This is a genomic window from Micromonospora sp. bgisy143 (assembly GCF_057708145.1).
In genome coordinates this window covers 112,503-164,116 of sequence record NZ_JBYIRN010000015.1, presented here as the reverse complement: position 1 = coordinate 164,116, position 51,614 = coordinate 112,503, and the positions used below count along the sequence as shown (strand labels likewise).

Genomic DNA, 51,614 nt, shown 5'->3' with positions numbered 1-51,614 from the left:
AGACGGTAGAGGGGGGGGGGGTTGGCGGCGACCCACCAACCACCCTCGCGCGGCGTCCAGGTCGCGGTAATGCGATCGGCGCCTTGACCCACCGCGTGGTCAGCACCACTCCGGAACGACGGGGCGGAGCCTGGCCCGAGGGCGCGACACGCCCGACCGCGGGGGTCGGCGAAGTGGGCCTGTACCAGCCGGTACAGGCGCCCGCAACACAGCGGCATCGAGAGAAGGAACAGAAGCCACCATGGCGGGACAGAAGATCCGCATCCGGCTCAAGGCCTATGACCACGAGGTCGTCGACTCCTCGGCTCGGAAGATCGTCGAGACGGTGACGCGTACCGGGGCGCAGGTCGCGGGCCCGGTGCCGCTGCCCACGGAGATCAACCGTTTCTGCGTTATCCGCTCGCCGCACAAGTACAAGGACTCGCGCGAGCACTTCGAGATGCGCACGCACAAGCGGCTGATCGACATCATCGACCCGACCCCGAAGACGGTCGACTCGCTCATGCGCCTCGACCTGCCGGCTGGCGTCGACATCGAGATCAAGCTGTAGGGACCGGACAAATGGACAGGCAAGTCAAGGGGATCCTGGGCGCCAAGCTCGGCATGACCCAGGTCTGGGACAACAACAAGGTTGTTCCCGTGACCGTGGTCGAGGCCGGCCCGTGCGTCATCAGCCAGGTTCGTAGCGCCGAGAAGGACGGTTACTCCGCGGTCCAGCTGGCGTACGGCACGATCGACCCGCGCAAGGTCAAGAAGCCGGTCAGCGGGCACTACGCGAAGGCGGACGTGGCGCCGCGCCGGCACATCGTCGAGCTGCGCACCACGGACGCGTCGGAGTACTCGCTCGGCCAGGAGGTCACGGTCGAGGAGTTCCCGGTCGGCGTCACCATCGACGTCACCGGCAAGACCAAGGGCAAGGGCTACGCCGGCCCGATGAAGCGGCACGGCTTCCACGGTCTGCGCGCCAGCCACGGTGTCGAGCGCAAGCACCGCTCGCCCGGCTCCATCGGCGCCTGCGCCACCCCGGGTCGTGTCTTCAAGGGCACCCGGATGGCCGGCCGCATGGGTGGCGTGCGCTACACCGTGCAGAACCTCACCGTTCAGGCGGTCGACACCGAGAACAACCTGCTGCTCGTCCGGGGTGCCATTCCTGGTCCCAAGGGCGCGCTCGTTCTGGTCCGTACCGCGGCCAAGAGCAAGGTGAAGAAGGGCGGTGCGGCCAAGTGACCACCGTTGACGTGCGCACCGTCGAAGGCACCACCAGCGGCTCGGTCGAGCTGCCGGCGGACATCTTCGACGTGCAGGCCAACGTCGCGCTGATGCACCAGGTCGTGGTGGCCCAGCTCGCGGCGGCCCGACAGGGCACGCACAAGGCCAAGACCCGCGGCGAGGTCGCCGGTGGCGGCAAGAAGCCGTACAAGCAGAAGGGCACCGGTCGCGCCCGGCAGGGCTCGATCCGCGCGCCGCAGTTCGCCGGCGGTGGCGTGGTGCACGGTCCCGTGCCGCGCGACTACAGCCAGCGGACCCCGAAGAAGATGAAGGCCGCCGCGCTGCGGGGTGCCCTCTCCGACCGGGCCCGCGCCGGGCAGGTGCACGTCGTCGAGGCGTTCGTCTCGGGCGAGAAGCCGTCGACCAAGGCCGCTCTGGCCACGCTGGCCAAGCTCACCGAGGCCCGTCGGGTCCTCGTCGTGCTGAGCAGCACCGACGAGCTGAACTGGGTGTCGCTGCGCAACGAGCCGCGGGTGCACCTGATCGAGTCCGGCCAGCTGAACACGTACGACGTGCTGGTGGCCGACGACGTGGTCTTCACCAAGGACGCCCTGGACGAGTTCCTGGGCGTGCCCGCCGAGACCACCGAGGAGGGTGGCAAGTGAGCACGATCGCCGACCCGCGCGACATCATCGTGGCGCCGGTCGTCTCGGAGAAGAGCTACAGCGAGCTGAACCGGAACTGGTACACCTTCCTGGTGCACCCGGACGCGAACAAGACCGAGATCAAGATCGCTATCCAGCAGATCTTCGACGTCCGCGTCCTGACGGTCAACACGCTCAACCGCCAGGGCAAGCGCAAGCGCACCAAGACCGGCTTCGGTCAGCGCAAGGCGACCAAGCGGGCGATCGTGAAGCTGGCTGACGGTGACCGTATCGAGGCCTTCGGCGGCCCGGTCAGCTGAGGGGTGTAGACAATGGCTATCCGTAAGTACAAGCCGACGACGCCGGGCCGTCGTGGCTCCAGCGTCGCCGACTTCGCCGAGATCACCCGGTCCACGCCGGAGAAGTCGCTGCTGGCTCCGCTGCCGAAGAAGGGCGGGCGTAACGCCCACGGCCGGATCACCACGCGGCACCACGGTGGCGGTCACAAGCGCCAGTACCGTCTGATCGACTTCAAGCGGGTCGACAAGGACGGCGTGCCGGCGAAGGTCGCTCACATCGAGTACGACCCGAACCGCACCGCGCGCATCGCGCTGCTGCACTACGCCGACGGCGAGAAGCGGTACATCATCGCGCCGAAGGACCTGAAGCAGGGCGACCGCGTCGAGTCCGGTCCGGGCGCCGACATCAAGCCGGGTAACAACCTGCCGCTGCGCAACATCCCGGTCGGTACCACGATCCACAACGTGGAGCTGCGTCCGGGCGGCGGCGCCAAGCTCGCCCGCTCCGCCGGCGTCGGCATCCAGCTGCTCGGCCGCGAGGGCGCGTACGCGACCCTGCGTATGCCGTCCGGCGAGATCCGGCGTGTGGACGTGCGCTGCCGCGCCAGCATCGGCGAGATCGGCAACGCCGACCAGTCGAACATCAACTGGGGTAAGGCCGGCCGTATGCGGTGGAAGGGCAAGCGCCCGACCGTCCGTGGTGTCGCCATGAACCCGGTCGACCACCCGCACGGTGGTGGTGAGGGTAAGACCTCCGGTGGTCGCCACCCGGTCAACCCGCAGGGTAAGCCCGAGGGCCGCACCCGCCGTAAGGGCCAGCCGAGTGACCGGCTGATCGTCCGCCGTCGCTACGCCACGCGTAAGCGCGGCTGAGGGAGATAAGACATGCCTCGCAGCCTGAAGAAGGGCCCGTTCGTCGACGACCACCTGCTCAAGAAGGTGGAGGTCCAGAACGACAAGGGCTCCAAGAACGTGATCAAGACCTGGTCGCGGCGCTCGACGATCATCCCGGAGATGCTGGGTCACACGATCGCCGTGCACGACGGACGCAAGCACGTCCCGGTTTTCGTGACCGAGGCGATGGTCGGGCACAAGCTCGGCGAGTTCGCGCTGACCCGCACGTTCAAGGGTCACGAGAAGGACGACCGGAAGAGCCGTCGGCGCTGACGCCGCGGGCATACGGATAGAGGGAACAAGGGGTTACAGCGATGCCAGGAAAGGGCGACGCTCCGGTGCTTCCGGGCGCGCGGGCGGTTGCGCGGCACGTGCGCATCTCGCCGATGAAGGCGCGCCGGGTGGTCAACCTCGTCCGCGGCCTGCCCGCGAAGGAGGCTCTCACGGTGCTGCAGTTCGCGCCGCAGGCTGCGAGCGAGCAGGTGTACAAGGTGCTCGCTAGCGCGATCGCCAACGCGGAGAACAACGAGCGGCTGGACCCCGACGCGCTGCTCGTCAGCGAGGCGTTCGTGGACGAGGGCCCGACGATGAAGCGGTTCCAGCCGCGGGCGCAGGGTCGGGCGTACCGGATCCGCAAGCGCACCTGCCACATCACCGTGGCGGTCGAGGCGGTCGCGCCGGCAGCGCCGAGGAAGGCCGCGGCGAAGAAGGCCGCCCCGGCCACGCAGGCCGCACCGGCCGAAGCGCAGAGCAAGACGGAGGACGCCGAGTAATGGGTCAGAAGGTTCACCCCACTGGGTTCCGGCTCGGCATCTCGACCGACTGGAAGTCCCGCTGGTTCGCGGACAAGCTCTACAAGGACTACATCGGCGAGGATGTCAAGATCCGCCGCATGATGTCCAAGGGCCTCGAGCGTGCCGGGATCTCCAAGGTCGACATCGAGCGCACCCGCGACCGCGTCCGCGTCGACATCCACACCGCCCGGCCGGGCATCGTCATCGGCCGTAAGGGTGCGGAGGCCGACCGGATCCGCGGCGAGCTGGAGAAGCTCACCGGCAAGCAGGTCCAGCTGAACATCATCGAGGTGAAGAACCCCGAGTCGGACGCTCAGCTCGTCGCGCAGGGCGTGGCCGAGCAGCTGTCCAGCCGGGTCAGCTTCCGTCGGGCGATGCGCAAGGCCATGCAGTCGGCCATGAAGAACCCGGTCTGCAAGGGCATCCGGGTTCAGGTTTCGGGTCGCCTCGGCGGCGCCGAGATGAGCCGGACCGAGTTCTACCGTGAGGGCCGGGTTCCGCTGCACACGCTGCGGGCCAACATCGAGTACGGCTTCTTCGAGGCCCGTACCACGTTCGGCCGGATCGGCGTGAAGGTCTGGATCTACAAGGGCGACGCCGTCCCGGGCCGGGAGGCTCCGGCCGAGGCCGGTCCGTCCCGCCCGCGTCGTGGTGAGCGCGGCGACCGTCCCGAGCGTCCGCGCCGTGGCCGGTCGGGTTCATCCGGCACCACGGCTGGTGGCACCGAGGCCGGTCGGGCTGCTGCGACCACCATCGCGCAGCAGGCCGAGACGCCGAGCGGCGAGCCGGTCGACAGCGCTGCTGTCGCGGCCACTGCTGCTCCGGCAGAAACGCAGCAGGAGGGCTGACAGATGCTGATGCCGCGCAAGCCCCCGAAGGGCTTCCGCAAGCCGCACCACCCGGACCGCCACGGCGCGTCCAAGGGTGGTAACCGGGTGGTGTTCGGCGAGTTCGGGATCCAGGCTCTCGAGCCGGCGTACGTGACCAACCGCCAGATCGAGTCGGCGCGTATCGCGATGACCCGTCACATCAAGCGTGGCGGCAAGGTCTGGATCACGATCTTCCCGGACCAGGCCCTCACCAAGAAGCCTGCCGAGACCCGGATGGGTTCCGGTAAGGGTTCGCCCGAGTGGTGGGTCGCCAACGTCAAGCCGGGACGGGTTCTCTTCGAGATGTCGTTCCCCAACGAGCAGATCGCGCGTGAGGCCATGCGTCGCGCGATCCACAAGCTCCCGATGAAGTGCCGCATTGTTACGCGCGAAGTGGGTGAATCCTGATGGCAGCGGGCGTTAAGGCGACCGAGCTGCGTGAGCTCTCCGAGGAGGAGCTGGTCACGAAGCTGCGGGAGGCCAAGGCGGAGCTGTTCAACCTCCGCGTGCAGGCCGCAACCGGGCAGCTGGACAACAACCGGCGGCTGCAGGTCATCCGTCGGGAGATCGCCCGGATCTACACGATCATGCGCGAGCGCGAGCTGGGGCTCTCGGCCGCGCCGACTGAGGTGACTGCATCATGACCGAGAACACCACCGCCGACGCCACCCGCGCGCGCCGTAAGGTTCGCGAGGGCCTGGTGGTCAGCGACAAGATGGACAAGACCGTCGTGGTCGAGGTCGAGGACCGGGTTCGGCACGCGCTGTACGGCAAGATCATGCGTCGTACCAGCAAGCTGAAGGTGCACGACGAGCAGAACGCCGCTGGCACCGGCGACCGGGTCCTGATCATGGAGACCCGGCCGCTGAGCGCCACCAAGCGTTGGCGGATCGTGGAGATCCTGGAAAAGGCCAAGTAGCGAAGGCTCGAGCTCGCCCGGCGTTGCGTCGGGCGTAGGTTCCGCCAGGCTCCGGCCGCCACGGCGGCCGGAGAACCGGCAGACATAGGAGATAGACGTGATTCAGCAGGAGTCGCGACTGCGCGTCGCCGACAACACGGGTGCTCGGGAAATCCTGTGCATCCGGGTTCTCGGTGGCTCCGGTCGGCGCTACGCGAGCATCGGCGACGTCATCGTGGCCACGGTCAAGGACGCGATCCCGGGTGCCGGTGTGAAGAAGGGCGACGTCGTCAAGGCGGTCGTCGTTCGCACGGCCAAGGAGAAGCGGCGGCCGGACGGCTCGTACATCCGCTTCGACGAGAACGCCGCCGTCATCATCAAGGACGGTGGGGACCCGCGCGGTACCCGTATCTTCGGCCCGGTGGGCCGGGAGCTGCGGGACAAGCGGTTCATGAAGATCATTTCCCTCGCGCCGGAGGTGTTGTGACCGTGAAGGTCAAGAAGGGCGACACGGTCGTCGTCATCGCCGGCAAGGACAAGGGCGCCAAGGGCAAGGTCATCGCGGCCTACCCGCGGCAGGACAAGGTCCTTGTCGAGGGCGTGAACCGGGTCAAGAAGCACACCCGCATCAGCACCACCCAGCGTGGCGCCAAGACCGGCGGCATCGTCACCCAGGAGGCCCCGATCCACGTCTCGAACGTGCAGGTCCTGGACTCCGACGGCAAGCCGACCCGCGTCGGTTACCGGATCGACGACAACGGCCAGAAGGTCCGCATCGCGCGTAGCACCGGTAAGGACCTGTGATGACCACGGCTACCGAAAAGACCATGCCGCGCCTCAAGGAGCGGTACCGCAACGAGATCGTGGCCCAGCTGCGTGAGCAGCACAGCTACGGCAACCCCATGCAGGTGCCGCGGCTGGTCAAGATCGTCGTCAACATGGGTGTCGGCGAGGCCGCTCGCGACGCCAAGCTGATCGATGGCGCGGTCCGCGACCTCGCCACGATCACCGGCCAGAAGCCGCAGGTGCGGCGGGCGACCAAGTCCATCGCGCAGTTCAAGCTCCGCGAGGGCATGCCGATCGGCGCGAAGGTGACCCTCCGCGGCGACCGCATGTGGGAGTTCCTGGACCGGCTGCTGTCCATCGCGCTGCCGCGTATCCGCGACTTCCGCGGTCTGGACGGACGCAAGCTGGACGGGCACGGCAACTACACGTTCGGTCTGACCGAGCAGTCGGTGTTCCACGAGATCGACCAGGACAAGATCGATCGCCAGCGGGGCATGGACATCACGGTGGTCACCACCGCTACGACCGACGACGAGGGCCGGGCGCTGCTCAAGCTCCTGGGCTTCCCGTTCAAGGAGAACTGAGATGGCCAAGAAGGCGCTGATCCTCAAGGCGGCCGCGAAGCCGAAGTTCTCGGTTCGCGCGTACACCCGCTGCCAGCGGTGCGGGCGTCCGAAGGCGGTCTACCGCAAGTTCGGGCTCTGCCGGGTCTGCATCCGGGAGATGGCCCACCGCGGTGAGCTGCCGGGTGTGTCCAAGGCTTCCTGGTAAGGGCGACCGCGTCCCGGCTCCGGCCGGGAACTCCTGCACCGATTAGGTATTGCTCTTCGCCGTAGGCCCGGGGCTGATGCCCCGGGAACCCCGGCGAGAAAGGCTGACGAAATCCATGACGATGACCGACCCGATCGCAGACATGCTCACGCGTCTGCGTAACGCCAACCAGGCGTACCACGATCAGGTGAAGATGCCCTACTCCAAGATCAAGGCGAACATCGCCGAGGTCCTGAAGGCCGAGGGTTACATCTCCACCTGGTCGGTCGAGGAGCCCGAGGAGGGTGCCGTCGGCAAGCGACTGGTCGTCGAGCTCAAGTACGGCCAGAACCGGGAGCGGAGCCTGGCCGGCATCAAGCGCGTGTCCAAGCCCGGTCTCCGGGTGTACGCCAAGTCGGACGGGCTCCCGCGGGTGCTCGGTGGGCTGGGCGTGGCGATCATTTCGACGTCCCAGGGGCTGCTGACCGACCGGCAGGCCCGCAAGCGGAGTGTTGGCGGGGAAGTCCTCGCCTTCGTCTGGTAACGGGAGACTGGTAGAAATGTCGCGAATTGGACGTAAGTCGATCCCGGTGCCATCCGGCGTCGACATCACGATCGACGGGCAGACCGTCAAGGTCAAGGGCCCGAAGGGCGAGCTCCAGCACACCATCGCCGAGCCGATCACGATCGAGCGTGGCGAGGACGGGCAGCTGAACGTCAACCGCCCGAACGACGAGCGCAAGGCCAAGGAGCTGCACGGCCTGAGCCGTACCCTGGTCGCCAACATGATCGTCGGCGTGACCGAGGGCTACCGTAAGAGCCTGGAGATCGCCGGTACCGGTTACCGGGTCACCGCCAAGGGTTCGGACCTCGAGTTCGCGCTCGGGTTCTCGCACCCGGTGGTCGTTCCCGCCCCGGCGGGCATCACCTTCACGGTGGAGCGGCCGACCCTGTTCCACGTGGCCGGCATCGACAAGCAGCAGGTCGGTGAGGTCGCCGCCAACATCCGGAAGATCCGTCCGCCGGAGCCCTACAAGGGCAAGGGCGTGAAGTACCAGGGCGAGGTCATCCGCCGCAAGGCTGGAAAGGCAGGTAAGAAGTGAGCGCCACGCTGCTCAAGCGCCGCCGCGGCGTCGCCGCCAAGCGCGCCGTTGGGCGTGCGCGTCGGCACTTCCGCGTCCGCAAGAACGTCAGCGGTACGGCCGAGCGTCCGCGCCTGGTCGTCACCCGTTCGCTGCGGCACATCGTCGCCCAGATCGTCGACGACACCAAGGGTCACACCCTGGCGTCGGCGTCGACCCTGGACGCCTCGCTGCGCGGCACGGAGGGCGACAAGAGCGCCCTCGCCGGCAAGGTGGGCGCCCTGCTCGCCGAGCGGGCCAAGGCCGCCGGCGTCTCCAAGGTCGTCTTCGACCGCGGTGGCAACCGGTACGCGGGGCGGGTCGCCGCGCTTGCCGACGCCGCCCGCGAAGCCGGGCTCGAGTTCTAACAACCCCGTCACGAGAGATAAGGAAGGCTGCTGATGCCAGGTCAACAGCGCCGTGGCGGCGGGTCCGGTGGCAACGAGGGTGGTCGCCGCGACAACCGCCGTGAGGGCGGCCGCGGAAACGCGCCCGTCGAGAAGACCCCGCACCTTGAGCGGGTCGTCGCGATCAACCGCGTCGCCAAGGTCGTGAAGGGTGGTCGTCGCTTCAGCTTCACCGCCCTGGTGATCGTGGGCGACGGCGACGGCACGGTCGGCGTGGGCTACGGAAAGGCCAAGGAGGTGCCCGCGGCGATCGCCAAGGGTGTCGAGGAGGCCAAGAAGCACTTCTTCAAGGTCCCGCGGATCGGTCAGTCGATCCCGCACCCGGTGACGGGTGAGGACGCCGCCGGCGTCGTGCTGCTCAAGCCGGCCTCGGCCGGTACGGGTGTCATCGCCGGTGGTCCGGTGCGTGCCGTGCTGGAGTGCGCCGGTATCCACGACGTGCTCTCCAAGAGCCTCGGCTCGTCCAACCCGATCAACATCGTGCACGCCACCGTGGCGGCCCTGAAGGGGCTTGAGTCCCCCGAGCAGGTCGCGGCGCGTCGTGGTCTGCCGGTGGAGGACGTCGCGCCGGCCGCCATGCTGGCGTCGCGGGCGGGGGTGGCGTCCTGATGGCACGCCTGAAGGTCACCCAGCTCCGGTCCGGTATCGGGACCAAGCAGAACCAGCGTGACTCGCTGCGTTCGCTCGGTCTCAAGCGGATCAACGACGTGGTGGTCAAGGAGGACCGGCCCGAGATCCGCGGCATGATCTTCACGGTCAACCACCTCGTGAAGGTCGAGGAGGTCGAGTAATGACGATCAAGGTGCACCACCTGCGTCCGGCGCCCGGTGCCAAGACCGCGAAGACCCGTGTGGGTCGCGGTGAGGGCTCCAAGGGCAAGACCGCCGGTCGCGGTACGAAGGGCTCCAAGGCCCGCAAGAACATCTCGGCGGCGTTCGAGGGTGGGCAGATGCCCATCCACATGCGTCTGCCGAAGATGAAGGGCTTCAAGAACAGGTTCAAGGTGGTCTTCCAGGTGGTCAACCTGGACCGGCTCGCCGAGCTGTTCCCGAACGGCGGCCAGGTCGGCCCGCTCGAGCTGGTCGAGGCCGGCGCGGTCCGCAAGGGCCAGCCGGTCAAGGTCCTCGGCACCGGGGATCTCGGTGGGGTGGCGCTCCAGGTGTCGGCGCACGCGTTCAGCGCGTCGGCCAAGGAGAAGATCGCCGCCGCCGGTGGCTCTGTCACCGAGCTGTAAGGCGTACGACCTCGGCGCCCGTCCAGTTGTGAGCAACTGGCGGGCGCCTAGGTCTGCCTGGGGCCTGAGCGCCCGGTAATATCGGAATCGGTTTATGTAGCCGGGCACACCTGCCCGGAGCGGGACGGGGCTGTTAGAGTCCCATCCCAGCCATGGATTCCGGGCACTCGCCCGGGATGCACCCCGACCCGCCAGGGATCACCGGCGGCCCGCCTCGCGCAGGAGGAAGAAGTTGCTGTCCGCCTTTCTCAGTGCGTTCCGTACGCCTGACCTGCGCAAGAAGCTGCTGTTCACAGTAGGCATCATCGCGGTCTACCGGCTGGGTGCCACGCTGCCCAGCCCCGGCGTCTCGTACGGCAACGTGCAGAAGTGCCTCGACTCCATCTCGGGCGACACGACGGGCCCGCTGAATCTGCTCAACCTCTTCTCCGGCGGAGCGCTGCTCCAGCTCTCGGTCTTCGCGCTGGGCATCATGCCCTACATCACCGCGTCGATCATCCTGCAGCTGCTGACCGTCGTGATCCCGCGCCTCGAGCAGCTCCGCAAGGAGGGCCAGGCCGGCCAGGCGAAGATCACCCAGTACACGCGCTACCTGACCCTGGGTCTCGGTGTGCTGCAGGCGTCGGCGTTCGTGGCCCTGGCCCGTTCCGGCCAGCTGTTCCAGAACCGCTGCGACCAGTTCCCGATCATCCCCGAGGGCACCGGCATCCCGGACTGGCTGACCCTGTCCGTCCTGGTGATCACGATGACCGCCGGCACCGGCATGGTCATGTGGCTGGGCGAGCTGATCACCGACCGCGGCGTCGGCAACGGCATGTCCGTCCTGATCTTCACCTCGATCGCGGCCCGCCTGCCCAGCGAGGGCTGGCAGATCAAGACCAGCAAGGGCTGGGACATGTTCGCCCTGGTCATCGCGCTGGTCCTGGTGGTCATCACCGCGGTCACCTTCATCGAGCAGGCGCAGCGCCGCATTCCGGTGCAGTACGCCAAGCGGATGATCGGCCGGCGGATGTACGGCGGCACCTCGACCTACATCCCGCTCAAGGTCAACCAGGCGGGTGTGATCCCGGTCATCTTCGGCTCGTCGCTGCTCTACCTGCCGCAGCTGGCCCTGCAGTTCTTCGACCAGAACGACCCGGGCAAGGTCCAGGCCTGGATCCAGAACAACCTGGTCAACCCGAGCAGCCCGATCTACATCACGGTCTACTTCCTGTTGATCATCTTCTTCACGTACTTCTACGTGTCGATCACGTTCAACCCGACCGAGGTCGCGGACAACATGAAGAAGTACGGCGGGTTCGTGCCGGGCATCCGTCCGGGCAAGCCGACCGCCGACTACCTGGACTTCATCCTCAGCCGGATCACCCTGCCGGGCGCGCTCTACCTGGGCGTCATCTCGATCCTGCCGAACTTCTTCTTCATCTGGCTGGACAACCAGCAGTACCAGAACTTCCCGTTCGGTGGCACCGCTGTGCTCATCATGGTCGGCGTCGGTCTGGAGACCGTGAAGCAGATCGAGAGCCAACTCATGCAGCGGAACTACGAAGGGTTCCTGCGGTAGATGAGACTCGTTCTGGTTGGCCCGCCGGGCGCGGGCAAAGGCACACAGGCCGAGTTCATCGCCGCGCACCTCTCGGTGCCCAAGATTTCGACCGGGGACATCTTCCGGTCGAACGTCACCCAGGGCACGCCGCTCGGTGTCGAGGCGAAGCGCTACATGGACGCGGGCGAGCTGGTTCCGGACGAGGTCACCATCAACATGGTCCGGGATCGGCTCGCCGAGCCCGACGCCAGCGAGGGCTTCCTCCTCGACGGCTTCCCGCGGACCACTCCGCAGGCGGCCGCCCTGGACAAGCTCCTCGCTGACCTGGGCACCGCTCTGGACCTGGTCCTCGAGCTGGTGGTCGACGACGACGAGGTGATCCGGCGGCTGTCCGGCCGGCGCACCTGCCGGGGCTGCGGCAAGATCTGGCACGTCGAGTTCGACGCCACCACCCGTCCGGGCATCTGCGATCGGTGCGGCGCCGAGCTGTTCCAGCGCGACGACGACAAGCCGGAGACCATCGCCACCCGCCTGCGGGAGTACAGCGAGAAGACCGCCCCCCTGGTCGACTACTACGGCGCCCAGGGCAAGCTCGTCGGGATCGACGCCACCGGCCCGGTGGAGGACGTCACGACCCGGGCCATCGACGCGCTGCGGTCGTACGGCGGCTGAGGTCCGGCCGCGCTGCGGCGGATAGAGTGCGAACAGCGGGGTACGCGCGACGTGCCCCGCTGAACGGCCACGAAAGGTAATCGCTCCATGCGTCGTCCCCAGCTGGACATCCAGCTGAAGACCCCTGACCAGATCGAGAAGATGCGCGCGGCCGGGCTCGTGGTCGCCGAGGCTCTGCGCCGGATGCGTGAGGCCGTGGCACCCGGCGTGAGCACCGCCGATCTGGACGCCATCGCCGAGTCGACGATCCGTGAGGCGGGTGCCGTCCCGTCGTTCAAGGGGTACCACGGCTTCCCCGCGTCGATCTGCTCCTCGGTGAACGAGCAGATCGTGCACGCCATCCCCTCGCCGAACCAGGTGCTCGTCGAGGGCGATCTCATCTCGATCGACTGTGGCGCGGTGTTGAACGGGTGGCACGGCGACTCGGCGATCACCGTCGGGGTCGGCGAGGTCGACCCGGCGCTGCTGAAGATGGCCGAGGTCGCCGAGGACGCCATGTGGGCCGGCATCGCCGCCGCTGCCCGTGGCGCGGCCAGCGGTAAGGGCCGGCTCACCGACATCTCGCACGCCGTGGAGAGCGCGGTCCGCAAGGGCGGCCGGTACGGCATCGTCGACGGGTACGGCGGGCACGGTATCGGCACCGAGATGCACCAGGACCCGCACGTGCTCAACCACGGCCGGCCGGGCAAGGGGCCGCGCCTGGTCCCGGGCATGGCGCTGGCGATCGAGCCGATGATCACGATGGCCTCGCCGCGTACCGTCGAACTGGCCGACGGCTGGACGGTCGTCACCCGGGACGGCTCGATCGCGGCGCACGTCGAGCACTCGATGGCGCTGCTGCCGGACGGCGTCTGGGTGCTCACCGCGTTCGACGGGGGCCGCGCCCGCCTGGGCGACCTGGTGACCGCCCGGCAGCCGGCCGCCTCCACCACCCCCTGACCGGTCCCGCCGAGCCGGCCGCCTCCACCACCCCCTGACCGGTCCTGCCGAGCCGGCCGGTCAGGCGAGGCCGGGGTGGGCCGCGTCGTGGCGGTTGGTCGACTCGGTTCCGGTAGGTCGCCCTGTCCCACGCCCATGGACACCCCGATCGCCCGGAGGTCGAGTCGATCAAGGGCAAGGCGTCCGGGACGGGACGGATTGGCGGGGCGGTGGCATGCTTGCCGGCATGGACGGGCGCGACGAGATGCGGGCGGCGGACGCGGACCGGGAGACCGTTGCCGAGCGGCTGCGGGTGGCGCTCAACGAGGGCCGTCTGGACCTGCACGAGTACGACGAGCGGTTGCAGCGGGCCTATGCCGCGCGCACGTACGGCGAGTTGGACGTGCTGCTGACCGATCTGCCTCCGGTGACGCCCGCGCAGCGCTCGGCCCTGGCGCCGGCCGCCGAGGTGCCGGTCGCCTCCGGGGGCGGGCCGGACGCCGTCGGTATGCGCGGGTCGACCGCCCGGTGGCTGGCCGAGGTCTGGCTGCCGTACCTGCGGGTGGTCGCCATCGTGGTGACCATCTGGGCGGTGACGTCCCTGCTCAGCACGGAACTGCTCTACTTCTGGCCGATCTGGGTGGCCGGGCCGTGGGGTGCGGTGCTGGTGGTGCGTACCGTCGCCGGTCTGACCGGGGGAGAGCCCCGACGCCAGGCACGTGAGCGCGAGCGCCGCCGCCAACGCAAGCGGGCCAAGCGCGAGCGCCGGCGCGAACTGCGCGCCGCCGAATCAGACGATCCCCCACAACCGCCTGATCCCCGAACCCCGCGGCGATCATGAAGTTGTTGTCACGACACGCCGTGATCGAGGGCAATAACTTCATGATCAACGGGAGCGGGGCGGGGGTTGAGGGGGAGCGGGGTGGGTGGTTTGGCGGCGGGCGGCTGGCCGGCGTACACTTTCAGATCGGCGCACAGCGTCCACTCCCGCATGCCCACCCTGCGCTTCGGTGGGAGCTGGAGCCGCGGCTGGCGCGGTCTTCTGATTCCAGTCAGATTTCCGTGTAAGACGTTGTGGGTCGCCCGGTGCAATCGACGTCAGGACAGCGGAGGACATGCCGAAAAAAGACGGAGCCATTGAGATCGAGGGTCGGGTCATCGAGCCCCTGCCGAACGCCATGTTCCGGGTGGAGCTCGCGAACGGCCACAAGGTGTTGGCTCACATCAGCGGCAAGATGCGGCAGCACTACATCCGCATCCTGCCGGAGGACCGGGTCGTCGTCGAACTCTCGCCGTACGACCTGACCCGCGGGCGCATCGTCTACCGCTACAAGTAGTCCTGACGACGGCCGGGAAGTCCCGTGTCCGTCTTCGACGTCCGGTCTCGCGCATGGCGCGTTGCCGGGCCAGATGGGAAGTAAGGCAACCGTGAAGGTCAAGCCGAGCGTCAAGAGGATCTGCAACAAGTGCCGGGTTATCCGCCGGCACGGCCGGGTCATGGTCATCTGCACCGACCCGCGCCACAAGCAGCGCCAGGGCTGACTCATTCCGTCCGGCCGGAACACGGTCGGGTGGCGTCGGTCCGCGCGGTTCCTCAGCGACACACACATCACACATGCTCGTCCCAGCCGCGAGTGGTACGTGAAGACGTACTCCCTTCGTGGCTGACCCCCGGTCGGAGGCCGGGGCCCGCTCGGGCAGCGACCGATCCCGGTCGCCGGCGCTCACCGCGTCGGAAAGACGGGACGGCCGGTAGCGGGGTGGGACGGGTCCACACCTCCGCCACACATCACAAGGAGTACGCCCGCACATGGCACGTCTAGTCGGCGTGGATCTCCCCCGCGAGAAGCGGATGGAGATCGCGCTCACCTACATCTTCGGGGTCGGTCGTACCCGCGCCCTGGAGACGCTCGCCGCCACCGGCATCTCGCCGGACAAGCGCGCTCGGGACCTCACGGACGAGGAGCTCGTGCAGCTCCGCGACCACATCGAGGGCAACTACAAGGTTGAAGGTGACCTGCGCCGCGAGGTCGCCGCTGACATCCGCCGCAAGGTCGAGATCGGCTGCTACGCCGGCATCCGGCACCGCCGGGGCCTGCCCGTGCGTGGCCAGCGGACCAAGACCAACGCCCGGACCCGCAAGGGCCCGAAGCGGACCGTCGCCGGCAAGAAGAAGCCCGGCAAGAAGTAATTCCTGAACCGGAACTCCAGCCGGCCGCCGTCGAGGTAGGCCAGGCCGCAACCGGTTCCGGAATGTCAACTAGGAGCGCACAGACTTATGCCACCGAAGGCTCGTGCCGGAGCCGCTGTCAAGAAGGTCCGGCGCAAGGAACGCAAGAACGTCGCCCACGGGCAGGCGCACATCAAGAGCACCTTCAACAACACCATCGTGTCCATCACGGACCCGACCGGTGCGGTCATCTCCTGGGCCTCCGCGGGCCAGGTGGGCTTCAAGGGCTCCCGCAAGTCGACTCCGTTCGCCGCGCAGCTGGCCGCCGAGGCCGCCGCGCGTCGGGCCATGGAGCACGGCATGCGCAAGGTCGACGTGTTCGTCAAGGGCCCCGGCTCCGGCCGGGAGACCGCCATCCGTTCGCTGCAGGCCGTGGGCCTCGAGGTCGGGCAGATCTCCGACGTCACCCCGCAGCCGCACAACGGTTGCCGTCCGCCGAAGCGTCGTCGGGTCTGAGAGGTAGAGAGAGATGGCTCGTTACACCGGTGCTGACTGCCGCCGTTGCCGGCGGGAGAAGATGAAGCTGTTCCTCAAGGGCAGCAAGTGCGATGGCCCGAAGTGCCCGTTCGAGTCCCGGCCGTTCCCGCCCGGGCAGCACGGCCGCGGCCGTACCAAGGAGACGGAGTACCTGCTCCAGCTCCGCGAGAAGCAGAAGGCCCGCCGCGTCTACGGCGTGCTGGAGAAGCAGTTCCGTGGCTACTACGAGGAAGCCGTCGGCAAGCAGGCCAAGACCGGTGAGGTCCTCCTGCAGATCCTCGAGTCGCGGCTGGACAACGTCGTTTACCGGGCCGGCTTCGCCCACTCGCGGGACATGGCCCGCCAGCTGGTGAAGCACGGTCACTTCACGGTGAACGGCAAGAAGGTCGACATCCCGTCGTACCGCGTCAAGGAGCACGACATCATCGAGGTCCGGGGCAAGAGCAAGGAGCTCACCCCGTTCGTGGTGGCGCAGGCTCAGGCCGGTTCGAAGACGGTGCCGGCCTGGCTGGAGGCCATCCCCAGCCAGATGAAGGTGCTCGTGCACTCCCTCCCGGCCCGGCAGGTCATCGACACGCAGGTCCAGGAGCAGCTGATCGTCGAGCTCTACTCCAAGTAGTCGGGCTCGTTGCGGTGGCCCGCCCGCTCGGGCGGGCCACCGGACAGTTTGTGTCGTGGACGTCAAATAGCGGGCGTCCCGGAAGAGAAGAGAAAAGATGCTCATCAGCCAGCGACCCTCCCTCTCCGAGGAGTCGATCAACGAGACCCGGTCGCGGTTCGCCATCGAGCCGCTGGAGCCGGGCTTCGGCTACACCCTGGGCAACTCGCTGCGGCGTACGCTGCTGTCGTCGATCCCGGGTGCGGCGGTCACCTCGATCAAGATCGACGGCGTGCTGCACGAGTTCACCACGATCCCCGGTGTCAAGGAGGACGTGGTCGAGCTCGTCATGAACATCAAGGAGCTGTGCGTCAGCTCCGAGCACGACGAGCCGGTCAGCATGTACCTGCGCAAGCAGGGCCCGGGCGACGTGACCGCGGGCGACATCCAGCCCCCGGCCGGCGTCTCGGTGCACAACCCGGACCTCAAGCTCGCGACCCTGAACGGCAAGGGCCGGCTCGACATGGAGCTGACCGTCGAGCGGGGCCGGGGCTACGTGACGGCCGCCCAGAACAAGCAGTCCGGCGCCGAGATCGGCCGCATCCCGGTCGACTCGATCTACTCGCCGGTGCTGAAGGTGACCTACCGCGTCGAGGCGACCCGTGTCGAGCAGCGCACCGACTTCGACCGGCTGATCATCGACGTCGAGACCAAGCCGTCGATGGGCCCGCGTACCGCGCTGGCCTCCGCCGGCTCGACGCTGGTGGAGCTGTTCGGTCTGGCTCGTGAGCTGGACGAGACGGCTGAGGGCATCGACATCGGGCCGTCCCCGCAGGACGCCCAGCTGGCGGCGGACCTCGCTCTGCCGATCGAGGAGCTGGACCTCACCGTCCGCTCCTACAACTGCCTCAAGCGCGAGGGCATCAACTCCGTTGGTGAGCTCATCGGGCGTACCGAGGCCGACCTCCTCGACATCCGCAACTTCGGTCAGAAGTCGATCGACGAGGTCAAGATGAAGCTCGCCGGGATGGGTCTCGGGCTGAAGGACTCGGCTCCGAACTTCGACCCGGCGCACGTCGTGGACACCTTCGGCGAGGCCGACTACGACACCGACGACTACCGCGAGACCGAGCAGCTCTAGTCCGCGCTGCCGCCACAACTGAGGAGCACCAAAAATGCCCACGCCCACCAAGGGCCCCCGCCTCGGCGGCAGCCCCTCGCACGAGCGGCTGATGCTGGCCAACCTGGCCACCGCGCTGTTCCAGCACGGCAAGATCCAGACCACCGAGACGAAGGCCCGGCGGCTGCGTCCGCTGGCCGAGCAGCTCATCACCAAGGCCAAGCGTGGCGACCTCGCCTCGCGCCGCCGGGTGCTGGGCGTCGTCAAGGACAAGGACGTGGTCTACGCCCTGTTCGACCAGATCGCGCCCCGGTACGCGAACCGCCCCGGCGGTTACACCCGGATCGTGAAGACCGGTCCGCGCAAGGGTGACGCCGCTCCGATGGCGATCATCGAGCTGGTGGAGGAGCTTCAGGTCGCCGAGCCGAAGGCGAACAAGAAGACCGCCGCCCGCAAGGCCGCGCAGCAGGACAAGGTCGAGGCGCTCGCCCCGGCCGAGGACGCTCCGAAGTCGACCGACGTCGACCAGGACTCCGAGGCACCGGTGTCGGCCTCCGGCGACACCGCCGAGGCGCGCGAGGACAGCGACCTCGCCACCGAGGAGAACAAGGCCTGACCTTCGGGCATCAGTGCGGGCCCGGCACCCCTTTCGGGGTGTCGGGCCCGACCCGTAACAGGAGGTACGAGGTGGACGAGCGGATCCGGCTGCGGCTGGACGTCTCGTACGACGGGGCGGATTTCTCCGGGTGGGCGCCCCAGCCGACGCGGCGGACCGTCGCCGGGGTGCTCGTCGAGACCCTGGGCCTGGTCCTGGGCGTGGGCACGGCGACCGGTCTGACCGTCGCGGGCCGCACCGACGCGGGGGTGCACGCCTCCGGGCAGGTCTGCCATCTGGACCTACCGGTCGAGGTGTGGCGGGAGCACGAGGGACGACTGCTGCGCCGGCTGGCGCGGCTGCTCCCCACCGACGTGCGGGTACGGGCGCTGACCGAGGTGCCCGCCGACTTCGATGCCCGCTTCTCGGCCACCTTCCGGCGTTACGAGTACCGGGTGACCGACGCCCCGTACGGCGCGGAGCCGCTGCGCCGGCACGAGGTGCTGGCCTGGCCGCGCGCGCTGGACCTGGCGGCCCTGAACGCCGCGGCCGAGGGTCTGGTGGGGGAGCACGACTTCGCCGCGTACTGCCGTCGCAAGGAGAACGCGACGACGCTGCGCGAGGTGACCCGGCTGGACTGGCGGCGTGACCCGGACGGCATCTTGGTCGCCACCGTGCAGGCGGACGCGTTCTGCCAGGCGATGGTGCGCAGTCTGGTGGGGGCGATGCTCGCGGCCGGCGACGGCCGCCGGCCGGTGCGGTGGCCGGGCAGCCTGCTGACCCAGAAGGAGCGGTCCAGCGAGGTGACGGTGGCGCCGGCGCACGGGCTGACCCTGGTCGCGGTCGGCTACCCGGACGATCCGGCGGACTACGCCCGCCGTGCCGACCTGACGCGCCGGCTGCGGGTGCCGGTCGAGGGCTGACGGGCGGACCCCGGTACGGACGACGACGGGTGCGCCACCCGTTGGGCGGCACACCCGTCGGACGCGTCGCGGGTCAGTCGCCGTCCTCGCTGCCGCTCTGGCTGTCGCTGCCCTCGGTGGGCGCGGCCGTCGGCTGTCCGGCCGTGCCGAGGTCGGCCCGCCGTTGCAGGACCCCCCGGCTGAGGTGCGCCTCGATCATGTCGAACAGGATTTCCCTGATCTTGGTGTCGCCGGACTTGACCGCGCTGCCGTCGGCGCGGACGACCAGGGCGTACGCCAGGTAGTGGCCCTTGACCTGCCAGCCGACCCGGGCCGGGGCGCTGGTCAGCGCATCGGTCTCGTCCCCGGCGGTCAGCCCCCGGAAGCGGCCCTGTCGCTCGTCGAGGAGCTGCCGGATCCGGTCCCGGGCCCGCTCGGCGTTGGCCCGGTCGGTGAGGTTGAACAGGCCGGTGGTGACCAGGTGCTCGCCGTCGGGGGTCCGCAGGGTCGCCCGGACGACCTGGTTGCAGCCGAGCCGGACCAGCAGATCCGCGACCTCGTCCGTGGCGGCGACGGCGCAACTGCCGCTGGACTGGGTCTTGAGCACCCGGTAGGCGGGCTGGCCGTCGGCGAGCTTCAGCTCCTTGCCGGGGAAGAGTTCCTTCGCGGTGAGCGGTGCCTGGTCGGTGTCGCGCGAGTCGAGATCCTGCGGCGCGGCGGTGGCGGACGGCGCGGCGTTCGGTTGGTACGTCGGGGTGGACCCCGGCGTCGGATCGCGATCCCCCAGCAGCGCGGCGGCGCCCAGACCGCAGAGTGCGAGCAGCACGAGGACGGCCGCGCCGCCGATCACCACCTGCCAGAGCCGCCCGCCGCCGCGCCGGGTGGGTGGCTCCGTCGGCCGGGCCGAGGTGTAGACCTGGCTGCGGGGGGCCGCCGGCGGTGCGGTGGCGCGGGCGGCCGGCGGTGGCTGGTTGGACGGCAGCACCAACTGGTTGGGTCGGGGCAGCGACGGCGCGGGAAACCGCGACGGTGAGGGGCCGGCCGCTGGAGGGGGACCGGCGCCGAGCACGTCCAGGTCGGACCCCGGCCCGGGGTCCTCGAATGCGTCCTCTTCGGACTCGTACCGATACACCATGTCGCCCAGAGTAGGAGCCATTGTCCCTTTAGGGGGTAATATTGGGGAAATGTGGGTGTGGGTAGTGTCGTTGCCCGCCCGAGCCGGTGCGAGAATTGCCGGCGTGACCGGCGACCACTACTTCACCGCGCAGCCCGCCAGCGACGCACCGGCGCGCGAGGTCGAATTCTCCGTCGCCGACCGCGACTACCGACTCGCCTCGGCCGGCGGCGTCTTCTCCGCCAGCCGGCTCGACCCCGGCACCGCCGTCCTCCTGCGCAAGGCCGACCTGCCCGCCGCCGACACCACGGGTGACCTGCTCGACCTCGGCTGCGGGTTCGGGCCCATCGCCTGCGTCCTGGCCGACCATGCGCCCACGAGCACGGTCTGGGCCGTCGACGTCAACGCCCGCGCCCGCGACCTCACCGCCGCCAACGCGGCGCGGATCGGCGCCGGTGACCGGGTCCGGGTGAGCGCGCCGGACGACGTACCGGCGGAGGTGACGTTCGCCCAGCTCTGGTCCAACCCGCCCATCCGGATCGGCAAGGACGAACTGCACGAACTGCTGCGGCGCTGGCTGCCCCGCCTCGCCCCGGACGGCGTCGGCTGGTTGGTCGTCGCCCGGCACCTCGGCGGCGACTCGCTGCATCGCTGGCTCGTCGAGCAGGGCTGGCAGGTCGAGCGGCAGGCCAGCCAGAAGGGCTTCCGGGTGCTGCGGGTCACCCGGTAATTGGATGTCCCTACCAGGCCCGTCTGGGGCAGGATCCCGGCGTGGGATACGTGGACGTGGCAGCGGTCGGGCACACCCTGCCCGATGGTCGGGAACTCTTCGCCGACGTGTCGTTCCGGGTCGGTGAGGGCGCCAAGGTAGCCCTGGTCGGGCCGAACGGCGCGGGCAAGACGACGCTGCTGAGGATGGTCGCCGGCGATCTCCCGGTACGCGTGGGCAGCATCGCGCGGGCCGGCGGGCTGGGCGTGATGCGGCAGTTCATCGGCATGATCGGCGACGAGACGACGCTGTACGACCTGGCCCTGTCGCTGGCCCCGCCCGCCCTGCGCGACGCCGGCCACCGGCTCGGCGAGACCGAGGCGGCCATGCGGGCGGCCGAGGCCCGCGGCAAGTACAGCACCGCCGCGGGCAAGGCGCAGCTGGCGTACGCGGACGCGCTCGGCGCCTGGGGCGAGGCCGGTGGGTACGACGCCGAGGTGCTCTTCGACACCGTCGCCACCATCGTGCTCGACCAGCCGTGGGACGGCGTTCGGGACCGACCGGTGCGGACGCTCTCCGGCGGGCAGCAGAAGCGGTTCGCCCTGGAGTTGCTGCTGCGCGGCCCGGACGAGGTGCTGCTGCTCGACGAGCCGGACAACTTCCTCGACGTGCCCGGCAAACGCTGGCTGGAGACGCGGCTGCGCGAATCGACGAAGTCGGTGCTCTACGTCTCGCACGACCGTGAGCTGCTGGCGCAGAGCGCCGACCGGGTGGTCGCCGTCGAGGGTGGCAGCGCCTGGGTGCACCCGGGCGGGTTCGCGAGCTGGCACGAGGCCCGGGTGGCCCGGCACGCCCGCCTCGACGAGCTGCGTCGCCGCTGGGACGAGGAGCACCAGAAGCTGCGCGAGCTGATGCTGATGTACAAGCAGAAGGCCGCGTACAACGACGGGTTGGCCTCGCGGTACCAGGCAGCGCAGACCCGGCTGCGCAAGTTCGAGGAGGCCGGTCCTCCGCCCGTACCCCCGAAGGACCAGGACATCCGGATGCGGCTGACCGGCGGGCGGACCGGCAAGCGCGCGGTCATCTGCGACCAGCTCGAGCTGGACGGCCTGACCTTCCCCTTCGACCTGGAGATCTGGTACGGCGACCGGGTGGCGGTCCTCGGTGCCAACGGCACCGGCAAGTCGCACTTCCTGCGGCTGCTGGCGCGCGGCGGCACCGACCCCGACCCGGCCAACGGGCCGGTCGACGGCGCGTGGGCGCTCGCGCCGGTGGCGCACGACGGTACGGCCCGGCTCGGTGCCCGGGTCCGACCCGGGCACTTCTCCCAGACGCACGACCGACCGGAGCTGATGGAGAAGACGCTCGTCGAGATCCTGTGGCGGGGCGACGAGCACCGCCAGGGGATGGACCGGCACGCGGCGATGGGGGTGCTCAGCCGGTACGAGCTGGCCGGGCAGGGCGACCAACGCTTCGGCACCCTCTCCGGCGGGCAGCAGGCCCGGTTCCTGGTGCTGCTGCTGGAGCTGTCCGGGGCGACCCTGCTGCTGCTCGACGAGCCCACCGACAACCTCGACCTGGCCAGCGCGGAGGCCTTGGAAGCGGGTCTGAACGCGTTCGAGGGGACGGTGGTGGCCGTCACGCACGACCGGTGGTTCACCCGCTCCTTCGACCGGTTCGTGCTGTTCCGGGGCGACAACGAGGTCGTGGAGACCCCGGAGCCGGTCTGGGACGTCGGCTGATCGGTCGCCGGGCGTGGGTGCGTCCGGCCGGCATAGGGTGGATCTCGTGACAGAGATGACCTATCGCCGGCTGGGCGACTCCGGGCTCGTGGTGTCCGTCGTCGGAATCGGCTGCAACAACTTCGGCCGCAAGCTGGACCTCGACGGCACCCGGGCGGTGGTGGACGCCGCCCTGGACGCCGGGATCAACCTGTTCGACACCGCCGACATCTACGGCGAGCCGCAGGGCGGCTCGGAGGAGCTGCTCGGGCAGGCGCTCAAGGGACGCCGCGACGACGTGGTGGTGGCCACCAAGTTCGGCATGGACATGCACGGCCTCAACGGGCCGGACTTCGGAGCCCGTGGCGCCCGCCGCTACATCGCCCGCGCGGTCGAGGCGTCGCTGCGCCGGCTCGGCACCGACCACATCGACCTGTACCAGATGCACGAGCCCGACCCGGGTACGCCGATCGACGAGACCCTCGCCGCCCTGGACGACCTGGTCCGCGACGGCAAGGTGCGCTACCTGGGCAACTCCAACTTCGCCGGCTGGCAGATCGCCGACGCGGACTGGGTCGCGTCGTCGAACGGCCGGGCCCGCTTCATCAGCGCGCAGAACCACTACAGCCTGCTGGAGCGCTCGGTCGAGACCGAGGTCATCCCGGCGTGTGAGCGGTTCGGCCTCGGCATGCTGCCGTTCTTCCCGCTCGCCAACGGCCTGCTCACCGGCAAGTACAAGCGCACCGAGCAGCCCCCGGCCGGCAGCCGGCTCTCCGGTGGCGGCCGGTACGCCGAGCGGTTCGCCGCCGCCGACTGGGACACCATCGAGGCCATCGAGGCGTACGCGAACGAGCGGGGTCTGACCATGCTCCAGGTGGCGATCGGTGGGCTGGCCGCCCAGCCCGCGGTGACCTCGGTGATCGCCGGCGCCACCAGCGCCGAGCAGGTGCACGCCAACGCCGCCGCCGGCACCTGGGAGCCCACCGACGAGGACCTGACGGCCCTGCGCGACATTCTCTGAGCCGGACGGACCGGGCAGGCGCGTCGGGGTGGGGCGTGCCTTGATCCACTCCGGTTTCTGGATGGCGGGGTGTCCGCTGGGCCCGGAAGGCGCGATCTTCTTGACGTCGAGTCGATCAAGCCCGGTCGGGCGGCCGCCGGTCGGGCGGGGGCGGATGACGGCGGGCCGGGTCGCTGGTCGCGGCCCGGCCCGTTTCGTCGTCGGTGTCGGTCAGTCGGCGGCGCGGCGGCGGCCGAAGAGCATGGCCACCCCCATCGCGGCGGCGACGAGCACCAGCCCGGCCGCCGCCAGCGGCCACCACCGGGCAACGCCCTGATCGCCGGTCGGCTTGTTCAGCGCCACCGGGGTGGGCGGCGGCTGCGTCTGCGCCACCTGCGCCTGCACGGTCGCGGTGGTCTTGGTGCCGTACGGCGCCGGGGCGTTCACCGTCACCTGCCAGGTGCCGGGGGTGAGGACCGGACCGCTGCTGTAGAAGCCCTGGCCCTCGGGTGCCGGCTCCAGTTGCACCGGACCCACCTGCTGCTTGTCCGGGCCGACGGCGGTGAGGGTCAACCGCACCACCTGGTCGAGCCGGCGGCCGTCGGCGTAGGTGGCCTGGATGGTCACCCCGACGGCCCCGTCACCGGCCACCACCAGCTTGATCTTGTCGGCCCGTGCGGCGGCCGGCGCCGTGGCGACCAGTGCCAGGACCAGCCCGGCGAGGACGGCGGCGACCGTCGTGCGGATACGTGTCACGGACGTCTTCTCCCTAGGCCGTGTGTCAAAGTCCTCCGCCGCAGGCCGGCCAGGGGCTTTGACACACGGCCTGATGAGGGAGGCCCCTCCCCGACGCCGGAGCGTCGGGAAGGGGCCTCGGTCGGATCAGAGCTGGCGACCGGGTGCCAGCCGGGTGGCGTCGCCACCGAGCCGTCCCGTGCCCTTGACCGGCTCGCCGTCATTGGCCTTGACGCCGGCCTTGCTGGCCGTCCCGCCGAGCCGCACGATCATCGCGTCGGCGTCCCGGGTGAGGGTGTCCCGGATCTCGGCCTCGGCCACCAGGGTGGCGTCGGTGGCGAGGTCCCGGAACTGGGTCAGCTGCTTGATCGCCTTGTTGTCGTTGCCGGCCGCCTCGGCCTGGCGGGCCGCGTCGAGCTTGGCGGTCAACTGCTTGTGCGCCTTGGCCGACAACCGCCCCGTCGCCTTGAACCGGTCCAGCAGGAACTGCATGTCCCGGAACGAGGTGGTGACGAAGAACCGGACGTTCGAGGTCGTCTTGTTGCCGGCCTTGTCGGTCGCGGTGACGGTCAGCTCGTGCAGGCCGAGCGACAGCTCGTACATGGCCTGCAGGGTGCCGCTGGCGTACGTCTTGCCGTCGAGCTGGCCGACCACGGACGCGATGCCCGAGGTCGGGTCCACGGCCTGCCAGGACACCCGAACGTCCTGGCTGTCGCCGTAGAGCTGGCCGTCGGCGACACCGGAGACCAGCAGCGTCGGCTTGCTGCCGTCGATCTTCAGGATCGCCGACTTGAGCGTCTCGACGTTGCCCGCCTTGTCGGTGGCCCGGTACAGCAGCTCGTGCTGCCCGTCACCGGTCACCTCGACCGGCTCCGTGTACGGCGTCCACGCGCCACCGTCCAGCGACCACTCGACCGTCTTGACCCCGGAACCGGCGTCGGTCGAGGCGAGCACCACCGGGATCGTCCCGTTGTGCCAGCCCTCGTCGTTCGCCGGAGCGAACGTCGCAGTGGTGACCGGGGCGGTGGCGTCGATCTTGACCGTGACGGTCTTCGTCGACTCCACGTTGCCGGCCTTGTCGGTCGAGCGGAAGCGCAGCTCGTGCTCGCCGTCACCGCTGATCGCCACCGGGGCGGTGTAGGCCGTCCAGGCGGTGGCCCCGTCCAGCTGGTACTCGGTGCTGGCGAGCCCGCTGCCGCCGGCCTCGTCGGCGGCGGTCAGGGTGACCGTCACCGGGCCGGTGTACCACCCGTCGGTGGGGGTGCCGGACACCGCTGCGGTGGTGACCGGCGCCTTGTCGTCGGCCACCTTCGTGCTGACCCGGAAGTAGTCGAACGCGGCCGTCTTCGACGCCGTCTGGTTGGCACCGAGGGTGAACAGACCCACCTTCGGGGTGGCTCCCACCGCGCTGTTGGTCAGCGCCTCCAACGCGGTCCAGGTCGTCCCGTCAGCCGAGTACGACGCGGTGAAGGTGTCGCCCACCCGGGCCAGGCGCAGGTACCACACCGCCGAGGTGAGGCTGGTCGCCTCCGGCTGCGGGCTCTGCACCGTCCCGCCGATCTCGCTGCGGAACTCGATCCGCCGCGTGACCGCCTGGCCGGCCTGGTTGTCCGCGATGAAGTCGAACTTCAGGTAGTTGTCGTCGTCGGCCATGACGATCAGACCGGCCTGCTGGTACTGCTCGTTCAGCAGGCTGCCGTCGACCTTCGTCTCCAGGGTCCAGTCGCCCGAGGGCGCGGTCTGGAGGATGAAGTTCTTCGGCCCGGTGTTGTCGGTGCCGTAGATGTCACCGTTCGGCACGTCGATCCGCAGCGCGCCGTCGGTCACCCGGTAGCCGTTCGGGTCCTCCCGGACGATGGCGTCCCACCGGCACTTGTCCAGCGTCGTGCCGGTGAACTCGTCCGACGGCTCGACCGGGCCGGCCGGAGCGTCCGGCGTGACCACGAACGAGTCGAACGCGGCGTCCACCACGGGCGCCTCGGTGCCTCCGTTGAGCGCGAAGACCCCGATCCGCGGGTTGGTGATGCCGGCGAGCGCGGCCGAACGGCCGACCGGGGTGAAGGTCTGCCCGTCGCCCGAGAAGGCGGCGGTCAGGTTCGTCCCGTCGCTGGCGATCCGCAGGTACACGGTGTCACCCGCCGGCGCGTTGGCGGCGTCCGCGGACTCGTTGCGCGGCGTACCGGCGGTCTCCCGGATGAACTCCACCCGACGGCTGCCGTTGTAGAGCAGGTCCACCTTGGCGTAGTTGTCGTCGTCGCCGTACACCAGCAGACCAGCCTGCTGGTAATTGGCCGTCACCGGCAGCGTGACCTTGGTGGTCATCTGCCAGGCGCCGGTCGGCGCCGGCTGGAGCACCAGGTTGGTGGCGTCGTTACGGGAGCCGTAGAGGTCACCCACCGCGGTGGGCAGCTTCAGCGCGCCACCGCTGAGCGAGTAGAGCTGGTTCTCCCGGACCACCGTGGTCCACCGGCTCTTGTCCAGCGTGTTGCCGTTGAAGTCGTCCGAACGCGCCCCGAGGCAGGACGTGTCCGGAGCGTTCACCCGCACCGGCACCGTGGCGTACGACTTGGCGCCCTTGCTGTCGGTCACCGTGAGGGTGGCCGTGAAGGAGCCGACGCTGGTGTACGTGTGGCTGGCGTCCAGGGTGGACGCCGTACCGCCGTCACCGAAGTCCCAGGCGTACGTCAGCGGGGTGTCACCCTCGGCGTCGGTGGCGGTGCCGTCGAACGCGACGGTGAGCGGCGCGGTGCCGCTGCCCGGGGTCGCGGTGGCGGTGACCACCGGCGGCCCGTTCTCGGTGACGCCGCGACCGACGAAGTCCATCCAGTTGACGTTGAACAGCGAACCGGTTCCGCCGTTCGGGTCGCGGGCCACGAAGTACAGCCCGCCGCTCGCGGCACCGGTCACCGGCGCGCTCACGTCGGTGTACGTCTGCCACGCGCCGGTCGCCGGAACGGTGGCCGTGGCCACGATCGGTCCGTCGACCGCACCGGCGTGGACCTCGATCACACCGCCGGCGGCGGCCGAGGCGGCCCGGAACCGGATCTCGGTGATGTTGGTCAGGTTCGCCGGGACGACCGACCACCAGTCGCCGTCCTCGATGAACCCGATGTTCTGGCCGCCACCCGCGGTGTCCGACCCGGCCTCCCGCTGCACGCCGGCGTCGCCGCCGCCGGTGCTGCCGGCTACCCGCCCGGTGGCCGAGAAGTACTCGGCCTGTTTCTGCTTGGGCTGCAGGATCTCAATCTGCCGGCCGGTGAGCGCGCCGGAACCGCCCGCGCCACCCTTGTCGGTGTAGGTGGCCTCGAAGACCGCGAACACGTTGGCCTCGGCGCCGTGCCCGGAGGCGAGCGACGTCTGGACCGTGCCGGTGCAGCCGGTGTGCTGCTCCAGCGGGTGGGCGTGCTCGTCGTGGCCGAGCAGCACCTGGAGGTTGACCTTGGAGCAGTCGATCTGCCCGTCCTCGGGGTCGGTCACCTTGACCGTGTAGTTGACCTGGTCACCCCAGTTGAAGAAGCCACCGTCCGGCGGGAACTCGATGGTCACCGTCGGCGCGGTGTTGCCCACGGTGACCGGCACGTTGGCCACCGCGGTACGGCCCTTCGGGTTGGTCACGGTGAGCTGGGCGGTGTAGTTGCCCGCCGTCGCGTACGTGTGCGTCGGGTTGGCCTCGGTGGAGGTCTGCCCGTCGCCGAACGCCCAGGCGTAGGTGAGCGTGCCACCGTCCGGGTCCCGGGAACCGGCGCTGGAGAACTCCACCGTCAACGGGGCCGGACCCGAGGTCGGGTTGGCGGCCGCCGCCGCGATCGGCGCACGGTCACCGGCGATGTAGTCGATCCGGTAGACCCCGGAGTTGTCGTTGTTGCCGCCGAAGCCGCTGCCCCACTCGATCAGGTACAGCGCGCCGTCCGGACCGAACTCGAAGTCCATCGGCCGGATCATTGACATGCCCGGGAGCAACTGGTTGATGTCCACCAACGACTTGCCGTCGGGGGTCATCTGCATCGTGTACATCTTGTTCTGGTTCCACTCGCCCAGCAGCGCCTTGCCGTCGTAGTAGGCCGGCCACTTGCGGGTCGAGTTGAGGTTGGCGTCGTACCGGTAGGCCGGGCCGCCCATCGGAGCCCCACCGCCACCGATCTCCGGGTACCGCGCGTCACCGGCGTAGCCGTAGTCGACGGTGGCCGGGATGACCGGCGGGAGGTTGGTCAGACCCGTGTTGTTCGGCGAGTTGTTCACCGGCGCGGCGCAGTCGAACTTCGGACCGCTCGGGCCGGACGGGAACGTGTAGTCGTTGTACGCCTCGTTCGTGCCCGTGCAGTACGGCCAGCCGTAGTTGCCGGGGGTCACGACGTTCCACTCGACGAGACCGCGCGGGCCCCGGTCCGGGTTGTTCGAGTTGGCGTCCGGCCCGTAGTCACCGACGTACAGCGTGTCGGTCTTCGGGTCGGTGCCGATCCGGAACGGGTTGCGGAAGCCCATCGCATAGATCTCGGGACGGGTCTTCTCGGTGCCCGGCGCGAACAGGTTGCCCGACGGCACGGTGTACGTACCGTCGTCCTCCGGGTGGATCCGGAGCACCTTGCCGCGCAGGTCGTTCGTGTTGGCCGAGGTGCGCTGCGAGTCGTAGTCCTGGCGACCCGGACGCTCGTCCAGCGGCGCGTACGCGTTCGACTCGAACGGGTTGGTGTTGTCACCGGTGGCCAGGTACAGGTTGCCGGCGCTGTCGAACGTCATGCTGCCGCCCGCGTGGCAGCAGGTGTTGCGCTGGGTGTCGACCCGCAGCACCTGCTTCTCGCTCGCCAGGTCGATGGTGTCCCCGGTAACGGTGAACCGGGACAGCAGGTTCCGCGACACGTTGTCGTTCGGGGCGTAGTACAGGTACACCCACTTGTTGGTGGCGAAGTCCGGGTCGAGCCGGATGCCGATCAGGCCGTCCTCGTTGCCGGTGAAGACGTCCAGGTCGACGGCGGTGACGGTGTTGCCGGTGTCCGGCTTGATGATCTGCACCCGACCGTCGCGCTCGATGTAGAAGACCCGCCCGTCGGGGGCGATGTCCAGCTCCATCGGGTTGCTGGTGTTGCTGTCCAGCGTCACCTTCTCGAAGCTGGCGGTCTTCGACGCGCCGCAGTCGGCGTCGACCACGCCGGCCGCCGTCTGGATGCCGCCGAGCAGGTGCTTGAGGAACTCGGGCTCGGCGTACGACTCACGGGTGTGCCCGCCGCCGGTGTACCAGGAGCGGCCACCGTCGAAGTCCTGGCACCACGCCGTCGGGTGGTCGGCGCCCATCGCGCCGGCGCCCGGGGTGTAGCTCTTCTCGTCCAGGCTGGCCAGCACGTGCACGTCCGGCCGCGGGTTGGTCTGGAAGTTGTACCACTCGTCGAACCGGGACCAGCGCTCCGGCAGTCCGGCGGTGGACGGGTGGGTCGGGTCCTCCACCTTGACGGTGGCCTGCTGGTTCTGCGGGTGGTTGGCGAAGTACGCGCCGACCAGGTCGCCGTACCAGGCCCAGCTGTACTCGGTGTCCGAGGCGGCGTGGATGCCGACGTAACCGCCGCCGGCCTTCACGTACCGCTCGAAGGCCGCCTGCTGATCGGCGTTGAGCACGTCGCCGGTGGTGGAGAGCCAGATCACGGCCTTGTACTTGGCGAGGTTGGCGTCGCTGAACGCGGCACCGTCCTCGGTGGTGTCCACCGTGAAGCCGTTCGCCGCGCCGAGTTGCTGGATGGCGGCGATGCCGGTGGGGATGGAGTCGTGGCGGAAGCCGGCGGTCTTCGAGAAGACCAGGACGGAGTAGGGGTCGGCCGCTGCGGCCTTCGGTGCCTTCGGCACCGCCTGGGAGAGCGGAGCCGCGACAGGCACGTCTCGCGCGGGGATCTGCGCTCCGGTCGGAGCCGCCTGCGCCGGGGACCCGAGAAGGGCCGTCGACGTCAGGGCTAGGGACAACAGGGTAGCGGTGAGTGGTACACGGGCACGACGAGAACGGGACACGCCGCCTCCAATGTCGCGGTGGACAGGACTCGCGGGGCCGGCTCGCCGAAGACCGTCCCAGATGGAGCCGGTGGGGACGCCGTGCCAGGGCGTCCACGCCGGCATTTTGTCGAATCGCTGAACAAATTAGTTCTGCTGCATCGATGTCCGGCAAGATGCCGGCGGGTAACGGTTCTGCAACGGCGGGCGACATTCCGAACAGGACCGGAGAAAGCACCCCGATCGATCTCTCGCGCCGGGCCGCCGACCCGTCCCTTGGCAGCGCGCCGGAACTGTCGTACGGTGACAGGCAAGTAACCCACGGGAGCCCGGTGTACCGGGCTGAGAGGGGGGCTGACAGCCCCCGACCGTCGAACCTGATCCGGGTAATGCCGGCGCAGGGAGGAGCGTTGCCGTGCCGTCCCTTGGGCGACTGCATCTGATCACCGACACCCGACCCGGGCGCGACCCACTCACCGTGGTCCGGGGCGCCCTCGCGGCGGCCCGCGCCGACCTCGTCGTGCAGGTCCGGGTCGAGGACTCGGCCACCGACCGCGAGGCGTACGACCTGGCCCTGCGGGTGTTGGCGTTGGCCGCGCCGTATGGGGCGACGTGCCTGGTCAACGACCGGCTGCACGTGGCGCTCGCGGTCGGTGCCGCCGGTGGACACGTCGGCGCCGACGACCTGCCGGTCGCCGCGGCCCGGCACGTGCTCGGCGCCACCGGCGTGCTGGGCGCCACCGCCCGCGAACCCCGGACCGCGCTCGAGGCGGTCGTCGCCGGGGCCAACTACCTGGGCGTCGGCCCGTGCCACGCCACCAGCACCAAGGCCGGTCTGCCCGACCCCATCGGTTCCGTCGGGGTACGCGACGTCGCCGACGCGGTCGACGTGCCGGTCATCGCGATCGGGGGAGTGACCGCCGACCGGGTGCCGGCGCTCCGCGCCGCCGGGGCGTACGGGGTGGCCGTGGTCGGGGCGATCTCCTCGGCCGCCGACCCCGCGCGGGCGACCACCGAACTGCTGCGGGCGCTGGCGTGACGCGTACCGACGTGGCGGTGGTCGGTGCGGGTCCGATCGGACTGGCCGTCGCGTGGCGCTGTGCCACCCGTGGACTGCGCGTCGAGGTGCACGACCCGACGCCCGGATCGGGCGCGTCGGCCGTCGCCGCCGGGATGCTCTCCCCGGTCGCCGAGGCGTACTTCGGGGAACGGCGCCTGACCGAGCTGCTGGTGGCGTCCGCCGCCCGGTGGCCCGGGTTCGCCGCCGAGCTGACCGAGGCCAGCGGCACGCCGATCGGCTACCGGACCGAGGGCACCCTGATGGTCGGACTGACCGGCGACGACCTGGCCGAGGCACGCCGGCTGTGGGCGTACCAACAGGGTCTCGGTCTGCCGGTGACGCCGCTGCGCCCCAGCGAGCTGCGCGACCGCGAACCGGCGCTCGCCCCACGGGTGCGCGGCGGCGCGCTCGCGCCCACCGACCATCAGGTCGACCCCCGGTTGCTGGTGCCGGCGCTGGGCACCGCCGCGCGGCGGGCCGGCGTGACGTTCGTGCCCCGGCCGGTCCGGCGGCTGTCCGATGTGGATGCCGGGGTCACCGTGGTCGCGGCCGGTTGCGGCGCGGCCGCCCTCACCGGCCTGCCGGTGCGGCCGGTGAAGGGCCAGATCCTCCGGCTGCGCGCGCCCGGCGGCGTCGCGCCGGGCTTCCGGCACGTGATCCGGGGGTACGCCGACGGCGAACACGTCTACCTGGTGCCCCGTGCCGACGGCGAGGTCGTCCTCGGCGCGACGGTCGAGGAGCGGTCGGACACCACCGTCACCGCCGGCGCGGTGCAGCGGCTGCTGCGCGCCGGGATCGATCTGCTGCCCGAACTGGCCGAGTACGACCTGGTGGAGGCCGTCGCCGGGCTGCGGCCCGGCACCCCGGACAACGCGCCGATCCTCGGGCCGCTGCCCGGCCGACCGGGCGTGCTGGCCGCCACCGGACACCACCGGCACGGCATCGTCCTCACCCCGGTCACCGCCGAGGCGATCACCGACCTGGTGCTCACCGGAGTGCCCGATCCGCTGCTCACCGGCTTCGGCGCCGACCGGTTCGCCGACCCGATGCGCAGTTTCGAGGAGGAGTGATGGAGCTGACGGTGAACGGTGCCGGGCGTAGCGTGCCCGGCGGGGCGTCGGTCGCCGACCTGGTCCGCGACGTCGTACCGCACCAGCGGGGCGTCGCGGTCGCGGTCAACGGCGAGGTGGTGCCCCGGGCCGGCTGGCCGGCCACGGTGCTGCGCGACGGCGACCGGGTCGAGGTGCTCACCGCCGCGCAGGGCGGGTGAGCGGCATGCCGTTCGACCTGGGCGGGGAGACGTTCGGCTCGCGGTTGATCCTGGGCACCGGTGGGGCCGCGAACCTCACCGTGCTGGAACAGGCGATCCGGGCGTCCGGCACGGAACTCGTCACGCTGGCGCTGCGCCGGGTGGACACCGCACCGGGCACCGGCGGCGGGCTGCTGGACCTGCTGGACCGGTGCGGCGTACGGCTGCTGCCGAACACCGCCGGCTGCCACACCGCGACTGAGGCGGTGAAGGTGGCCCGGCTGGCGCGCGACGCGTTCGACACCGACTGGGTGAAGCTGGAGGTCATCGGCGACGAGCGGACGTTGCTGCCGGACGGGGTGGAACTGCTGCGCGCCGCCGAGGAACTCGTCGCCGACGGTTTCACCGTGCTGCCGTACACCAGTGACGACCCGGTGCTCGCCCGCCGTCTCGCCGACGTGGGCTGCGCCGCGGTGATGCCCGCCGGTGCGCCGATCGGCTCGGGGCTCGGCATCGGCAACCCGCACCACATCCGGCTGATCCGGCAGAGCGTGGACGTGCCGGTGATCCTCGACGCCGGCATCGGCACCGCCTCCGACGCGGCGCTGGCCATGGAGTTGGGCTGCGACGCCGTCCTGCTGGCCAGCGCGGTCACCCGGGCCGCCGACCCGGTGGCGATGGCCACCGCGATGCGGTACGCCGTCGAGGCCGGTCGCCTCGCCGCCCGCGCGGGCCGGATCGCCCGGCGCTTCCACGCCCTCGCGTCCACTCCGGACGAGGGAAGACCGGACCTGTGACGGGGTCGGTGCCGTCGGGGGTCGTGCTGCTCACGGACCGGCGTTCGGCGCGACGCGGGCTCGACCGGGTCGTGGCGGCGGCGGTCGCCGGGGGAGTGCGCTGGGTGGTGCTGCGGGAGAAGGACCTACCGCGCGCCGAACGCGCCGCCCTCGCCGCCGACCTGCGCGCGATCCTCGCCGACGTCGGCGGGACCCTCGTCGTGGCTGGCCCCGACCCGCTGGGCGGTGACGCCGTCCACCTGCCCGCCGCCGGCCCGTACCCGCCGCCGTCCCACCGCCTGGTCGGCCGCTCCTGCCACAACCAGACCGAACTGCACCGCCTGACCACCGAGCACTACGCCACAATCTCCCCGATCTGGCCCACCAGAACCAAACCCGGCTACGGCCCACCCCTGGAGACCGACGGCCTCCGAAAGCTGATCGAGACCAGCCCGGTGCCCGCCCTCGCCCTCGGCGGCGTGGAGACACCCGAACAGGTAACCGCCTGCGTGCAAGCAGGAGCCGCCGGAGTAGCAGTGCTCGGCGCCCTCATGCGAGCAGAAGACCCCAAAGAAACAGCCCACCAACTAACAAGCGCCTTCCAAGAGGCGGTCACCCGCGAGAGCTGCAACTGCCCCGCGCAGGTCTCCACGTCAGGGCTGCGGCCGACCGTGCCCACGCAGGGATCAAGCCTGACCGCCCGGAGTGGGCACGGTCGGCCGCAGCCCTCAACCGCAACCAGCGAGGGATCAAGCCTGACCGCCCGGAGTGGGCACGGTCGGCCGCAGCCCCAAAGCGCAACCAAAGAGGAGAGATGACCCCGAAAACCACCCTGACAATCGCGGGCTCAGACTCCGGCGCAGGCGCGGGAATCCAGGCCGACCTCAAGGTCTTCGCGGCGCTCGGCGCGTACGGCACGAGTGTCCTCACGGCGGTCACCGCACAGAACACGCGGGGTGTGGACGCCGTCCTGCCGTTGCCGCCGCGCACGGTCGAGGAGCAGTTGGACAGCGTGCTTGCCGACTTCACCGTGGGGGCGGTCAAGACGGGGATGCTCGGCACGCCCGCCGTCGCCGATGTGGTGGCCCAGGCCGCCCGGGACGGCCGGCTGCCCCAGCTCGTCGTCGATCCGGTGCTGGTCGCCACGAGTGGGCACCGGCTGGGCGTGGTGGGTGCGGTGGAGCGGCTGCTCCCGTACGCCCGGGTGGCGACGCCGAACTGCGCGGAGGCCGCGGCCATCACCGGACGCGGCGTGGACGACGTGGCGGGGATGGTCCTGGCCGCCGAAGCACTGGCCTCCGGCGGCCCGGAGTACGTGGTGGTCACCGGCGGCGACGTCGGTGGAGACGAGGCGGTCGACGTGCTGTGCGGCGGCGGTGTCACCACCCTGCTGCGCGGTCCCCGGGTGGACACCCGGCACACCCACGGCACCGGCTGCTCGTTCTCGGCGGCCATCGCCGTGCGGCTCGCGCTGGGCGATCCGGTGCCGGCGGCGGTGCAGGCCGCCAAGGAGTACGTGTTCCGCGCGCTGACCGGCGGGCGGGGCTGGGAGCTGGGCGCGGGGCGCGGACCGCTGGATCACTTCGGCTGGTCCGCCTGATCACCAGGGAGGTTGTCATGCAGGCACGAGGCAAGGTGTACGTCGAGGGGTCGCGGCCGGATCTGCGGGTGCCGTTCGCGGAGGTGAAGCTGACCGGTGACCTTCCGCCGGTACGGCTCTACGACACGTCCGGTCCGGGTTCGGATCCGGACGTGGGGTTGCCGGCGCTGCGCGGCCCGTGGATCGCCGAGCGTGGTGACGTGGCCCCGGTGCGGGGCGCGGGTACGCCGCTGGCCGGGGTGGACGGTCGTCGACCCACGCAACTCGCGTACGCGCGGGCCGGTGTGGTGACGCCGGAGATGGAGTTCGTGGCGATCCGGGAGAACGTCGACCCGGAGCTGGTGCGGTCCGAGATCGCCGCCGGCCGGGCGGTGCTGCCGCTCAACGTCAACCACCCGGAGTGCGAGCCGGCGATCATCGGCAAGGCGTTCCTGGTCAAGGTGAACGCCAACATCGGCACGTCTGCGGTCAGCTCGTCGGTCGCCGAGGAGGTGGAGAAGCTGACCTGGGCGACCCGCTGGGGCGCGGACACCGTGATGGACCTGTCCACCGGCAAGCGCATCCACGAGACCCGCGAGGCGATCGTGCGGAACTCGCCGGTGCCGATCGGGACCGTGCCGATCTACCAGGCCCTCGAAAAGGTCGGCGGCGACCCGGTGAAGTTGAGCTGGGAGGTGTTCCGGGAGACGGTCATCGAGCAGGCCGAGCAGGGCGTGGACTACATGACCGTGCACGCGGGCGTGCTGCTGCCGTACGTGCCGCTGGCCGTGGACCGGGTGACCGGGATCGTCTCCCGGGGTGGCTCGATCATGGCGGCCTGGTGCCTGGCGCACCACGAGGAGAACTTCCTCTACACCAACTTCGCCGAGCTGTGCGCGATCCTCGCGCGCTACGACGTGACGTTCTCGCTCGGGGACGGGCTGCGCCCCGGCTCGATCGCGGACGCCAACGACGAGGCGCAGTTCGCCGAGCTGCGTACCCTCGGCGAGCTGACGAAAATCGCCTGGGAGCACGACGTGCAGGTGATGATCGAGGGCCCGGGCCACGTGCCGATGCACAAGATCAAGGAGAACGTGGACCTTCAGCAGGAGTGGTGCCACGAGGCCCCGTTCTACACGCTCGGGCCGCTGACCACCGACATCGCGCCGGCGTACGACCACATCACGTCGGCGATCGGCGCCGCGATGATCGGCATGTTCGGCACCGCCATGCTCTGCTACGTCACCCCGAAGGAACACCTCGGCCTGCCGGACCGGGACGACGTGAAGGCCGGCGTGATCGCGTACAAGATCGCCGCCCACGCGGCGGACCTGGCCAAGGGGCACCCGGGCGCGCAGGCGTGGGATGACGCGCTGTCCAAGGCGCGGTTCGAGTTCCGCTGGGAGGACCAGTTCAACCTGTCCCTCGACCCGGAGACCGCGCGCTCGTACCACGACGCGACCCTGCCGGCCGAGCCCGCGAAGACCGCCCACTTCTGCTCGATGTGCGGCCCGAAGTTCTGCTCCATGAAGATCACTCAGGAGCTGAAGGAGTACGCCGCCCGCGGCATGAAGGACAAGTCGGCGGAGTTCGTCTCCGGTGGCGGCAAGGTCTACCTGCCGCTGGCCTGACCGGGCTCGCCGTGACCGGCGGGGCATGATCGACTCGGGTTCGGTGACGTCGGGGCATCCGCGCGACTGGATTGGCCCGGCTGCACGGAACCCGAGTCGATCAGTTCAGTCGCGGTGGTGCCGGCCGGTGGAGCGCAGCGAGCGGCGGCCGCTCTCCTGCTCGGGCTCGTTGTCGGTGACCGGCTTGCCGAGGCCGGCGACCCAGTCCACGAACTCCTCGTCCTGCGCGGGCAGGGGCTCGGCCGCGTCGGGCGCGGTCCGGCTCTCCTCGTCGGTGCGCGCTCGGTTACGCCGGAACAGACCACCGAGCCGTCCCCGCCGCGAGGACTGCCGGGCGTCGTCCGTGGACGTCCCTCCCGTGTCGCCCTCCGGTGTGCCGGCGGTGTTGGACGCGCCGCCCTGCTCCGGCAGGACCGGAGGGATCGACGGCGGCACGATGGACCTCGCCAGGGCGGCCAGCGCGCTGGCCGCCTCGTCCGGGCCGATCGTGCTGCTGGCCGGCCCGGTCGTACCGGTGGCCGGGTCGGGCGATCCGCTCTGGTCCGACGTTCCGGTGCCCGGGTCCGGTGTCCGGGTACGACGAGTGGTGTCGAAGGCGTCCCAGCTGGGCACCCGGCTCAGGTCGGGCAGCGGTGGCCGGTGCCGGAAGCGGGGCGTCCGGTCGGTCGACTCCGCTGCGTCGTCGGAGGCGTACGCGGCGGAGGGCTCGGGATCGGCCGCCGCCGTGGCCCCTGAGGAGGTGGCCGCCCAGGTCGGTGCCGCAGGCGTCCACCGGTCGGCCCCCGCGACCGCACCGAACAGCGAACCGCCCGGGCCGTCCTCGGCGGAGGCCGGGTCGGTGCGGTCGGCACCGGAGGTCGGGGTCGGCACGGCATCGTCGGCCCGGACGGGGGTGTCCGACGACGTGTCGGACGGGCTCCCCGCGCCCGCTGCCTCGGCCCGCGGGTCCCCGCCGGTCCGGGCGGCTGCGGCGGGCTCGGGGCTCGGAGCCCCCGTCTGGTCCGGCGCCGAAGCGTCCCGGTCCAGCGGCCGGGCGGCGTCGGCGCTGGTGGTGCCCTTGCCGGCGCGGGTCGCCCGCCGGGCGCGTACACCGGTCGGAGCGGCCGTTTCGTCGGTGGCCGTCGTCCCGTCGGCTGCGGCAGTGTCGTCGGTGGCCGGCGTCCCGTCGGTTGCGGTCGTGTCGTCGGCGGCCGTGTCCGCCGGGGTGGCGGTCGGCACGGACTTCGCCTTGCGCGGACGGCGCGGCTTGGGCGTGGACACCTCGACCGTGCCGTCGCCGGCGGCGCGGTCCGTGCCCGACGTGCCCGCGCTCTTCGCGTCCGGGGTGACGGTCGCGCCCGTGCCCGGGGTGACGGCCGGGTCCGTGGCCGGCGAGCCCGCGCCGCCGGAGACCGGGGTACCGCTGTCGTCGGGGACCGCGGTGTCGGCGCTGCCCGTGGTGAGCGGGCCTGCGGGAGTGCTGGCCGCCGTACGGTCGCTGTCCGACTCGTCCCGGCGGGTCGTGTCGCCGCCGGTCGGTCTGTCGTCGTCCGCGTCGGGCGTCGGGCTGACGCCGGCCGTCGCGCCCGGGCCGGACGCCGACGCGGCGGACGCCGGGACGGTGGGCATCGGCTCGACGGCACCGGAGGTCGGCTCCGCGTCGCGGCGCGACGGCTGCCGCCCGGCGGTGAACTCGCCGGTCGGGTCGGTCAGCCAGGAGGCGCGGCGGTCCGGTGTGCGGTCGTACCGCCCGCCGTCGGCCAACGCCTCCGGGGTCGCGGCGTCGCCTGCCGACAGGCCGGCGTCGGTCCGCTGGCCGGTGCCGGCGGACGAAGCGGCCGTACCCCTGCGCACCGCGTCGGCGGGGGCCGGGCCGTGCTGACCGCTCGCCGTGGTCGACGGCCAGTCCCAGTGGGCGGGGACAGTGCGTACCCCGGCGGTGTCGGCACCGGCGCGCGGACCCGGACCGGTCCCGGCCGGCTGCCCGTCGACGCGCTCGGTGTCGGGGTGGCCGTCGGTCGACGCCGCCGGCTCGTCGCCGGGCAGCGTCGGGCCGGTGGGCAGCGGGCGCAGGATGTCGGTGGGTGCGATCGCTTCGGAACCGGCGGCGCGGACGCCGAGCGGCCAGCGCAGCAGGGCGGCGGCCGTGGCCCCGAGAGCACCGGCGAGCACGGCGATCAGCGCGCCGTAGTAGGGGGTCGTCTGGTAGCGGTCGACGGCGTCGCCGGGGCCGGCGGTCAGGTACGCGAACGCCACCAGCACCGGACCGGCCACCCCGGTCGCCGCGCTGACCAGCGGGAGCTGGCCGCGCCAGCGGGCCAGTCCGGCGGTCGCCGCGCCCGCGAGCAGCGCCACCAGGGGCAGTACGAGCAGCGCCAGGCGCTGCGCGGCGGCGTCGTCCAGCCAGTTCGGTTCGAGGACGCCGAGCCGGACCGTGGGCAGCGGACCGGTCGTGCCGAGCGACGGCAGGACGGAGACCAGCGCCAGCAGCCAGATCGTCCCGGCCACGGCCGCCATGTTCCAGCCCAGTTCCGGCCGGAGCAGTACGGCGATGGCCGCGCCCGCGCCGATGACCGCGCCGAGGATGGCGCAGATGCCGACCGCCCAGACCGGGTCCACCGAGATCAACTCGGCGGCTCGGGCGGGCTGCATGCAGAGCGGGGCGACGGCGGTCGCGCCGAGCGCGGCGGCACCCCCGATGGCCAGGTGCCGGCCGGTGCTGGCGGGCGGGACGTCCCGGCGGGCCAGCCGTCCGGTCAGGACGGCGCCGGCCACGGCGGCGTTCGCGGCGAACCAGCCCACCCAGACGAGCTGGGCCGGCCACTGGTTGACCGTCGAGCCGGTGAAGGCGCCGGTGAGCCGGACGATGCCGAAGCCGTACGCGACGCCGAGCTGGCCGGCTCCGGCCAGCACACTCACCCCGAGCGCCGTGAGCAGCAGTCTGCCCCAGGTCCGATAGGCCATGTCCGGCACGTTACGCACCTGGTACACCCGATCGCCACCAGCGCGCCGCGCGGCGCGCCGGTGGCGATCGGCGGGTCTACTTGAGTTCGACCAGCCGGGCCAGGTATGTCGTGTCCCCGACATTGGTGAGCATGTGTACCGCCCCGGGGTCGCGGTAGACGACACCGCCGGTGGGCTCGTCGGCGTCGATCCGGGTTCCGTCGATCGTCTGCACGACGTTCTTGGCGCCCTGGATCGCCACCACCAGGTAGGGGTGGTCGTGCCGGTGCAGGGGCTGGCGCTCACCCGGTTCGAGCCGGATGTGCCAGACCCGGACCCGGTCGTTCTCGTACACGATCTCCTGGCCCACGGGCCCGAGCTCGGTGCCGTCGATCACGTCGGTCATCGTCCACCGTCCAGTTGGGGAAGCACCTCGGCGGCGATCAGCTCGAGGTGGTCGAGGTCGTCGAGGTCGGTGAGGCGCAGGTGCACCCGGCTCGTGCCGATCTCGGCGAACTCGCCGATCCGCTGCACCAGCTGTGCCGGCGAGCCGACCACCGGGTCCTCCGGCGGCAGCGCGCTCTTCTCGTGCAGCGGCGCGGCCCGGCGGGCGGCCTCCGCGTCGGTGCGCCCGATCGCCACCACGATGCCGGCGGAGAGCACCAGTGGCGCGCGCCCGGTGCCGGCGCGGCCGGTCCGGTCGCACGCCTCCCGTACGCGGTCGTACGCCTCGGCGGTCTCGGCCACGGACTTGAACGGCATGTTGAACTCGTGGGCGTACCGAGCGGCCAGCTCGGGGGTCCGCTTGGGGCCGCGTCCGCCCACGATGATCGGCGGGCCGGGCACCTGCTTCGGCTTGGGCAGGGCGGGCGCGTCCACCAGCCGGTAGTGGTCGCCGGTGAAGCTGTACGTCTCGCCCACCGGGGTGGACCACAGCCCGGTGATCACCTCGAGCTGCTCGGCCAGCCGGTCGAACCGCTCGCCGACGGCCGGGAACGGGATGCCGTACGAGGTGTGTTCGCGCTGGTACCAGCCGGCGCCGATGCCCAGGTCGACCCGGCCGCCGCTCATCTGGTCGACCTGCGCGACGAGCACGGCCAGCGGACCGGGCAGCCGGAAGGTCGCCGACGTCACCAGGGTGCCCAGCCGGATCCGTTCGGTCTCCCGGGCCAACGCGGCCAGGGTCAGCCACGCGTCGGTCGGGCCGGGCAGACCGGGGTCGTCGCCCATCGACTGGTAGTGGTCGGCCCGCAGGAAGCCCTCGAAGCCCCCGGCCTCGGCCAGCCGGGCGAACCGGAGCTGGGTGTCGTAGTCGGCACCCCGGTGCGGCTCGGTGAACACCGACACCCGCATGGTCATCGTCCCTCCGCGCCGGCCGTGGCCGGCTGGTCGCGTTCCATCAACAGTTCGTGCAGGTCGGCGCTGACCCGGGCGACGTCGGCGAGGTGGGCGTTGCGGCCCAGGGTGCGTGGGCGGGGGATGGACACCTCGACCACCTTGCGGATCCGGCCGGGGCGCGGGCTCAGCACGATCACCCGGTCGGCGAGCAGCACCGCCTCGTCGATCGAGTGGGTGACGAAGACGATGCTGGGCTTGTTCTCCATGTGCACGCGCTGGAGTTCGCCGGAGAGCTCCTCACGGGTGAGCGCGTCGAGCGCGGAGAACGGCTCGTCCATCAGCATCACCCGGGGCTCGCCGATCAGCGACCGGCACAGCGAAACCCGCTGCTGCATGCCACCGGACAGCTCGTGCGGCAGCCGCTTCTCGAACCCGGCCAGCCCGGCCACGTCGAGCAGTTGCCGGGCCCGCTCACGGTGCTTCGCGCGGCTCCAGCCGAAGATCTCCACCGGCAGCAGGACGTTGTCCAGCACGCTGCGCCACGGCAGCAGCGCCGGCTTCTGGAACAGCATGGCGATGTCACGGCGCGGGCGGGTGATCGGCGTACCGGCCACCGTGATCTCACCGGAGGTCAACGGGAGCAGTCCGGCGATCAGCCGCAGCAGGGTGGACTTGCCGCAGCCGGAGCGCCCGAGGATGGCGACGAACTCGCCCTCGGCGACGTCGAGGTCGATGCCGCGAAGGGCCTCGACCTGGCCGGACCGGCCTTCGAAGGTACGCGACACCCCGGACAGTCGGATCATCTGCGGCGGACCTCCGCTGAGTGGACGGTCAGGAATCCGACAAAGGCTAGCCGCCCTGTTGACATGTCGCACCGTCCGGGGTGGTCGTCATGTTGTTTCCGATCCGCAACCCGATACGCCTGGCGTCGCAACTGTGGGTTTCTCGTACGCTGTGCCCGCGAAGAGTCCCCTCACGATGGCGGTGCCCGGCTTGCCCCTCCCGCCGGCACCGTCGCGACAACCCCTCCGGTGGCCTGCGGTCCCGGTCGGAAAGGACATGGTGCTACTGATGAGAAGGCTGACCCGTACGGTCGCTACGGCCGCGCTGGCCACCGCCCTCGCCCTCGTCTCCGCCTGCAGCAGCGGGTCGGACTCGTCCGACGACGCCAAGGGCGGCAAAGACGGGGCGCTGGAGAAGGTGACCTACCTCACCTCCTTCGGCAACTTCGGCCGTGACTCCTACGCCTGGGTGGCGAAGGACAAGGGTTTCTTCAAGGAGGCCGGCTTCGACGTCGAGATCAAGGCCGGCCAGGGCACCGGTGGCGTGATCCAGACCGTCGTCGGCGGTCAGGCGGACTTCGGCCCGATCGACCTCACCGGTGGTCTGCTCCAGCTCGGCAACGGCCAGGCGAAGGACTTCACCGCCGTGGCCGCGATCCAGCAGCGCACGATGGCGGGTATCGCCACCGTCGAGGGCAAGAACATCAACTCGCCCAAGGACCTTGAGGGCAAGAAGCTCGCCGACACCCCCGGCTCCGTGGTGCGCAACCTGTTCCCGACGTACGCCCGGCTCGCCGGTGTGGACGCCAGCAAGGTGACCTGGGTCAACGGTGAGGCGCAGGCGCTGATCGGCACGCTCGCCTCCGGCTCGGTGGACGGCATCGGCCAGTTCGTCGTCGGCCAGCCGACGATCGAGGCGGTGTCCAAGAAGAAGGCCGTCATGCTGCCGTACAGCAACGTGATGCAGGACCTCTACGGCAACGTGCTGATCACCTCCAGCAAGATCGCCAAGGAGAAGCCGGAGATGGTGAAGCGGTTCACCGCGGCGCTGCTCAAGGGCCTCGAGTACAGCCTGGCGAACTCCAAGGAGGCCGGCGAGATCCTGAAGAAGAACGTCGACGCCGCCAACCCGGTGGCCGCCGCCGCCGAGCTGGACCTGATGGCCGCGTACGTGCGCTCCGGCAACTCCGGCACCGCGATCGGCACGCTGGACAGCGGCCGGGTGGCGAAGAGCATCGCGATCCTGCAGGGCGCGGGCGCGCTCAAGCAGAACATCACCCCCGAGCAGATCATCGACTTCAGCCTCGCGCCGAAGGCCTGATCGTCCGGTCGTCACCAGGGGGTACGTTCCACCGGTCTCCGGTGGGGCGTACCCCCGTCGCTTGTCGGCCCCGTGGGCCGGTGAATCTTGTCGGCCCGCGAGGGTCGGCGGACAACGAGGAGGACAAGATGACCGACGTCCGCTCAGCCGAGCCGGCGGTGACGGCGCCCCCATCCCCGGGCGCCGGCCGCCAGGTGCGTCGGGCGGGTCGGGGCGCCGGCCTGCGCGCGGGGACCGGTGCGGCGCTGCTGCCCGCGGCCGGCCTCGTGGTCGCCCTGGCCGCGTGGTGGTTGATCGCCCGGCTGGAGCTGGTCCACCCGGCCGCCCTGCCGCCGCCGGGGGGCGTGCTCACCGCGTTCGTCGACAAGCCCGCGCAGATGCTGGAGCACACCTGGGCCACCCTGCTGGAGATCCTGATCGGCTTCGTCCTGTCGGCCGCCGCCGGTGTCCTGATCGGACTCTCATTGGCCAGCTCCCAGACGGTCGAGCGAATGTTCACCCCGCTGCTGGTCGCCGTGAACGCGGTGCCGAAGATCACCCTGGGGCCGCTGCTGGTGGTGGCGTTGGGCTGGGGCCAGAAGCCGATCCTGACCATGGTGTTCCTGCTCTGCTTCTTCCCCATCGTGCTGTCCACCGCGACCGGGTTGACCACCACGCCGGCCGACCTGGCCGAGCTGGTCCGGTCGTGGAACGCTTCCCGCTGGCAGGCGTTCCGCAAGGTGCGGTTCCCGGCGGCGTTGCCGCAGATCTTCGTCGGGCTCAAGGTGGCCATGCCGCTGGCGGCCATCGGCGCGGTGATCGGCGAGTTCCAGGCCGGGGAGAAGGGCCTGGGCTACGTGATCACGCAGTACGCGGGCGTCGGCGACACCGCCACCGCCTGGGCGGCGATCATGCTGGTGGCGCTGGTCAGCATCCTGCTCTACACCGCGCTGGTGCTCGTCGAGCGGATCGCGCTGCCCTGGGTGCGAGAAACCACCAGCAGCCGCTGACCGGGGGCGCACCCTGGCGGCGTGGACGGCAGAACGTACGGGCGACGTCGTCCGAGCGCGGGAGCAGTTGGCAGGCTAGATCTTGGACAGTTCCGTCGGCAGCCGACGGAACTGTCCAAGATTGCGAGCGATGGCGGCGCCTCCCGCCACGCCGGGAGGCGTTCAGCGCGGCTCCTCGACGATCGGTCCTCAAGATCCGCGCAACTTCACCGATGTTGCTGCTTCAGCGGTGCCGGAGGCAGCAACATCGGGGATGTTGCGCGGATCTTGGGTGCAGGGGCCAAGCCTGACCGCCCGGAGAGTCGGTTAGCCCGCGAGCCGCCAGCGTCCGTTGCGCGCGACAAGCGTAGTGAGCGCCTGGGGCATGAGGCCCGAGTGGTTGTCGGGCGTCATCCGGATCGGGCCGGAGAGGCCGTCGATCTGGGACGTCTCCAACACGTCACGGATGCCGTCCCGGTCGACCTTCCCCGCCGGGCCGCCGGCCCGCAGTTCGGCGTCGGCGATCAGTTGGATCGCGTCCGCGGCGAAGGAGGAGGAGCCGTTGTAGCCGCCGTAGCGGGCCGTGTAGTCCTGGAACCACTGCCGCCGGGCGGCCTTCGCCGGCGTGGTGGCGATCACGTCGTCGATCACCATGGTCTGGGTGAAGACCATGGTGGCCTTCTCGGTGGCCCGGGCCGCCGCGCCGAGGAAGAGGTCGCCGGCCGCTCCCGCGTCGAAGAAGAGCGACCCACGGAACGCGGCCTGCTGGGCGCTGGTCGCGGCGAGCGTGGCCTGCTCCGGCGGAGTCCAGACCACCAGCGCGTCCGGCTTGAGCTTGACGAGCTTGCCGACCTGCTGGCCGACCTCGGTGTCGGTGGTCTTCACCGACTCCTCGCCGGCCACCTTGATGGTGGTCTTGCCCAGTTCACGGCGCAGCGCGAGCACGCCCTCGCGGCCGTAGTCGTCGTTGCTGGCGAGCAGGGCGACCTTGCGGACGTTCTTGCGGCGCAGCTCGGTGGTGAGGGCGGAGGCGCTGTCGGCCGCGTTCGGGCCGAGCTTGAACACGTAGCGCCGGTCGGCGACCGGGCTCGAGATCGCTCCGGAAGCGGCGAGCGCAATGGTGGGAATCCGCTTCTCGTTGATGACACCGACCGCACCGACCGCGCATTCGCTACAACCGCCCATGACGATCGCGCTGACCCGGGAATCGCTGCTGAAGTCGGCGATGTTGCGCAGTGACTCGGCGGCGTCGGAACGGTTGTCCTTCACCCTGAGGTCGATCTTCCGGCCGTTCAGTGCTCCGGAGGAGTTCAACTGGTCCCGCTTGAGTTCCAGCGCGCGCTGGTAGGCCCGGCCCATTGGTGCGGCGGCACCGGAGAGCTCGAGGTCGGCGGCGATCACGATCGGACTCGTGTCCTGCTCCGCCTCGCCGAACTGGCAGCCGGTGAGCGTGGTGGCCACGAGGGCCGATGCGAGCGCCGCGATGGTCGCGGAGCGGATGGGGCTCAACTCAGTCCTCCAGGTGCGGGCGCGGGCGCTGCCCGGTCACCGCCGCTAATCCGTCCTCAGTGGAGGACGGGATCTCCTCTGCCGTACGGTGTGTGCGCGAAGCCTGCAAAACCTTGCCAATGGCCGGCGCTGTGGTCAAGCGCGGACCCCGCTTGCATTTTCGGGACGGCCATCCCACATGCTGGGGTAACGCAATGTTTGCAAAACCTCACTTTGCATACACGCGTGACCACTCTGGAGTTACATGCCCTGTTCAGGGGCTTGCGGAAATGAAGGTATCAGTTGACCGGATCAAGGGTTCCGCGCCGTGCGACCGTTTCCTGCCTCACTGCGGCTTCCCAAACACGATCTTCTCTGATGAAATCGCGGCCGTGCCGCGCGTGGTCCCCTCCGCTCCCGGCATGGCTCGGCGGGTCAGGCGGGGAAGAAACGACGGAGGCGATGTCGTGAGCACCGGACCGACGACCTTGCCCGCGATCGGCGGCGAAACCGGGCGTACGCGCCGGCGCCTGCCGAGGCTGCGGGACGCCCGGATCCGGTCCAAACTGGCGCTGATCCTGGTCGTTCCGGTGGCCGCGGTGATCGCGCTGGCCACCGTCCGGCTCATCTCCATCGGCGAGGGCGCCTACGACGCCACCCGGGCCCGGTCGCTCACCGCGCTCGCCATCGACGTCAGCGCGCTGACCCAGGATCTGCAGTCCGAGCGGATGGCGGCGGCGGCCTACCTGGCCACCCCGCAGCAGCCGGCCGACGCGTACAACCTGCGGGTACGCCAGACGCAGCAGCGGGTGGACGAGTACCGCGCCGAGCGCGACCGGATCGGCGAGGTGCCGACGGCACTGCGGGACCGGCTGGCGGCGATCGACGACCACCTGGCCACTCTGGACGGTACCCGCCAGGAGGTGCTGGACCGCCGGCAGATGGCGGTCGCCGAGGCGGTGCTCCGCTACGGCGTCATCCTCACCGACCTGATCAGCTACGGCGACGGGTTGGCCCAGCTCCCCGGCGACGAGGGCCTGGCCGACAGCCGCCGTGCCGTCGCCGCGTTCGCCCACGCCAAGGCGTCCGTCGCCGAGGAACAGGCGGTCGCCTTCACCGCGCTGACCGCCGGTCAGCTCGACCCGGAGCAGTTCTCCTCCTTCGTGGCCACGCTGACCAGTCAGCAGGAGGCGCTGGTCGCCTTCTCGCTCGCCGCCGACCCGGTGCAGCGGGCCCTCGTCGACAGCACCGTCTCCGGTGACGCCGTCGGCCTCTCCGACCGGGTCGCCACCGACATCAGCCGCTCCGTCGGGCAGCGCCCGCTGGTCAGCGCGCAGGACGCCACCGCGGCCATCGGCGCGGTCAACGACCTGATGCGTTGGGCCGAGATCCAGCTGCAGAACCGGCTGCTCGACCAGGCCGACGAGGCGCGCTCGGACGTCATCCGGCAGGCCGTGGTCGAGTCGATCCTGGTGCTGCTCACCCTGATCATCGCCGTGTCGCTGGCCGTGGTGCTGGCCCGGTCGCTCAACGACTCGCTGCGCCGGCTGCGCGAGGGCGCCCTCGCGGTGGCCAACCACGACCTGCCCGACGCCGTGCAACGGCTACAGAACATGGGCAGCGTCGGCGACGGCGGCGTGGACGAGATCGTCCGCCAGGTGCGGGACCCGATCCAGCTCACCAACCGCGACGAGGTCGGCCAGGTGGCGTCGGCCTTCAACGTCGTCCACCGGGAGGCGGTGCGGGTCGCCGCCGAACAGGCCGCGCTGCGCACCAGCGTCTCGGCGATGTTCCTCAACCTGGCCCGCCGTAGTCAGACCCTGGTCGACCGGATGATCGGCGAGCTGGACGCGATCGAGCGCGGCGAGGAGGACCCGAAGCGGCTGGCCCAGCTCTTCGAGCTGGACCACCTGGCCACCCGAATGCGCCGCAACGACGAGAACCTGCTGGTCCTGGCGGGTGCCGACTCGGCCGTGCCGCGCCGCGACGACGCGCTCGTCGTGGACGTGCTGCGCGCCGCCCAGTCCGAGGTCGAGCTGTACAACCGCATCGAGTTCGGCACCGTCGACACCGACATCTCGGTGGCCGCGCACGCCGTCAACGACGTCGTACGCCTCGTCGCCGAACTGCTCGACAACGCCACCCGGTTCTCGCCGCCGAACACCACCGTCGTCGCCGACGGTCGCCGCATTCGCGACTACGTGCTGATCCAGATCGAGGACCGCGGCCTCGGCCTCACCGACGAGCAGCTCGACTCGCTCAACCGCCGGCTGGCCGCCCCGCCGAGCGTGGACGTCGCCGCGTTCCGGCTGATGGGTCTGGCCGTGGTGAGCCGGCTCGCCTCCCGCTACGGCATCCGGGTGGAGCTGCGCCGCAACGTCGAGGGCGGCACGGTCGCCCAGGTGACGCTGCCCGCCGCCACCGTGATCCTGCCCAGCAGCCGGGGACGCGAGCAGGCGCTCACCCGTCCGCGTCAGCCGATGGCCGTCGAGCAGACGCCGCTCACCCCGGTCGGTCACGCCGAGTCGTACGCCGGCGCGACCGCCTCGGCGGCGACACTGCCGGACCAGTGGCGGACCAACGCCGCCCCGGCCCCCGCGCAGTGGCAGTCGCCGCTCGACACCCGGGACACCACCCCGGCCGTGCAGGCCGGCGGCTACCCAGGGGCAGCTCCGACGGCGCCGCCCGCCGCCGCACCAGCCGTACCGGCGCCGCCCGCGCGACCGGCCTACAGCAACGGCACCTCGGCCGGCAGCCCCACCGTGGCGTACCCGACCATCGACGCGCTGCCCCGGCGGAGCGCGACGGCCGACACCACGGACGGCCGGAACGCGCCGGTGCTGCCGGTCGGCCCGGTCGCCGGGCCGGGCGCGGTAGCCCCACCGGCACCGGCCGCGACGCCGCTGCCGCCCGTGCAGCCCGCCGCGCCGGTCGCACCGCCGACGCCGGCCGCGCCGGTCAGCACCCGGCCGGAGTTCCCCGCCGAGGCTCCGATCTTCCGGGAGATGGAGGCGGTCTGGTTCCGGTCGCACGGCGACGACGCCACCGCGATCTTCACCCGGCCGCAGTTCGACACGCCGCCCCCACCCGCTGACGCCGGCGCGCGCATGACCAACGGCGGTCCGTCGACCGCCGCCGCACCGGCCCGGCCGCCGCTGCCCACCCGGACCCCGGGCAGTTCCGAGGGCACCGGAGCGCAGAGCGTGGGAAGCATGGACGGATTCGGCAACGCGAAGACCGGCGGTCGGGGCGCCTCGACGCCGACCCCGCCACCGTCGTACACCCCGCCGCCGGCCGCCCCCGCTGCCCCGGCCGCCCCGGTGGCGGCGCCCGCACCGGCTGCCGCACCGCCGGCACCGGACCCGGACGCCTGGCGGACGGCGGCCGACGAGGGTTGGACGTTGGCCAGCCGGGCCGCCGAGCCGGCCGCCGCCGGAACCACCCGCTCCGGTCTGCCGAAGCGGGTGCCGCAGGCGCAGCTCGTGCCGGGCGGCATCGAACCGAAGGGTGGTCGGGACCGCAGCCGGCGGACCCCCGACGAAGTACGTGGCCTGTTGTCGGCCTACCACCGTGGCGTGCAGCGCGGCAGGTCGGCCGGTACGGACCTGAACAGCACCTCGACCAAGGAGAGCCGATGAACAGGCCAGCTGCCATGCAGGACATGGGTTGGCTGCTCACCAACTTCGCCGACAGCGTGGCCGGTATCGCCCACGTGGTGGCGGTGTCCGCCGACGGGCTGCTGCTCGCGTCCTCCCGGGACCTGCCGGCGGACCGGGCGGACCAGCTGGCCGCGATCACCTCCGGCGTGGTGAGCCTGACCGAGGGCGCGGCCCGGATGTTCAGCGCGGGCGGGGTGTTGCAGACCGTCATCGAGATGGACAGCGGTTACCTGTTCCTCATGTCGATCAGTGACGGCTCGTCGATGGCCGTGCTGGCGGCGCGGAGCTGCGACGTGGGCCAGGTGGGCTACGAGATGGCGCTGCTGGTGGAACGGGTGGGTGCCGCGCTGGTGCCGCTGCCCCGGGACGCGGTGCGTTCGTAGCGCCGCGGTCCGGCGCGCGGACCGCGCGCCGGAGCAGGGAGGGGAGGCGGCGTGCGCCGGCTCCGCGGGAGACGAGGAGGTGATCGGGGATGGACCAGCGACGCGTTGACCCGCGTGGCGCGTTGGTACGCCCGTACGCGGTCACCCGTGGTCGTACCGAGCCCCGGCAGGACATCGCTCTCGAGGCGGTCCTCACCTCCTCTCCCACCCAGGTTGCCGAGTCCCGGTTCGCGGGGCACGACAAGCACCGCATCGCCACGGTCTGCGAGGGCCGTGCACAGTCGCTGGCGGAGATCGCCGCGTACACCCGGATGCCGCTGGGCGTCGCCCGGGTGCTGGTCGCCGACATGGTGGCCGAGAGCCTGCTGACGTTACACACTGCTGCTCCCGCCGAGGGGTTCGAGGAGCGGATGGAACTGCTTGGAAGGGTGCTAAGTGGACTTCGCAGGCTATGACCCCGCTGGGGGGCGGCAGCCGAGCCGGGGAATCGTCTCCGCGAAGATCGTCGTCGCGGGCGGTTTCGGCGTCGGCAAGACGACCCTGGTCGGCTCGATCTCCGAGATCACGCCGCTGACGACCGAGGCGGTGATGACCGCGGCCGGCGTCGGCATCGACGACCCGTCCAAGGTGCCCGGCAAGGAGACCACCACGGTCGCCATGGACTTCGGCCGGATCACCATGGCCCAGGACCTGATCCTGTACCTGTTCGGTACGCCGGGTCAGACTCGCTTCTGGTTCATGTGGGACGAGATCATCCGAGGTGCGGTGGGTGCCGCCGTCCTGGTGGACACCCGCCGGATCACCGACGCGTTCGCCCCGCTGGACTACTTCGAGAACCGCAACCTGCCGTACGTGGTGGCGCTGAACAACTTCGACGGCGCTCCCCAGTACGAACTGGAGGAGATCCGCGAGGCGCTGGCCATCTCGCCGCAGGTGCCGCTGGTGATGACCGACGCCCGGCAGCGGGATTCGGTCAAGCAGGTGCTGGTGACGGTGGTCGAGCACGCCATGCTCCGCCTCCAGGCCGAGCACGGCCGGGGCTTCCCCACGCCGGTCGGCTGAGCCATACGATCACGGCCGGCTGGTGACAGCCGGCCGTGGCGCGTTTCAGTCGACCCGGAGTCGGTAGCCGCGCTTCACCACGGTCTGCACGACCCGGGGCGCGTTGAGACCGGCCCGCAGCCTTGCCACCGCCATCTCCACCGCGTGCTCGTCCGCGCCCCGGGGCAGGGTCCGCAGCAGGGCGGTACGCGACAGCACCCGGCCCGGGGACTGCGCCAGCGCCCGCAGCACCGCCATCGGCGCGGGAGCCAGGGGTCGTAACTCGCCGTCGATCACCGCGGCGTGTCCGCGCAACGTGAGCAGGTGGCCGGCGGCCTTGAACGTCACGGTCCGGCGCGGCAGCTCGTCGACGATGGTGCGGACCAGGGCGCCCAACCGGGCGCGGCCGGGAGCGCTCACCGGCACCCCGTGCCGGAGCAACGGCTCGGCGGTCACCGCCCCGACGCAACTGGCCAGCACGTCGGTGCGGAAGGCGGACAACACCGCGTCGGTACGGTCGCCGGCGGTGCGCAGCAGCGCCTCAACCGCCGGCGCGGAGGTGAACGTCACCGCGTCCACCAGCCGGCCGGCGATCAGGTCGATCAGTCGGTGCAGCGGCGCCGGGTCCGTCGGTGGCGCCCAGCGGTAGACCGGCACCTCGATCACCGTGGCGCCGGCCGCCTCCAGCGCGAGCGTGCACTCGGGCTGCCGCTCACCGTGCAGCTGCATGGCGATCACCTGCCCGGCCACGCCCCGCCGGCGCAGGTGGTCGACCACCTCGTCGCAGCTCTCCGACGCCGGTGACCACTGGTCGTGCAGGCCGGCAGCGCGGATCGCGCCGCGCGCCTTGGGACCCCGGGCGACGACGTACGAGCTGGCGAGCACCGAGCGCAGCGGCTCGGCCAGCCCCCAGCCCTCGGCCGCCTCCAGCCACCCGCGCATCCCGATGCCGGTGTTGGCCATCAGGATGTCGGGTGGCTGGTCGAGGCAGGCGCGGGTCGCTTCGCGTAGTTCGCTGTCGTCGGACAGCGGCACGATCCGCAACGCCGGGGCGAGCACCACGCGGGCGCCCCGGCGTTCGAGCAGCGCGGCCAACTCGTCGCGCCGCCGGTCGGCGGTCACCCCGATGGTGAAGCCGGCCAGTTCTTCCCGCATCAGCCCTCCCGTCGCAACCGCACTTCGACGATCCCGTCGTGGCAGCGCGTGTC

The 51,614-nt window shown here is 70.9% G+C and carries 59 protein-coding genes and 1 riboswitch (1 of these 60 only partly in view); of the genes, 49 read left to right on the top strand and 10 right to left on the bottom strand.

The window, feature by feature from the left end:
- Positions 1-241 precede the first annotated feature (241 nt).
- The 33 genes from rpsJ (at position 242) to truA (ending at position 18,981) form a co-directional block, all read left to right on the top strand.
- Positions 242-550, top strand: coding sequence for a 30S ribosomal protein S10 (gene rpsJ / locus AC3EN4_RS19075; protein WP_007073037.1), 309 nt, complete (start codon positions 242-244; stop codon positions 548-550).
- Positions 551-561: 11 nt separating this feature from the next.
- Positions 562-1,227, top strand: a complete 666-nt coding sequence (gene rplC / locus AC3EN4_RS19070) for a 50S ribosomal protein L3 (protein ID WP_422736964.1) — start codon at positions 562-564, stop codon at positions 1,225-1,227.
- Positions 1,224-1,874, top strand: a complete 651-nt coding sequence (gene rplD, locus AC3EN4_RS19065; RefSeq protein ID WP_357126515.1) for a 50S ribosomal protein L4 — start codon at positions 1,224-1,226, stop codon at positions 1,872-1,874. Before rplC ends, rplD begins: the two co-directional genes overlap by 4 nt.
- The gene (gene rplW, locus AC3EN4_RS19060) at positions 1,871-2,173 is read left to right on the top strand and encodes a 50S ribosomal protein L23 (protein WP_088998352.1); all 303 of its coding nucleotides are present in this window, start codon (positions 1,871-1,873) and stop codon (positions 2,171-2,173) included. Before rplD ends, rplW begins: the two co-directional genes overlap by 4 nt.
- A 12-nt stretch (positions 2,174-2,185) precedes the next feature.
- Positions 2,186-3,025 carry a 50S ribosomal protein L2 gene (rplB, locus tag AC3EN4_RS19055; protein ID WP_013288631.1) on the top strand — a complete coding sequence of 280 codons (840 nt, stop codon included), beginning with the start codon at positions 2,186-2,188 and terminating at the stop codon, positions 3,023-3,025.
- A gap of 12 nt (positions 3,026-3,037) precedes the next feature.
- Positions 3,038-3,319 carry a 30S ribosomal protein S19 gene (rpsS, locus tag AC3EN4_RS19050; protein ID WP_007465299.1) on the top strand — a complete coding sequence of 94 codons (282 nt, stop codon included), beginning with the start codon at positions 3,038-3,040 and terminating at the stop codon, positions 3,317-3,319.
- Positions 3,320-3,360: 41 nt separating this feature from the next.
- Positions 3,361-3,819, top strand: coding sequence for a 50S ribosomal protein L22 (gene rplV / locus AC3EN4_RS19045; protein WP_089018943.1), 459 nt, complete (start codon positions 3,361-3,363; stop codon positions 3,817-3,819).
- Complete coding sequence (gene rpsC / locus AC3EN4_RS19040; RefSeq protein WP_091402401.1) at positions 3,819-4,688, top strand: 30S ribosomal protein S3; 870 nt, start codon at positions 3,819-3,821, stop codon at positions 4,686-4,688. Before rplV ends, rpsC begins: the two co-directional genes overlap by 1 nt.
- Positions 4,689-4,691: 3 nt before the next feature.
- Positions 4,692-5,117, top strand: coding sequence for a 50S ribosomal protein L16 (gene rplP, locus AC3EN4_RS19035; RefSeq protein WP_073834927.1), 426 nt, complete (start codon positions 4,692-4,694; stop codon positions 5,115-5,117).
- Positions 5,117-5,353, top strand: a complete 237-nt coding sequence (gene rpmC / locus AC3EN4_RS19030; protein WP_007465283.1) for a 50S ribosomal protein L29 — start codon at positions 5,117-5,119, stop codon at positions 5,351-5,353. The genes rplP and rpmC overlap by 1 nt, the downstream gene beginning before the upstream one ends.
- On the top strand, positions 5,350-5,628 hold the full coding sequence (gene rpsQ / locus AC3EN4_RS19025) for a 30S ribosomal protein S17 (RefSeq protein ID WP_355050759.1): 279 nt from the start codon (positions 5,350-5,352) through the stop codon (positions 5,626-5,628). Before rpmC ends, rpsQ begins: the two co-directional genes overlap by 4 nt.
- Before the next feature lie 97 nt (positions 5,629-5,725).
- On the top strand, positions 5,726-6,094 hold the full coding sequence (gene rplN, locus AC3EN4_RS19020) for a 50S ribosomal protein L14 (protein ID WP_007073026.1): 369 nt from the start codon (positions 5,726-5,728) through the stop codon (positions 6,092-6,094).
- Entirely contained in the window at positions 6,091-6,411 is a 321-nt protein-coding gene (gene rplX / locus AC3EN4_RS19015; protein ID WP_007465276.1) for a 50S ribosomal protein L24, read from the top strand. Before rplN ends, rplX begins: the two co-directional genes overlap by 4 nt.
- Positions 6,411-6,977, top strand: a complete 567-nt coding sequence (rplE, locus tag AC3EN4_RS19010) for a 50S ribosomal protein L5 (RefSeq protein ID WP_088987580.1) — start codon at positions 6,411-6,413, stop codon at positions 6,975-6,977. The genes rplX and rplE overlap by 1 nt, the downstream gene beginning before the upstream one ends.
- A gap of 1 nt (position 6,978) precedes the next feature.
- Complete coding sequence (locus AC3EN4_RS19005; RefSeq protein WP_007073023.1) at positions 6,979-7,164, top strand: type Z 30S ribosomal protein S14; 186 nt, start codon at positions 6,979-6,981, stop codon at positions 7,162-7,164.
- A gap of 115 nt (positions 7,165-7,279) precedes the next feature.
- On the top strand, positions 7,280-7,687 hold the full coding sequence (gene rpsH / locus AC3EN4_RS19000) for a 30S ribosomal protein S8 (RefSeq protein ID WP_422736963.1): 408 nt from the start codon (positions 7,280-7,282) through the stop codon (positions 7,685-7,687).
- Positions 7,688-7,703: 16 nt separating this feature from the next.
- The gene (rplF, locus tag AC3EN4_RS18995; RefSeq protein WP_422736962.1) at positions 7,704-8,246 is read left to right on the top strand and encodes a 50S ribosomal protein L6; all 543 of its coding nucleotides are present in this window, start codon (positions 7,704-7,706) and stop codon (positions 8,244-8,246) included.
- The gene (gene rplR / locus AC3EN4_RS18990; protein WP_088998360.1) at positions 8,243-8,632 is read left to right on the top strand and encodes a 50S ribosomal protein L18; all 390 of its coding nucleotides are present in this window, start codon (positions 8,243-8,245) and stop codon (positions 8,630-8,632) included. Before rplF ends, rplR begins: the two co-directional genes overlap by 4 nt.
- A gap of 33 nt (positions 8,633-8,665) precedes the next feature.
- A complete protein-coding gene (gene rpsE, locus AC3EN4_RS18985) occupies positions 8,666-9,280 on the top strand; it encodes a 30S ribosomal protein S5 (protein ID WP_013288621.1) in 615 nt (204 codons plus the stop codon).
- The gene (rpmD, locus tag AC3EN4_RS18980; protein ID WP_030329904.1) at positions 9,280-9,462 is read left to right on the top strand and encodes a 50S ribosomal protein L30; all 183 of its coding nucleotides are present in this window, start codon (positions 9,280-9,282) and stop codon (positions 9,460-9,462) included. The genes rpsE and rpmD overlap by 1 nt, the downstream gene beginning before the upstream one ends.
- Positions 9,462-9,905 carry a 50S ribosomal protein L15 gene (gene rplO / locus AC3EN4_RS18975; protein WP_422736961.1) on the top strand — a complete coding sequence of 148 codons (444 nt, stop codon included), beginning with the start codon at positions 9,462-9,464 and terminating at the stop codon, positions 9,903-9,905. Before rpmD ends, rplO begins: the two co-directional genes overlap by 1 nt.
- Before the next feature lie 232 nt (positions 9,906-10,137).
- Complete coding sequence (gene secY / locus AC3EN4_RS18970; RefSeq protein ID WP_422736960.1) at positions 10,138-11,466, top strand: preprotein translocase subunit SecY; 1,329 nt, start codon at positions 10,138-10,140, stop codon at positions 11,464-11,466.
- A complete protein-coding gene (locus AC3EN4_RS18965; RefSeq protein WP_088950228.1) occupies positions 11,467-12,120 on the top strand; it encodes an adenylate kinase in 654 nt (217 codons plus the stop codon). It begins immediately after the preceding gene.
- Positions 12,121-12,207: 87 nt separating this feature from the next.
- Positions 12,208-13,059 carry a type I methionyl aminopeptidase gene (gene map, locus AC3EN4_RS18960; RefSeq protein WP_422736959.1) on the top strand — a complete coding sequence of 284 codons (852 nt, stop codon included), beginning with the start codon at positions 12,208-12,210 and terminating at the stop codon, positions 13,057-13,059.
- A gap of 244 nt (positions 13,060-13,303) precedes the next feature.
- Positions 13,304-13,879: a DUF1707 SHOCT-like domain-containing protein gene (locus AC3EN4_RS18955; protein ID WP_435207160.1), complete on the top strand. Its 576-nt coding sequence runs from the start codon at positions 13,304-13,306 to the stop codon at positions 13,877-13,879.
- Between the two features lie 274 nt (positions 13,880-14,153).
- Complete coding sequence (gene infA / locus AC3EN4_RS18950) at positions 14,154-14,375, top strand: translation initiation factor IF-1 (protein ID WP_007073013.1); 222 nt, start codon at positions 14,154-14,156, stop codon at positions 14,373-14,375.
- 91 nt (positions 14,376-14,466) lie between these two features.
- Positions 14,467-14,580: a 50S ribosomal protein L36 gene (gene rpmJ, locus AC3EN4_RS18945; RefSeq protein ID WP_012184307.1), complete on the top strand. Its 114-nt coding sequence runs from the start codon at positions 14,467-14,469 to the stop codon at positions 14,578-14,580.
- Positions 14,581-14,848: 268 nt separating this feature from the next.
- Positions 14,849-15,229 (top strand): 30S ribosomal protein S13, encoded by a 381-nt coding sequence (rpsM, locus tag AC3EN4_RS18940; protein WP_007465236.1) that lies wholly within the window; start codon positions 14,849-14,851, stop codon positions 15,227-15,229.
- 87 nt (positions 15,230-15,316) lie between these two features.
- A complete protein-coding gene (gene rpsK / locus AC3EN4_RS18935) occupies positions 15,317-15,724 on the top strand; it encodes a 30S ribosomal protein S11 (RefSeq protein ID WP_007073011.1) in 408 nt (135 codons plus the stop codon).
- Between the two features lie 13 nt (positions 15,725-15,737).
- Positions 15,738-16,364, top strand: coding sequence for a 30S ribosomal protein S4 (rpsD, locus tag AC3EN4_RS18930; RefSeq protein ID WP_088987589.1), 627 nt, complete (start codon positions 15,738-15,740; stop codon positions 16,362-16,364).
- A 97-nt stretch (positions 16,365-16,461) separates the two neighbouring features.
- Complete coding sequence (locus AC3EN4_RS18925; protein WP_007465227.1) at positions 16,462-17,484, top strand: DNA-directed RNA polymerase subunit alpha; 1,023 nt, start codon at positions 16,462-16,464, stop codon at positions 17,482-17,484.
- Positions 17,485-17,518: 34 nt separating this feature from the next.
- The gene (gene rplQ / locus AC3EN4_RS18920) at positions 17,519-18,079 is read left to right on the top strand and encodes a 50S ribosomal protein L17 (RefSeq protein ID WP_435207153.1); all 561 of its coding nucleotides are present in this window, start codon (positions 17,519-17,521) and stop codon (positions 18,077-18,079) included.
- 71 nt (positions 18,080-18,150) lie between these two features.
- The gene (gene truA, locus AC3EN4_RS18915) at positions 18,151-18,981 is read left to right on the top strand and encodes a tRNA pseudouridine(38-40) synthase TruA (RefSeq protein ID WP_435207152.1); all 831 of its coding nucleotides are present in this window, start codon (positions 18,151-18,153) and stop codon (positions 18,979-18,981) included.
- Between the two features lie 73 nt (positions 18,982-19,054).
- Here the strand turns inward: truA and AC3EN4_RS18910 are convergent, their stop codons facing one another.
- Positions 19,055-20,095 (bottom strand): hypothetical protein, encoded by a 1,041-nt coding sequence (locus AC3EN4_RS18910; protein ID WP_435207151.1) that lies wholly within the window; start codon positions 20,093-20,095, stop codon positions 19,055-19,057.
- 103 nt (positions 20,096-20,198) lie between these two features.
- Between AC3EN4_RS18910 and AC3EN4_RS18905 the strand changes: the two genes are divergently transcribed.
- The 3 genes from AC3EN4_RS18905 to AC3EN4_RS18895 are packed head-to-tail and all read left to right on the top strand — an operon-like array spanning position 20,199 to position 23,525.
- Positions 20,199-20,804 (top strand): class I SAM-dependent methyltransferase, encoded by a 606-nt coding sequence (locus AC3EN4_RS18905; RefSeq protein ID WP_435207150.1) that lies wholly within the window; start codon positions 20,199-20,201, stop codon positions 20,802-20,804.
- Positions 20,805-20,845: 41 nt separating this feature from the next.
- Positions 20,846-22,525 (top strand): ABC-F family ATP-binding cassette domain-containing protein, encoded by a 1,680-nt coding sequence (locus tag AC3EN4_RS18900; RefSeq protein WP_435207149.1) that lies wholly within the window; start codon positions 20,846-20,848, stop codon positions 22,523-22,525.
- Between the two features lie 37 nt (positions 22,526-22,562).
- Positions 22,563-23,525 carry an aldo/keto reductase gene (locus AC3EN4_RS18895; RefSeq protein WP_435207148.1) on the top strand — a complete coding sequence of 321 codons (963 nt, stop codon included), beginning with the start codon at positions 22,563-22,565 and terminating at the stop codon, positions 23,523-23,525.
- Between the two features lie 210 nt (positions 23,526-23,735).
- Here the strand turns inward: AC3EN4_RS18895 and AC3EN4_RS18890 are convergent, their stop codons facing one another.
- The gene (locus AC3EN4_RS18890; protein ID WP_435207147.1) at positions 23,736-24,260 is read right to left on the bottom strand and encodes a hypothetical protein; all 525 of its coding nucleotides are present in this window, start codon (positions 24,258-24,260) and stop codon (positions 23,736-23,738) included.
- Between the two features lie 126 nt (positions 24,261-24,386).
- Complete coding sequence (locus tag AC3EN4_RS18885) at positions 24,387-30,230, bottom strand: ThuA domain-containing protein (protein ID WP_435207146.1); 5,844 nt, start codon at positions 30,228-30,230, stop codon at positions 24,387-24,389.
- A gap of 290 nt (positions 30,231-30,520) precedes the next feature.
- Positions 30,521-30,630, top strand: a riboswitch (TPP riboswitch).
- Here AC3EN4_RS18885 and thiE point away from each other — a divergent pair.
- The 7 genes from thiE (at position 30,625) to thiC (ending at position 36,504) form a co-directional block, all read left to right on the top strand.
- The gene (thiE, locus tag AC3EN4_RS18880; RefSeq protein ID WP_435207145.1) at positions 30,625-31,248 is read left to right on the top strand and encodes a thiamine phosphate synthase; all 624 of its coding nucleotides are present in this window, start codon (positions 30,625-30,627) and stop codon (positions 31,246-31,248) included. (Overlaps the previous riboswitch by 6 nt.)
- Positions 31,245-32,339 carry a glycine oxidase ThiO gene (thiO, locus tag AC3EN4_RS18875; RefSeq protein ID WP_435207144.1) on the top strand — a complete coding sequence of 365 codons (1,095 nt, stop codon included), beginning with the start codon at positions 31,245-31,247 and terminating at the stop codon, positions 32,337-32,339. Before thiE ends, thiO begins: the two co-directional genes overlap by 4 nt.
- Positions 32,339-32,539, top strand: a complete 201-nt coding sequence (gene thiS, locus AC3EN4_RS18870; protein WP_422736947.1) for a sulfur carrier protein ThiS — start codon at positions 32,339-32,341, stop codon at positions 32,537-32,539. Before thiO ends, thiS begins: the two co-directional genes overlap by 1 nt.
- The gene (locus AC3EN4_RS18865) at positions 32,536-33,315 is read left to right on the top strand and encodes a thiazole synthase (RefSeq protein WP_435207143.1); all 780 of its coding nucleotides are present in this window, start codon (positions 32,536-32,538) and stop codon (positions 33,313-33,315) included. Before thiS ends, AC3EN4_RS18865 begins: the two co-directional genes overlap by 4 nt.
- Complete coding sequence (locus AC3EN4_RS18860) at positions 33,312-34,112, top strand: thiamine phosphate synthase (RefSeq protein ID WP_435207142.1); 801 nt, start codon at positions 33,312-33,314, stop codon at positions 34,110-34,112. The genes AC3EN4_RS18865 and AC3EN4_RS18860 overlap by 4 nt, the downstream gene beginning before the upstream one ends.
- The gene (gene thiD, locus AC3EN4_RS18855; protein ID WP_435207141.1) at positions 34,109-34,894 is read left to right on the top strand and encodes a bifunctional hydroxymethylpyrimidine kinase/phosphomethylpyrimidine kinase; all 786 of its coding nucleotides are present in this window, start codon (positions 34,109-34,111) and stop codon (positions 34,892-34,894) included. Before AC3EN4_RS18860 ends, thiD begins: the two co-directional genes overlap by 4 nt.
- 17 nt (positions 34,895-34,911) lie before the next feature.
- Positions 34,912-36,504: a phosphomethylpyrimidine synthase ThiC gene (gene thiC / locus AC3EN4_RS18850; RefSeq protein WP_435207140.1), complete on the top strand. Its 1,593-nt coding sequence runs from the start codon at positions 34,912-34,914 to the stop codon at positions 36,502-36,504.
- 105 nt (positions 36,505-36,609) lie between these two features.
- On the opposite strand, the gene AC3EN4_RS18845 is transcribed toward thiC, so the two are convergent.
- The 4 genes from AC3EN4_RS18845 to AC3EN4_RS18830 all read right to left on the bottom strand — a co-directional run bounded on the left by AC3EN4_RS18845 (position 36,610) and on the right by AC3EN4_RS18830 (position 41,567).
- Entirely contained in the window at positions 36,610-39,447 is a 2,838-nt protein-coding gene (locus AC3EN4_RS18845) for a hypothetical protein (protein ID WP_435207139.1), read from the bottom strand.
- Positions 39,448-39,523: 76 nt separating this feature from the next.
- On the bottom strand, positions 39,524-39,832 hold the full coding sequence (locus tag AC3EN4_RS18840; protein ID WP_266246239.1) for a cupin domain-containing protein: 309 nt from the start codon (positions 39,830-39,832) through the stop codon (positions 39,524-39,526).
- Positions 39,829-40,779: an LLM class F420-dependent oxidoreductase gene (locus AC3EN4_RS18835; protein ID WP_435207159.1), complete on the bottom strand. Its 951-nt coding sequence runs from the start codon at positions 40,777-40,779 to the stop codon at positions 39,829-39,831. Before AC3EN4_RS18835 ends, AC3EN4_RS18840 begins: the two co-directional genes overlap by 4 nt.
- Before the next feature lie 2 nt (positions 40,780-40,781).
- Positions 40,782-41,567: an ABC transporter ATP-binding protein gene (locus AC3EN4_RS18830; RefSeq protein WP_435207138.1), complete on the bottom strand. Its 786-nt coding sequence runs from the start codon at positions 41,565-41,567 to the stop codon at positions 40,782-40,784.
- 268 nt (positions 41,568-41,835) lie between these two features.
- Here AC3EN4_RS18830 and AC3EN4_RS18825 point away from each other — a divergent pair, with 268 nt between their 5' ends.
- Together AC3EN4_RS18825 and AC3EN4_RS18820 are read left to right on the top strand one after the other, a co-directional pair.
- Positions 41,836-42,867: an ABC transporter substrate-binding protein gene (locus tag AC3EN4_RS18825; RefSeq protein ID WP_355050735.1), complete on the top strand. Its 1,032-nt coding sequence runs from the start codon at positions 41,836-41,838 to the stop codon at positions 42,865-42,867.
- Between the two features lie 128 nt (positions 42,868-42,995).
- A complete protein-coding gene (locus AC3EN4_RS18820; protein ID WP_435207137.1) occupies positions 42,996-43,856 on the top strand; it encodes an ABC transporter permease in 861 nt (286 codons plus the stop codon).
- Positions 43,857-44,162: 306 nt separating this feature from the next.
- On the opposite strand, the gene AC3EN4_RS18815 is transcribed toward AC3EN4_RS18820, so the two are convergent.
- Complete coding sequence (locus AC3EN4_RS18815; protein ID WP_435207136.1) at positions 44,163-45,344, bottom strand: ABC transporter substrate-binding protein; 1,182 nt, start codon at positions 45,342-45,344, stop codon at positions 44,163-44,165.
- 446 nt (positions 45,345-45,790) lie between these two features.
- Here AC3EN4_RS18815 and AC3EN4_RS18810 point away from each other — a divergent pair, with 446 nt between their 5' ends.
- The 4 genes from AC3EN4_RS18810 to AC3EN4_RS18795 all read left to right on the top strand — a co-directional run bounded on the left by AC3EN4_RS18810 (position 45,791) and on the right by AC3EN4_RS18795 (position 50,427).
- A complete protein-coding gene (locus tag AC3EN4_RS18810; RefSeq protein ID WP_435207135.1) occupies positions 45,791-48,961 on the top strand; it encodes a sensor histidine kinase in 3,171 nt (1,056 codons plus the stop codon).
- On the top strand, positions 48,958-49,365 hold the full coding sequence (locus tag AC3EN4_RS18805; protein ID WP_030329975.1) for a roadblock/LC7 domain-containing protein: 408 nt from the start codon (positions 48,958-48,960) through the stop codon (positions 49,363-49,365). The genes AC3EN4_RS18810 and AC3EN4_RS18805 overlap by 4 nt, the downstream gene beginning before the upstream one ends.
- A gap of 89 nt (positions 49,366-49,454) precedes the next feature.
- Entirely contained in the window at positions 49,455-49,820 is a 366-nt protein-coding gene (locus AC3EN4_RS18800) for a DUF742 domain-containing protein (protein WP_282305307.1), read from the top strand.
- Positions 49,801-50,427 carry a GTP-binding protein gene (locus tag AC3EN4_RS18795; protein WP_355050731.1) on the top strand — a complete coding sequence of 209 codons (627 nt, stop codon included), beginning with the start codon at positions 49,801-49,803 and terminating at the stop codon, positions 50,425-50,427. The genes AC3EN4_RS18800 and AC3EN4_RS18795 overlap by 20 nt, the downstream gene beginning before the upstream one ends.
- Positions 50,428-50,472: 45 nt before the next feature.
- On the opposite strand, the gene AC3EN4_RS18790 is transcribed toward AC3EN4_RS18795, so the two are convergent.
- Positions 50,473-51,561: a uroporphyrinogen-III synthase gene (locus AC3EN4_RS18790; protein WP_422736937.1), complete on the bottom strand. Its 1,089-nt coding sequence runs from the start codon at positions 51,559-51,561 to the stop codon at positions 50,473-50,475.
- Positions 51,561-51,614 carry the 3' end of a nitrite reductase small subunit NirD gene (gene nirD, locus AC3EN4_RS18785; protein WP_435207158.1) on the bottom strand. 294 nt of this gene lie beyond the right edge of the window, so only the last 54 of its 348 coding nucleotides appear in the window; its start codon lies beyond the right edge, outside the window — the gene reads right to left on this strand; it ends in the stop codon at positions 51,561-51,563. The genes AC3EN4_RS18790 and nirD overlap by 1 nt, the downstream gene beginning before the upstream one ends.

Coding starts and splice junctions, on each gene's coding strand:
- rpsJ (WP_007073037.1), top strand. CDS start 242: ATGGCGGGACAGAAGATCCGCATCCGGCTCAAGGCCTATGACCACGAG.
- rplC (WP_422736964.1), top strand. CDS start 562: ATGGACAGGCAAGTCAAGGGGATCCTGGGCGCCAAGCTCGGCATGACC.
- rplB (WP_013288631.1), top strand. CDS start 2,186: ATGGCTATCCGTAAGTACAAGCCGACGACGCCGGGCCGTCGTGGCTCC.
- rpsS (WP_007465299.1), top strand. CDS start 3,038: ATGCCTCGCAGCCTGAAGAAGGGCCCGTTCGTCGACGACCACCTGCTC.
- rplV (WP_089018943.1), top strand. CDS start 3,361: ATGCCAGGAAAGGGCGACGCTCCGGTGCTTCCGGGCGCGCGGGCGGTT.
- rpsC (WP_091402401.1), top strand. CDS start 3,819: ATGGGTCAGAAGGTTCACCCCACTGGGTTCCGGCTCGGCATCTCGACC.
- rplP (WP_073834927.1), top strand. CDS start 4,692: ATGCTGATGCCGCGCAAGCCCCCGAAGGGCTTCCGCAAGCCGCACCAC.
- rpmC (WP_007465283.1), top strand. CDS start 5,117: ATGGCAGCGGGCGTTAAGGCGACCGAGCTGCGTGAGCTCTCCGAGGAG.
- rpsQ (WP_355050759.1), top strand. CDS start 5,350: ATGACCGAGAACACCACCGCCGACGCCACCCGCGCGCGCCGTAAGGTT.
- rplE (WP_088987580.1), top strand. CDS start 6,411: ATGACCACGGCTACCGAAAAGACCATGCCGCGCCTCAAGGAGCGGTAC.
- AC3EN4_RS19005 (WP_007073023.1), top strand. CDS start 6,979: ATGGCCAAGAAGGCGCTGATCCTCAAGGCGGCCGCGAAGCCGAAGTTC.
- rpsH (WP_422736963.1), top strand. CDS start 7,280: ATGACGATGACCGACCCGATCGCAGACATGCTCACGCGTCTGCGTAAC.
- rplF (WP_422736962.1), top strand. CDS start 7,704: ATGTCGCGAATTGGACGTAAGTCGATCCCGGTGCCATCCGGCGTCGAC.
- rpsE (WP_013288621.1), top strand. CDS start 8,666: ATGCCAGGTCAACAGCGCCGTGGCGGCGGGTCCGGTGGCAACGAGGGT.
- rpmD (WP_030329904.1), top strand. CDS start 9,280: ATGGCACGCCTGAAGGTCACCCAGCTCCGGTCCGGTATCGGGACCAAG.
- rplO (WP_422736961.1), top strand. CDS start 9,462: ATGACGATCAAGGTGCACCACCTGCGTCCGGCGCCCGGTGCCAAGACC.
- AC3EN4_RS18965 (WP_088950228.1), top strand. CDS start 11,467: ATGAGACTCGTTCTGGTTGGCCCGCCGGGCGCGGGCAAAGGCACACAG.
- map (WP_422736959.1), top strand. CDS start 12,208: ATGCGTCGTCCCCAGCTGGACATCCAGCTGAAGACCCCTGACCAGATC.
- AC3EN4_RS18955 (WP_435207160.1), top strand. CDS start 13,304: ATGCGGGCGGCGGACGCGGACCGGGAGACCGTTGCCGAGCGGCTGCGG.
- infA (WP_007073013.1), top strand. CDS start 14,154: ATGCCGAAAAAAGACGGAGCCATTGAGATCGAGGGTCGGGTCATCGAG.
- rpsM (WP_007465236.1), top strand. CDS start 14,849: ATGGCACGTCTAGTCGGCGTGGATCTCCCCCGCGAGAAGCGGATGGAG.
- rpsK (WP_007073011.1), top strand. CDS start 15,317: ATGCCACCGAAGGCTCGTGCCGGAGCCGCTGTCAAGAAGGTCCGGCGC.
- rpsD (WP_088987589.1), top strand. CDS start 15,738: ATGGCTCGTTACACCGGTGCTGACTGCCGCCGTTGCCGGCGGGAGAAG.
- AC3EN4_RS18925 (WP_007465227.1), top strand. CDS start 16,462: ATGCTCATCAGCCAGCGACCCTCCCTCTCCGAGGAGTCGATCAACGAG.
- rplQ (WP_435207153.1), top strand. CDS start 17,519: ATGCCCACGCCCACCAAGGGCCCCCGCCTCGGCGGCAGCCCCTCGCAC.
- AC3EN4_RS18910 (WP_435207151.1), bottom strand. CDS start 20,095: ATGGTGTATCGGTACGAGTCCGAAGAGGACGCATTCGAGGACCCCGGG.
- thiS (WP_422736947.1), top strand. CDS start 32,339: ATGGAGCTGACGGTGAACGGTGCCGGGCGTAGCGTGCCCGGCGGGGCG.
- thiD (WP_435207141.1), top strand. CDS start 34,109: ATGACCCCGAAAACCACCCTGACAATCGCGGGCTCAGACTCCGGCGCA.
- thiC (WP_435207140.1), top strand. CDS start 34,912: ATGCAGGCACGAGGCAAGGTGTACGTCGAGGGGTCGCGGCCGGATCTG.
- AC3EN4_RS18845 (WP_435207139.1), bottom strand. CDS start 39,447: ATGGCCTATCGGACCTGGGGCAGACTGCTGCTCACGGCGCTCGGGGTG.
- AC3EN4_RS18840 (WP_266246239.1), bottom strand. CDS start 39,832: ATGACCGACGTGATCGACGGCACCGAGCTCGGGCCCGTGGGCCAGGAG.
- AC3EN4_RS18835 (WP_435207159.1), bottom strand. CDS start 40,779: ATGCGGGTGTCGGTGTTCACCGAGCCGCACCGGGGTGCCGACTACGAC.
- AC3EN4_RS18830 (WP_435207138.1), bottom strand. CDS start 41,567: ATGATCCGACTGTCCGGGGTGTCGCGTACCTTCGAAGGCCGGTCCGGC.
- AC3EN4_RS18825 (WP_355050735.1), top strand. CDS start 41,836: ATGAGAAGGCTGACCCGTACGGTCGCTACGGCCGCGCTGGCCACCGCC.
- AC3EN4_RS18820 (WP_435207137.1), top strand. CDS start 42,996: ATGACCGACGTCCGCTCAGCCGAGCCGGCGGTGACGGCGCCCCCATCC.
- AC3EN4_RS18805 (WP_030329975.1), top strand. CDS start 48,958: ATGAACAGGCCAGCTGCCATGCAGGACATGGGTTGGCTGCTCACCAAC.
- AC3EN4_RS18800 (WP_282305307.1), top strand. CDS start 49,455: ATGGACCAGCGACGCGTTGACCCGCGTGGCGCGTTGGTACGCCCGTAC.
- AC3EN4_RS18790 (WP_422736937.1), bottom strand. CDS start 51,561: ATGCGGGAAGAACTGGCCGGCTTCACCATCGGGGTGACCGCCGACCGG.